Below are 57,671 nucleotides of genomic sequence, written 5' to 3' on the forward strand. Positions count from 1 at the left end.
TTTTAGCACAGTTCATTCCGAAGAATGAGGAATCTCATCCAGTAACTCGGCAAAGTTGCTTATTGTTGTGGAAACGGATTAGAAATCCGCTCTATTAAGAATTACTTTCTTCTGGGGGCGCTTCTAGTATGTGGTCTTACATATGTTCCATTTTTTCTGTAATAGCCTTTAACGTTTACTGTTTTAGGGCGACTATAGCTTGTAGATGAGTAATTATTTGTTGAATTATTTTTTAATGTATTAGAAACTGTAACTTTTGAATTTGGAGTGTAATATGGATTGTTATAATAGGGATTAAAAAGATATCCCTTTAAATTTCCAAATTTAGCTTTTCTAAATTGTTTTTTTACTATAGTCGTATAATAGTATGTTCCTTTGGGAATTAATATAGTTTCTTTGCCTAAATCATTTTTATCTGGTCTATTATACAAATAAATATCTTCAGTATTGGAAATGTAATAATAAGTATTACAAGATGAAAATAGAACTATTATTATTAAGATTAAGAAGCGTTTCATAATAGATTCTTTTTTAAGTGTGTATTATTAGAAGATTAGTTTTATAAATTAAAGGGTTAAATGTACTAAAATATTCTTACAAAATAAATATTCGGATTTACCCTAAAACAAAAAAAGACCCGCAAGTTTTCACTTGCAGGTCTTGGTACTTAATTCTATTTACTTGATACTACTTTATCAACTCAAAACTACGTTTTACAAAAGCAGTTAAAGCTTCTCCTTTTAGTAAGTTTTGTGACAATTTAGCTAAGTCTAAAGCTTGTTTTACTAAGCTTTCCTGAGCTGTTTTATCTTCGGTGCTCAAAATAGTGGATGCCAATGGGGAATTAGTATTTACTACTAAATTGTACATTTCCGGCATGTTGCCCATTCCGAACATTCCGCCACCGCCAGTTTGGCTCATTTCTTTCATTCTACGCATGAATTCCGGTTGCGTGATGATAAATGGAGCTGCCTGACTGTCTAAAGATTCTAGTTGTACCGTATATGTTTTTGGGATAAACGATTCTAACGATGTTTTTAAGCTTTCTTTTTCATCATCAGAAAGTTTAGAAATAGTAGTTTCGTCTTTCTTGATTAAGTTATCAATATGATCAGAATCTACACGAACAAAAGTCAGGTTTTGATTGTCGTTTTCTAATTTTTGAATTAAATGCGAAATAATTGGCGAGTCTAACAATAGTACTTCGTATCCTTTTGCTTCGGCAGTTTCAATGTAAGCGTGTTGTGCTTCTTTGTTTCCAGCATAAAGAACTACCAGTTTTCCGTCTTTGTCAGTTTGCTTGTCTTTTAGGTTTTCCTTTAATTCTTCAAGCGTGTAATATTTGTCATTTACCGTTGGGTACAATACAAAAGCACCTGCTTTTTCATAGAATTTATCTTCTGAAAGCATTCCGTATTCTAAAACGATTTTGATGTCGTTCCATTTTGATTCGAAATCAGCTCTGTTTTCGTTGAACAATGATTTCAATTTATCAGCTACTTTACGAGTGATGTAGTTCGAAATTTTCTTCACTGCACCATCAGCCTGTAATCCTGAACGGGAAACATTCAAAGGAATATCCGGAGAATCTACCACTCCGCGAAGCATCATCAGGAATTCAGGAACAATTCCTTCTACGTTATCAGTAACAAAAACCTGATTTTGGTACAATTGGATTTTGTCTTTTTGAATTTGCATATCCGAACCTAATTTTGGGAAATACAAAATTCCGGTAAGGTTGAACGGATAATCTACATTCAAGTGAATGTTGAATAATGGCTCTTCAAATTGCATTGGATACAATTCGTGGTAGAACGTTTTATAATCTTCGTCATTTAAATCAGCAGGTTGTTTTGTCCATGCCGGATTTGGGTTGTTGATGATGTTGTCAGTTTCAACAGTTTCATTAACGTAATCTTCAGGAGCATCTTCTGGCTTTGGTAAAGTTTCAGTTCTTGTTCCAAATTTAATTGGAATAGGCATGAACTTATTGTATTTATTCAATAATCCAGTGATTTTAGAATCTTCTAAGAATTCTAAAGAATCTTCGGCAATGTGAAGGATGATTTCTGTTCCACGATCGGTTTTGTCAGCTGGCTCTAATGAGAATTCAGGACTTCCGTCGCAAATCCAGTGTGCTGCCGGCTCGTCTTTGTATGATTTTGTAATGATTTCAACCTTAGATGCTACCATAAATGCAGAATAGAAACCAAGACCAAAGTGACCAATAATTCCTGAATCTTTAGCAGTATCTTTGTATTTTTCTAAGAATTCTTCGGCACCTGAAAAAGCCAGTTGGTTGATGTATTTTTCCACTTCTTCAGCTGTCATCCCGATTCCCTGATCGATGATGTGCAGTTTTTTGCCTTCTTTGTCAATTTTTACCTCAAGTATTGGATTGCCATATTCTACTTTGGCTTCGCCAATATTGGTAAGATGTTTTAATTTTAATGTTGCATCTGTTCCATTCGAAATTAATTCACGTAAAAAGATCTCGTGATCATTGTATAAGAACTTTTTAATTAATGGAAAGATATTTTCCACCGACACGTTAATTTTTCCAGTTGTCATATTTAAAATTTATTTATAGTGTTTTACAATCTGTTAGGCTTTTATTCAAATAAAGTACCAATTCGAATCAGGGTGACAAATTGTCTTGATTGTGAATTTTGAAATAAAATTGTTGAATTTTGAAATAATCTAACTGAATTGCATTGTATATTTGTACTACGTTTAATATTAAAATGAGAAACGATGAAAAAAATATTTTTTGTTGCAGCGCTTTCGCTAGCATTATTTTCTTGTAAGACATCTTCGGTTACTGCCACTAAATTAGATAGAGGAATTCAAACCGGAGTAAAAGGAAATTGGGTAATTAGTTCTGTTTCTTATCCGGGATCAGAATACATTAAAGTAAATTCTTTTCAATTAGCTGATTCAAAATGTTTCGAAGGAAGTACCTGGAAATTTGTTTCAAATAATAACAAAGGTACAATGGCTTTGACGAAGTATGATTGTCCTGTTTTTAGTTCTCCAATTACATGGTTTGTAAATTCGAATGGAGAATTTGTTTTGAAAATTTTAGATGCAGGTGAAAAAGCTAAAAGAGTTAGAGAAGGTTATGTTTTAAACGTAGCTAATTTAACTGATAGCTCATTCCAATTGATTGACAGAATCGATGTGGGAGGAAAATTAACCAATGTAGTTTATCAATTTCAACGTGTAAATTAATTTAGTAGAAAGTAAATTTAAAAAAAAACATAATTATGAAAAAAATATCGGTATTAACATTAGCTTTTGTATTGGTTTTAGGTTCGCTATTCACAAGCTGTGAGGCAGTAAAAAATACAAATAAGACTCAAAGAGGCGCTGCAATAGGAGTTGCAGGTGGAGCGATCTTAGGAGGAATTTTAGGTAATAACCTTGGAAAAGGTGGAAAAGGAGCTATGGGAGCTGTTATTGGTGGAGTTGTAGGTGGAGTTGCCGGTGGAGTTATTGGTAACAAAATGGACAAACAAGCCAGACAAATCGATCAGGCAATTCCAGGTGCTGAGGTGGAAAGAGTAGGTGAAGGAATTAAATTAGTTTTAAAAGAAAATGCAGTACGTTTTGATACTAATAAATCGACTTTGACTGCGACTGCAAAAACTAACTTAGATAAATTAGTTACGGTTTTTAACGAATATCCTGATACTGATATTGCTATTTATGGATATACTGACAGTACAGGTTCGGCTGATTATAACTTGAAACTTTCAGGTGAGCGTGCTAATTCAGTAAGAAGTTACTTAGTTGCTAAAGGTCTTGCTTCTAGCCGTTTTACAATTCAGGGAATGGGGATTGCTGACCCAATTGCAGATAATGGTACTGTAGATGGAAGAGCGCAAAACCGTCGTGTAGAGTTTGCAATTGTAGCTAATGCTAAAATGAAAGCTGATGCTGAAAAAGAAGCAGCTAAATAATAAGTAGCTTTTTTAAAACATATTTTAAGTCGTTTCGTTTATTCGGAACGACTTTTTTTGTCTTTATGTGATAAAAAAATACATGCAGATAAAACGGGATTTTAGCAGATTATTTTCTCTATGTCATAATTGTCCTTTGCTTCAGCAGGCGAGTGTCAAATGTTTGAAGAATGCGAAAAAAGAAAAGCTGTTTGAGCGATAGCGAGTTCTTTTCTTTTAGCGTTCGAAAACTAATTTGACCGACGAGGAAGTGTAAGACTTGATTTTTTTGTTTCTTTTTTGATCAAGCAAAAAAGAAAAAGAGATAAAGATATTTCTAAGTTTCTAAAATTTTATACCAAAGAAATCTATCTTTGCAATCCAAAAAAATAACAATTCATACTAATGCTTCAAGTTCAAAATATCTCCTTTGGTTATACCGAAAAACCAGTGGTTCAAAACATTTATTTTACAGTAGAAAAAGGACAGAATATTGCTGTAATTGGCGAAAGCGGTTGCGGAAAAAGTACTTTACTGAAGTTGATTTATGGATTGTATGATTTAGACCAAGGACAAATTTTTTGGAATGATACAGAAGTTTTAGGAACCAGTTTTAATTTGGTTCCCGGAATGCCTTTTATGAAATATCTATCCCAGGATTTTGACCTGATGCCTTATATCACAGTGGCAGAGAATGTAGGGAAATATTTGTCGAATATGTTTCCGGATCAAAAAGCAGCGCGTGTTCAGGAATTACTCGAAATCGTAGAAATGACTGAATATGCCGATGTGAAAGCAAAATATCTAAGCGGCGGTCAGCAGCAGCGTGTGGCTTTGGCAAGAGTTTTGGCATTAGAACCCGAAGTTTTATTGCTTGACGAACCTTTTAGTCATATTGATAATTTCAGGAAAAATGCGTTGCGACGTAACTTGTTTGCTTACTTAAAATCACAGGGGATTACTGTAATTGTGGCTACACATGACAGTACCGATGCACTTTCATTTGCAGATGAAACCATTGTGTTGCAAAACGGCAAAATGGTCGATAAAGCTAATTCTCAGGATTTATACAATAATCCAATTAATAAATATGTTGCTTCGCTTTTTGGTGAAGTAAACGAACTCAAATTATCCCAACTTATTACTGTTGATGAAGATTTAGACGAATTGGTTTTGTTATATCCTCATCAATTAAAAGTTGCCGAAAATGGTTTGATGAATGTAGTAGTCAAACAATCTTATTTTAAAGGTGGTTATTATCTTATCAAAGCTGTTTTTGACAGAAAAGTTATTTTTTTCGAACATGAATCTGCTTTAGAAATCAATAAGGAAGTCAGGCTGATGATTTCCTAGTCTCCATTTAATATAAATTAGCAGAATTGTTTTTGTTTGTTTAAAAAGTTGTAATTTGTAGTTATTATTAAAAAACAACTTCTTTTAAATTAAACAACCAAGCTATGTACCATTCAAAAATTTCGGGTTTAGGCTTTTATGTGCCTTCTAATGTGGTTACGAATGATGATTTGTCAAAAATCATTGATACTAATGATGAATGGATTCAGGAAAGAACCGGAATTAAAGAACGCAGGCATATTATTCCGGGAGAAGATACTACCACTTCTATGGGCGTAAAAGCAGCTAAAATTGCTATTGAACGCGCAGGAATTGATAAAGATGACATCGATTTTATTGTTTTTGCAACCTTAAGTCCGGATTATTATTTTCCGGGACCTGGTGTTTTAGTACAGCGGGATTTAGGTTTAAAAACCATTGGCGCTTTGGATGTTCGTAATCAATGTTCGGGTTTTGTTTATGCACTTTCGGTTGCTGATCAATACATCAAAACAGGAATGTACAAAAACATTTTGGTCATTGGTTCCGAAGTACAATCTTCGGGTTTAGACATGACAACTCGCGGACGTGGCGTTTCGGTGATTTTTGGAGATGGAGCAGGAGCAGCTATTTTAAGTCGTGAAGAAGATTTATCGAAAGGAATTTTGTCGACTCATTTACATTCTGAAGGAATTCATGCCGAAGAATTAGTATTAACAGCGCCGGGAATGGGCGGTCGCTGGGTTAATGATATTTTAGCAGATAATGATCCTGATGATGAAAGTTATTTTCCGCATATGAATGGACAATTTGTATTTAAAAATGCGGTGGTTCGTTTTGCCGAAGTTATTAATGAGGGTTTAGAAGCTAATAATTTGAAAGTTTCTGATATTGATATGTTAATTCCGCATCAGGCTAATTTGAGGATTTCGCAGTACATTCAGAATAAATTTAAGCTGAATGATGATCAGGTTTATAATAATGTTCAAAAATACGGAAACACTACAGCAGCTTCTATTCCAATAGCTTTAACGGAAGCCTGGGAAAAAGGAAAAATAAAATCAGGAGATACTGTAGTTTTGGCTGCTTTTGGCAGTGGATTTACCTGGGCAAGTGCTATTATTAAATGGTAATTTTATCGAAGTTAAATGTTGTTAGTTAAGTGTTATTCGTTTCTTTTTTTAAACGGATGACTCATAACTTATAACTCATGACCTTTTTCAAAATCACTTTTCCTCAATTGGGTCATTATACCTATATTTGCAGCCATTAAAAAAAAGCAATAAAAATGACATTATCTCAAACGCTTACACCATCTATACAAAATGCAATTCAGGTTTTATTTGATATTACCATCGATAAAATTGAATTTCAGGCGACACGTAAGGAATTTGAAGGCGATATCACTATGGTGATTTTCCCTTTGTTGAAAATCACAAAAAGTAATCCTGTTGAATTAGGAAACAAAATAGGAAACTATTTAGTCGAAAATGTAGCTGAGGTAAGTAAATTTAATGTTGTTTCGGGGTTCCTGAATATTGTTATTTCTGATGCTCATTATCTGAATTTTTTCAACGGAATTAAAGATGATGTTAAATACGGTTTTGTTACTCCAAATCCGGAAGACAAAGCGGTAATGGTCGAATATTCTTCGCCAAATACTAATAAGCCGCTGCATTTAGGTCACGTGCGTAACAATCTTTTAGGGTATTCTGTAGCTGAAATTTTGAGAGCTTCAGGTAAAAAAGTATATAAAACACAAATTATCAATGATCGTGGAATTCATATCTGTAAGTCAATGTTGGCTTGGCAGAAATTTGGAAAAGACCAAACTCCTGAATCTACGGGATTAAAAGGTGATAAATTAGTGGGAAATTTTTATGTAGCTTTTGATAAGGCGTATAAAGAAGAAATCAACCAATTAATCGCTGAGGGAAAAACTGAAGAGGAAGCTAAAAAACAAGCACCAATTATTCTGGAAGCACAGGAAATGCTATTGAAATGGGAAGCTGGTGATGAAGAGGTAATTGCACTTTGGAAAACCATGAACCAATGGGTTTATGATGGTTTTGCTGCAACTTATAAAACTATGGGTGTTGATTTTGATAGTTATTACTACGAAAGCGATACCTATTTGTTAGGAAAAGACGTAGTCCAAATGGGATTAGAGAAAGGAATTTTCGAAAAAGATCCTGATGGTTCAGTTTGGATTGATTTGACTGATGAAGGTTTAGATCGAAAAATTGTATTGCGTTCTGACGGAACAGCAGTTTATATGACTCAGGATATTGGAACCGCTATTCAGCGTGTAAAAGATATGCCGGATGTAGGCGGAATGGTTTATACCGTAGGTAATGAGCAGGATTATCACTTTAAAGTATTGTTCTTAATCTTGAAAAAGCTAGGATTCGACTGGTCTGACAATCTATTTCATTTGTCTTATGGAATGGTAGATTTACCATCTGGAAAAATGAAATCTCGTGAAGGAACTGTAGTTGATGCTGATGATTTAATGCAGGAAATGACTAATACGGCTCAAAAAATATCTGAAGAATTAGGGAAATTAGCGGGTTATTCAGACGAAGAGAAAACGAAATTGTACAAAACAATTGGTCTTGGAGCATTGAAATATTACATTTTAAAAGTAGATCCTAAAAAACGTATTTTGTTTAATCCTGAAGAATCAGTAGATTTTGCCGGAAATACAGGTCCTTTTATTCAGTACACTTATGCCCGAATCCAATCGATAATAAGAAAAGCTGATTTTGATTTTTCGGTTTCTAAAATTGAAATTTTACACGAAAAAGAGAAAGAATTATTAAAGCAATTAGAGTTGTTTCCTGAAGTAATTCAGAATGCAGCACAAAATCATAGTCCGGCTTTATTGGCTAATTATACCTATGATTTGGTTAAAGAATACAATTCATTCTATCAGGCGGTACCTATTCTTGGTGAAGCTAATTTAGACAACAAAATATTCAGAGTACAACTTTCTAAGAAAATAGCCGATACTATTGCGGCTTCATTTAGTTTATTAGGAATTAGTGTTCCTGAAAGAATGTAATGAATAATTAGAGTTTTTGTTTATTTAATGAGTGAATGAATTACTGCTGATAAAAAATAACCATTAAGAGAGTTAAGAAATTTAAGAGCATTACAAATCTTAACTTTCTTAATGGTTTAAAAAAAGATGGTTGTAATATTTTATATAACCAAATTAATAGAAAAGAGTCGATAACTTTCGTTAACGACTCTTTTCAAACAAACTAACACACAAATTTTTATTATTTTACTATAAAGCGATCAATTATTGCATCGCTTTCTGTTTTTGGAGCATCTGGTTTTAATTTAAACAAATGCGTAAAAAGTGATTTTTTATCTACTTTTTCTTCCAGTTTAATATCTTTATTTTGAGCAAAAACAACATCCCATTTTGCTCTTACATTTTTCCAAAGCGTTTTGTTTTCAGCCCACCATTTTTGAGCAGCCTCGCATTTAGAATCTTCTACTTTAGTATAAATGTCTAAGCCTTTTTCTTCAGCCAGAACGACATCTTTTCCATCGTTATCTCTGATAAGTTTTACGTTATCCTGTTCGTGATTCCATCCTGTTTTTGTAATTTCATGAATGTTTCTTCTCTTTAAAACATTATAATCATTACGTTTAGTATGTTCTCTTCTTGGTAGTGGAGCATCAGTGGTGTTTACCCAATAGTCTTTTCCGTCAACGTGAACCCAGCTCGCAGTTCCTTCGTATCTAGGGCTGTCATCCACCTGATATACTTTTTGAGTCCATTGTCCTTTTACGTCTTTTTTATTGAGTTTACTGTATTTCCAGGTGTCATCTTTATAGAATGAATATAAATCAGTGTTTTCATAAACCCAGTCCTGTCTCCAGTGTTTGATAATCATATCCGGACCAGCAATAAGTAAATGTTGTAATACAATTTTATTTGAATTATCTTCTAATGGAGTAATCCATTCTAAGGCAGTTTCATGTTTAGTTGCAGATGGTTTATAGTTGATAGAATCTTTAGAATATTGGAATGTTTCAGTAAAATTGAATTTTACTTCATAGCAGCCACACATAGATTTAATTGATTCGATGTCTTGCTTTTTTTTGGCTTCCTGACTAAATCCAATTGCTGTTGTAAGTGCTAGAGCAGCAATTAGATAATTCTTTCTTGTAATCATGTTTGTTTTTCTTGTTTAAAAAATTTTCGACAAATATATATAATTTATTTAGAACAAATAAAAATAATTATATATTTGCATAAAATTATTAAGATTAAATAAAAATAATGAGGTTGAGAATTACGCCATTTATGAGCTTGTTTTTTTGCGGTATGGCTTTCGGACAAATGAAAGATAGTATTGCGGTTGACGAGAAACTTGCAGAAGTAGTGGTGACAGGTACAAGAACCCAAAGAAAGCTTTCGACATTGCCTTTGCCAATGACCGTTATTACATCTGAAGCTATTTTAAAAACGGGTGTTACCAGATTAAATGAGATTTTGAATGAGCAAACAGGAGTTATCCTGATACCTGATGAAAGTGGTTTTGAAGGAATCCAGATGCAGGGTTTAGATGCCGCTTATACCATGATTTTAATTGATGGTGTGCCACTGGTAGGAAGAACTTCGGGAGTATTGGATTTATCAAGAGTTTCTGTGGGGAATATTGACAGGATTGAAATTGTTAAAGGAGCTTCATCAGCATTATATGGTTCTGAAGCGATGGGAGGAGTAATTAATGTTATTACAAAAAGACCTAAAAATGATGGGGTTGATGGCAGTCTTTCTTATCGTTATGGTACATTTAATACTAATGATATTAATGGGAACGTTCTTTGGAAAAAGAAAAAATTAGCGGCTAATTTATTTGCCAATTTTTATTCGACAGATGGATTTGATTTAGATAAGAGTACATGGGTACAGAATATTGAGAAATTTCACAATACGACGATTCAGCCAAAAATATATTATGATTTTTCAGAAAATTTAAAGCTGACTGTAAGTAACCGCTTTTTTTATCAAATGATTGATAACAAAGCAGTAATTGATTCAGAAAGACATACAGGTGATGCTACTGAAAACGAATGGAATTCGCAAGCTAAGTTAGATCATAAATGGAATTCGAAAATTTATTCAGAATATGAATTGTATGCGACTAATTATAGAAATGATTCGTTTTTAAAAAATGAAAATAATGTGCTTTTTGAAAAAGCATTTTATAATCAATGGCTTTTAAGACCAGAAATTAGAACGACTTTTTCAATAAATAAAGATAAGTTAACCGCAGGATTAGGGATTAATCACGAAACATTAGACAGGACTTATTTTTCTGAAAATGTAACTTTTAATTCTCAGTATGTTTTCGTTCAATACGATTACAATCCGTCTGAAAAGTTGAATATTCTGGCTGGTTTTAGATATGATAATCACAGTGCGTATGCATCGCAATTGAGTCCGAAGTTAGCTGCGAATTATAAAATAACTGATGATTTTTCATTGAAAGCTTCAGTAGGATATGGTTATAAAGCGCCTGATTTCCGTCAGCTGTATTTTGATTTTATGAATCCACAAGTTGGCTATACTGTTTTAGGTTATAATATTGCCGAAGATCGTTTGAACGAATTAGAAGCTCAGGGACAAATTGCATTGCGAACTTCAGGAGTGAATTTTAGTGTTCCTTTGAAAGCCGAAAGTGCTATCAATTTCAATTTTGGAACATTTTATAAAAAGAACAAGTTTAAATTAGACATAAATGCTTTTTATAATTCGATTTCAAATTTAATAGACACACGTGTTGTGGCTTTAAAAAGCAATGGACAAAATGTTTTTAGTTATACTAATATAAGCGAAATTTTTACTTATGGTTTAGAGTATAATTCGACATATACTTTTAATAAAAAAATAGCAGTGTCCTTAGGATATCAATATTTAATCGCAAAAGATAAATCAGTGGTTGACGATTTTGATAATCACAAGTTTGTGCGTCCGCCGGGTTCTGGAACTATTGAAATTAGTAAGTCAGATTATTTCGGATTATTTAACAGATCAAAACATACTGTTAATATTAAGTTGGCTTACAGTTTTCCTGAAATTAAAACCGATATTAATTTACGTGTTTTCTATCGCAGTAAATACGGAATTTTTGATTCTAATGGAAATTCTGTTCTGGATAAATACGATAGGTTTGTGGATGGTTATGCTCAGGCTAACTTATCAATATCAAAATATATTACAGATAAATTAATGCTTCAGGGAGGAGCTAATAATTTACTGGATTATACAAATCCAGGACAAATTAATAATCTTGCGGGAAGACAATTTTTTGCACGAATTCAATACAATTTTTAATCAATAATTATTTAAATACCCAACAATGAACACAAAATTTTTAAAACTGACACTTTTAGCTTTAGTACTATTTACTGCATCTTGTAGTAATGATGATAATGAAACAGTAGTGGCTGAAACTGAAACGGTTTCTAATCTTGAAGCTCCATCTACGGCTAGTGGATACACAAAATTCAGTTTTTCTAAAAATGCAGTAGTAACTACTGATGATTGGGATATTGCTTTCCGTGGTACTACAATCTTAGTAAATGGAGGCGTGAAAGGAAGTGATGCCACAGAGCCAGCAAGAACTGGGCAAGGAGCAGTGAGTATTGTTTCTGATATATTTGCAAATGTAACAACTGTTCCTGCTAATGAAACTTTTAAACAAGATACAGCTACACTTTATGCAATTCCCACAGGAGGAGGGAATGGTTGGTATACTTATAATGTTGTCGGACTTCATATTATTGCTCCTATTGCAGGAAAAGTATTTGTGGTAAAAACACATGATGGTAAATATGCCAAATTTGAAGTGTTAAGTTACTATAAGGATGCACCAGCTGAACCAAATTATATGACATCTGTAGCTGGATATTACAAATTCAATTTTGCATATCAGGCTAATAGCAATACAACATTCTAAGAAAATAAAGATTAGTCATTATTTTCGATACAATACATTAAATTAATGTCCATAACTCATTAACTTAATTACTTGGTTTTTTTTATTTTTTTTTGTCAAAAGAGGTTAGATTATTCTAGCCTCTTTTTAGTTTTAGTTCAGATAGAAAAAAAACAAGAGGAGTCTTAAAACTTTAAACTTTAAACTTTTTAACTTTTAACCGTTTATCCTATATTTGCAGTTCCAAAAAATACAATATTATGTTTGATAATTTAAGCGAAAAATTAGACAAAGCTTTTCATATACTAAAAGGTCACGGTAAAATTACCGAAGTAAACGTTGCTGATACCTTGAAAGAAGTTCGTCGTGCTTTACTTGATGCCGATGTGAATTTTAAAATTGCTAAAGATTTTACTGCTCGTGTAAAAGATAAAGCTATAGGTCAGGACGTATTAACTACTTTACAGCCAGGACAATTATTGGTAAAATTAGTTAAGGATGAATTGACTGAATTAATGGGAGGTGATGTTGCAGGTATCAATTTACAAGGAACACCATCTGTGATTTTGATGTCAGGTTTACAAGGATCTGGAAAGACTACTTTTTCTGGAAAACTGGCTAATTATCTTCAAACAAAAAAGAATAAAAAACCTCTTTTGGTTGCTTGTGATATTTACCGTCCTGCGGCGATAAATCAGTTGAATGTTGTAGGAGACTCGATTGGAGTTGAGGTTTATTCAGAACCAGAGAATAAAAATCCTGTTGAAATTGCTCAAAATGCAATCAAACACGCAAAAGCTAACGGGTTTAACGTAGTTATTGTCGATACAGCAGGTCGTTTGGCAGTAGATCAGGAAATGATGGACGAAATTGCACGTGTTCACGCTGCTATTAAACCACAGGAAACCTTATTTGTTGTCGATTCGATGACAGGTCAGGATGCGGTAAATACTGCTAAAGCTTTTAACGATATTTTGAATTTTGATGGAGTTATCTTAACTAAATTAGATGGTGATACTCGTGGTGGAGCGGCTTTATCTATTAAATCAGTAGTAAACAAACCAATTAAATTTGTAGGTACTGGTGAAAAAATGGAAGCTATTGATGTTTTCTATCCAGACCGTATGGCAGAGCGTATCCTTGGGATGGGAGACGTTGTTTCCTTAGTTGAAAGAGCACAGGAGCAATTTGACGAAGAAGAAGCCAGAAAATTACAAAAGAAAATTGCTAAGAATGAATTTGGTTTTGATGATTTCCTAACTCAAATTCAACAAGTAAAGAAAATGGGTAATATGAAGGATTTGGTAGGAATGATACCGGGAGCTTCAAAAGCCATGAAAGATGTAGAAATCGAAGACGATGCTTTCAAACATATTGAAGCCATCATTTATTCGATGACTCCTATCGAAAGAAAAAAACCAGCTTTGATTGATGTGAAAAGAAAAGCAAGAATTGCAAAAGGTTCCGGAACTAAAATTGAGCAGGTAAATCAGTTGATGAAGCAGTTTGACCAAATGAGTAAAATGATGAAAATGATGCAAGGTCCAGGTGGAAAAAATCTGATGAAAATGATGGGCGGAATGAAAGGGATGCCAGGTGGAATGCCGGGTATGCCAGGAATGAAATAAATATAAATTGTGAGTTATGAATTATGAGTTTTTATAGAACTTGTAACTTATAGCTCATAACTCATAACTTAAAAAAACGATGCAAATATTAGACGGAAAAAAAACTTCGGAAGACATTAAAAATGAAATCGCTGCCGAAGTACAAAAAATGAAAGCCAATGGGGAAAAAGTACCTCATTTAGCAGCTGTTATTGTTGGTAACAACGGTGCAAGTTTAACTTATGTAGGTAGTAAAGTACGCTCTTGTGAGCAAATTGGTTTCGATTCTACTTTAGTTGCTTTGCCTGAAGAAACAACAGAAGAGCAATTATTAACTAAAATCAAAGAATTGAACGAAGATGATAATCTTGATGGTTATATCGTTCAGTTACCTTTACCAAAACATATTGATGAAGAGAAAATTCTTTTAGCTATCGATCCACAAAAAGATGTTGATGGTTTTCATCCAACTAACTTTGGTCGTATGGCTCTGGAAATGGAAACATTTTTACCTGCAACACCATTTGGAATTATGGAATTGCTAGAGCGTTACAAAGTAGAAACTTCAGGGAAACATACTGTGGTTATTGGCCGTAGTCATATTGTAGGCCGACCTATGAGTATTTTGATGAGTCGTAAAGGTAATCCAGGTGATTCAACAGTAACTTTGACTCATAGCCGTACTAAAAATCTGGAGGAATACACTAAAAACGCTGATATTATCATCACTGCTTTAGGAGTTCCTGAATTTTTAAAAGCGGATATGGTAAAAGACGGAGTTGTAATTATTGACGTAGGAATTACTCGTGTTGAGGATGCTTCAAATTCAAAAGGATATGTAATTAAAGGAGATGTTGATTTTGATGGTGTAAGCAAAAAATCATCTTTCATTACTCCGGTTCCTGGTGGAGTAGGACCTATGACCATTGCAATGTTATTGAAAAATACACTTTTGGCCCGAAAAATCAGAAGCCGTAAATAAAATATCAGAATTAGTATTCTGCTGAGATAGCCTTAAACGTAAGTTTAAGGCTTTTTTTGTCTTAAAAAATGATTAATTTTTCTTCGAAATGCATTCGAAACTAAATTTAAAGAATACTTTTGCAGCACTTTTAAAAACAATCCTTCCACATGGACGATTATTATTCGGAAATAGTATTTTAATATAGCATTTGAAACATTATTCAAAATGCTATCAACCCTTTTATAGCATTTTATAATGAGAGCATTTTATAAAAATAATGACGGATTAGTTGCAGTTGAAACCTGGACTCCAAACTGTTGGATTAATGTTGAATGTCCAACTAAAGCTGAAAAAAAATACCTTCTTGGCGAACTTCAAATTCCTGAAGCGTTCTACAACGATATTGAAGATATTGACGAAAGACCGCGTATCGAAATAGAAAACGGCTGGACTTTAATTATTTTACGCATTCCAGTTAAGAGTAATGATGTAAAATTACCGTTTCAAACTATTCCTGTGGGTATTGTTTTTAAGGGCGAAATTTGTGTTACTATTAGTTTTCAGGAGACAGAAATGCTGACTGATTTTGTTGCTTATACTAAGCGTAAAAAAATCAATATTAAAGATAATTTTGATTTAGTATTAAAATTATTGTTGTCTTCCAGTGTTTGGTATTTGAAGTATTTGAAACAAGTTAATCAAAAAATCAAACTTGCCGAAAATAATTTGGAGAAGTCTATTAAAAATGAAGAATTGCAGGCACTTTTGCAAATAGAAAAATGCTTGGTTTTCTTTATGACTTCTTTGAAAGGAAATGATATTTTGTTACATCGTATTAAAAATATAAAATCTCAAAGAGAATATTTTGATCCTGAATTACTTGAAGACGTAGAAATTGAATTGCGTCAGGCACAGGAAACGACTAATATTTACAGTGATATCTTAACAGGTACGATGGATGCGTATGCTTCGGTGATTTCGAATAATATGAATACCATTATGAAACAAATGACTTCTATTTCGATTATCCTGATGATTCCTACTTTGATTGCGAGTTTGTACGGAATGAATGTACCTAATAATTTAGAAAACAATCATTACGGAATTTGGATTGTAATTTCGATTTCTTTTTTACTATCGTTATTTGGCGTGTTTTTATTCAAACGAAAAAGATGGTTTTAAATTTAGATCTGAAGCTGCATTTGCTTTGCAATGGTTTCCTCCAGATTTTTTAAAACAACGGGTTTAGTAATAAAATCATCCATGCCTTTAGATATTGCTTTTACTTTATCTTCGTCAAATGCGCTGGCGGTAACAGCAATTATGGGTATGGCGTTGATTTGGAATTTTGTAGAACTGTGTATTTTTTCTGTTGCTTCAAATCCGTCCATTTCTGGCATGTGTAAATCCATAAAAATAATGTCATAATCATTTTTTTCATAAAGTGCAACAGCTTCTTTTCCATTGTTTGCAATGTCAGAAGGAATGTTGAGTTTGTTTAAAAGCTTATACAATACTTTTTGGTTGATTAAATTATCCTCGACAATTAATGCTTTGTTGATAATGGTATCTTCTGAGTTTGGAAAGGCTATTTTGTTTTCGATATTAATTACCGGATTATTGGCATTTATTTTAAAAGGTATTTTAAAACTAAAGCTGGAACCTCCTGTTTCGAGAGCTACAATGTTTAGTTTGCTTCCACCCATTAACTGAATTAATTGATTCGAAATGGTTAACCCTAAGCCGGTTCCGCCATATTTTCGGGTGGTTGTCAAATCGGCTTGTTCAAAGGCTAACAACATTTGTTCGGTTTTATCGGCATCAATTCCTATGCCTGAATCCATGACTTTAAAATCCAGATATTGAATATCTCTTATTTGATTCGATAAATTAACTTCCAGTTTGACATCTCCTTCTGATGTAAATTTGATAGCATTATCAATAAGATTAATCAATACCTGTTGTAATCGTAAGTTGTCACCCAGAATGTTATTGTTTATTTTAGAATCATAGATAAAATGAAGTTTAATGTTTTTGTCTTTTATCCGGTATTCGAATAAGCGAATTAATTTAGAAAGTTCTTTATTTAAGTGAATAGGATAATATTCTAATTTCATTTTTCCGGCTTCCATTTTAGAATGATCTAAAATCATATTTACAATACCTAGAAGATGATTAGCGCTGTGTTCAGCTATTTCAATATGTTCTGTTTGTTCACTATTTAAACTACTTGTTTTAAGCATATTTAGCATTCCAATAACTCCATTAAGAGGCGATCTGATTTCGTGACTCATATTAGCCAGAAATTGCGTTTTGAATGTCGCTGTTTTATTAGCTTGTTCTGTTTTCTTTTCTAAGAAAATAATATTTTCGGATAATTTTTCTTTTAAAATACCATAGCTTTTTAATAAAAAATCGACTTCTCTAATGGTGGAATTGTGATTTAATTTCGAACAAGATTCCTTAAAATCAGATTTTATGTAATTTGATATGTCTAATGAAAGTAGCTGAATGTCTTTTGTGAAATATTTAGAAATGTAGATGCTTAATAGTAATACAATAACAATCATAAATATGGTTTGGCATAACTGAACATAAAATAACGTTTCTTTTAGTTCATCGATTCTTTTTTTGTTGTGTGATATGATCTGGGTAAATGAGTTTTCGATGAATTTATTGGTGTAATTTATTTTGCCATACAAACCCTGATTTTCCGAAATTCCCAATTGCGAACTTAATTTGAGTAAAAATTCAAAATTGTCTTTGTAGTCAATGAGTGCTTGTTTAGTTACAGTATCAATATTGGTTTCCTTGAGTGTTTGATAAAATAAGCTTTCAAATCTTTTGATTGAAGTTTCGTCAGATCGTAACATAAAGTCTTTTTCGTGTCTGCGAAACTGCAATAATGTAATTTTATCTAATGATGATTTTTGTTCTAAATAATGAGCATGAGTTCTCATTTTACCTTCAATTCCGTAATCTTTAAATCCCCGGATGAATGCTATTTCTTTAAATTGTATTACCAGATTATAAAGATTATCTATTTCTTTAGAAACAGCTAGCATTTTGGGATTATTACCAATATTTAATTCTTTGGATTCTTTAATCAGTAAATCGGTATCTTTTTTTTGGTTTTTTAACTGATTGATATAGCGTTTTAAATCCTTTTGTTCATGATGTAAATAAAAGTCACTTTCCTTGTATCCGGATAATAAAAAGGTCTGGAAATTTTTAATATTCGAAGCAAATTCCTGTGAAACACTATAGGTTTTATAAGTGTAATTATCTAAATGATCCACTTTATGATCGATGTATAAGTAGAACATAAACCAAACCACAATTAAGGCAATCATGGATGAAAATGACAGAAAAATTTGTGTTCTAAAATGACGAAAATTGCTAAAGAAAAATTTCAACTGAATTCTATTTAATAGCTGCAAATGTATTTTGTTCGCTAAAAAAGTATATTAAATGACTTCCAACAAAAGGTTAAGTTATTGTTTATTCATTTAGCAATTTGAAAGTTTTTTTTGAAGATTTTCTAAGCTATACTTGGTTTTTAGACTATTGAGTTAAAATAAGTAAGATTTTTCTAAGGTGAAATATGTTGTTTATTCAAAAAGTTTTTATTTCTTTGTGAACTACTTAACTAGTACACTAATAAAATATAATTATGATAAACATTCAACATTTAACTTTTCGGTACAAAAAGCAGGATGCTTTATTTACTGATTTATCTTTTGAGCAGCAACAGGGAAGCATTGTGGGTTTACTAGGTAAAAATGGAGCGGGTAAATCAACCTTATTACAATTAATTTCTGGTTTGCTTAAACCACAAACAGGAGATTTATTGGTTAATAATTTCAAACCTTTTGATAGATCACCCAATTTTTTATCAGATATCTATATGGTTTCTGAGGAATTTTCATTCCCCTCAATCACTATTGGATTGTATATAAAAGCAACTGCGCCTTTGTATCCTAAATTCGATTATGAAAAAATGAATCACATTTTACAGCAATTCGAATTAGAAACTAAAAAAAATCTAAACGGACTTTCGCATGGACAACGCAAAAAGTTTCTGATAGCTTTTGCTTTATCTACAAATTGCAGTTTGCTTATTCTTGATGAACCCACAAATGGTTTGGATATTCCGTCTAAGAGTTTGTTTCGAAAAATATTAGTCAGCTCTGTTTCTGATGAGCAGTTGGTTTTAATATCTACGCATCAGGTAAAAGATATAGAAACTGTAATCGATACTATTGTTGTTCTTGATGAAGGTAAAATAGTTTATAACGAATCGGTTTTCTCAATTAGTGAACAACTGCAATTCAAAACTGTAGCCAGTTTAACAGGCGAAGCAACTATTTATCAGGAGAAATGTTTAGGAGGGCATCGAATTATAATTCCTGCTAATGAACTAGAAGAAACCGAAATAGATATCGAATTGTTATTTAATGCAATAATCAATAAAGTAACCTTAAAACCAGAAAATCATGTCGTTAAATAATTACTTTAGTTTAAAAAGGTTTAGTCTTTTGTTAAAACAGGATTTGTTAATTAATAAGACAAAATACATACTCACAATTCTAGGATTGGGACTTGTGACTTATTTATTGAGTTATTGGTTTTTAAGTATGAATAAATGGAATCTTAATTATCATGAAGGAGCCATTAATGCTTTTTATACGGTTTGCTTTATGTTTTTTATGATTGGTGTTGGTGTGGTTATTGGAACTGCATTTCCTGATTTAAATGATAAAATTAAAACAGCTAATTATTTATTAAGTCCAGGATCAACTTTCGAAAAAATTTTAGCTCAGTTTTTATTAAGGATAGCTTTATTTATTCCAATTGCCTTAGGGATATTTTGGATTGCTATTCGTTTAGCAAAAGCTTCTTTAATTCCTGAAATACTTAATGGAACCCGATTTTTTGATCCATCTGTAGTTCCCTATTTTGAATTTCGACATTTAATTAGTGTAGGGGATAAGTTATGGGACATGTGGCAAATATTGTTCCTGATTTTTGGTTTTTTCTCTTATGGAACTTATCTTTTTGCAGGTGCAACTTTTTTTAAGCGTTATGCTTTGATTAAAACGGTAGTTGTGTCGGGAATTTTATTTGGTTGCTGCATTTTGTTTTCGATGTTACTGTCTAATATTTTTTATCCAGAGATTACGGGTTTCAAACTTAAATTAGAAACATTTCATGTCACGCAAAGTTTAGATAGTACTAAATGCTTTCTTTTATACTTATCGTTAATACCCTGGATATTCTTTTTAGGAATAGCTTATTTTAAATTAAAAGAAAAGGAGGTGTAATATGGATTTTAAATCAACTAAGGGGATTTATCTGCAAATAGTAGATAATCTCTGTAGGCAAATTTTAGAAGGACAGTTGCAATCTGGTGACCGGGTGGCATCGGTGCGGGATTTGGCTGCCGAATTTGAGGTAAATCATAATACGGTTATGCGTGCTTATGCTAATTTACAAGACTCAGGAATTTTTGATAACAAACGTGGTGTTGGTTTTTTTGTTTCCGAAAAAGCTTTGGAACTTATTAAAACCAATGAGAAATCCAATTTCTTTAGTCAGGATTTGCCTGATTTTATTCTAAAAGTAAAATTACTCCAACTAAACAGTGACGATTTAAACGAATTATTAGCTGTAATTAAAAGCAACGATTATGAAAACAAGTAATATTATATTAATTTCTTTTTTGGTTTTTCTTTTTGGAGGAATCACTTTATTATACATAGGTTCGAGCTATTATAATGATGGCAATGACAAATCTGATTTTATAACTAAGGTGGATAAAATAGATTCTTTTTCGGTTGTAGTAGCTGAACCAGGTGCTTACCTAATTGTGAAAAATGGCAAAGAATCCAGTATTTCACAGAATTACAAAAAAGATATAGTTTCTGATTTTGCTCCTTTTGAAGTTAGAAACGATACCTTGTTTGTTTCTGCAGTTAAATCAAGAAAAGATGGTGAATGGTTTATTGTTCCCGAAGTTTATTGTAAAAATGTGAAGTCTATTATTGCGAAAGAACAAACGAATGTTAGTTTGAAAAATTATCAAGCAGATAGTTTATCAGTCAAATTGAATAAATCAGATTTCCATTGGGATTTTAATAAAACTGCTTATGTAAATATTGAGTCTAAAAATTCTTATTTGCATCTTAATGGTAATAATATTGAAAAAATCAATTTGCAATTAGATAAAACTAAGGTTTATTTGAATTCTAAAAAAGGAGCTAAAATTTTGTCAGGAAGTTTAATTAATGATTCCTACATTGATGGAGTTATTGTAGATGGAACGATTAATCTTAAACTAGATAATTCTAGTCGAATGTTTTTTATAAATTAATAATTAATAAGTTTAAAATGAATAAAATCCCAACTAAAGATAATAAAACTCTTTGGCTGGGATTTTTTCATTTCAATTAAAAAAAAAACAATCTTTAAGATTGTCATTTCTAAAAATTAATTAACTTTGTTTTTCAAAGTACTTTAATTATGAATCAAAAGCATCAGGAAGATTTATTACACATTCGCTCTATGATGGAGCGTTCTTCAAGATTTATATCCTTAAGCGGACTTTCTGGAGTTTTTGCAGGATTGTCAGCATTAATAGGAGGTTTGTATGCATATCAGTTGCTTGAGAAAAACGGAATCAATTATTTTGAAGCTAAAAGTGTATCGATTTCGTCAAGTTTAGTATCTGAGCTTTTTTGGACTGGAATTGTAATTTTTATTTTTGCATTACTGTTTGGAATTCTTTTTACGGTTAGAAAAAGTAAAAAGTACAATTTACCTATTTGGACTTCGACGACTAAAAATATGTTGTTGAATCTTTGTATTCCACTAGTTGCTGGAGGAATATTTTGTTTGGCATTGATTTTTCATCAAATGTATGTTATAATTGCACCAGCAACCTTATTGTTTTATGGTTTAGCTTTAGTAAATGCTGAGAAATATACTTTTTCAGACATTAAATATCTAGGTTATTGCCAACTTGTTTTAGGATCTATTGCTGCGTTTTATCTTGGGTATGGTTTGTTTTTCTGGATTTTAGGATTTGGTGTTTTACATATTTTGTACGGATTAATGATGTTCAAAAAATACAAATAAAAACCAGCTAATGGGAATTATTGATAAGTTAAATAAAGATTTTGAAAGTCGTGTCAGATTAGGGATTATGTCTATTTTGATGGTCAATGACTGGATAGATTTTACCGAAATGAAAACATTGTTGAATATTACTGATGGCAATTTGGCAAGTCATTCTGCTACCTTAGAAAAATCGGAATATATTGAAATAAAGAAAGAATTTGTAGGTAAGAAACCTAAAACCTCCTATCGGGTGACAAATAGAGGACGCGCGGCCTTTAATGAACACCTGAATAGTCTTGAAAAATTGTTGAAATCGAATAACTAAAATTTTTTTATCTAAAAACTTTGAATTGCAAAGTACTTTTGAAATTAATTATTATGAAAAAACTACATTTTATTTTAGTGAGCAGTTTTGTTTTTGTACTGCTTTTTTACAAAGAAGACATCGGTTTAAATCTAGGTTTATTTGGAATGACCTTAATTGGTTTAATTTGTTACTTCTTTCAGGAGAAATTTACAACTAGATTGCATTTGATTTTGGTGATTACTTCTGTCTTGTCGTGTTTGGCCTTTGCCTGGTATGGTGATTTTGTTTCGTTTCTGGCCGTGTTTTTATCAATTGTTTTTTTACAATTTAAAACGCAGGAATCTAATCTAAAAATGATACAAGTAATTCCGTTAATTTTCCTTAACGGAATAGCTTCTTTAGGACGAATATTGATGTTTAGCGAATACATTCCTAAACGAAAAGTAAATAGTGATTTTGCTAAAAAGTTAATAGCATTTTTTATAATTCCAGCCTTGTTTTTAGGTCTGTTTTTTATGATTTACTCTTTTGGAAGCGCTCATTTTTCTTCATTGTTTACAGATTACTATCTCGATATTGATGTCTGGATATTTTTTGTGATTTCAAGTTTAGGATTTTATATTTCGTTTACTTTTTGGAATTACTGGATACCTGATTTTTTTTATCAGAAGAAACAAATCTTAGAAAATGATTTTAGCGAAGAAGTAAAAAATAAAAAACAACCCTTATTTTCTTTTTTGGATATTGATTTTGAAAGAAAGAGTGGAGAAATCACTTTACTGCTTTTGAATGTTTTGCTTTTGGTTTTTATAACTACTTATAATTATGAACAGTTTTTTGAAATTGTTGAAAAAACAAAACTCAGTTCAGATACACATGAACGCGTAAACGCTGTTATTTTCTCTAGTATTATGGCTCTGGGAGTAATTTTGTTTTATTTTAAAGGAGGATTTAATTTCGATAAAAAAGCGAACAGACTTAAAAAATTAGCAAAGATTTGGATTTTTCTAAATGGTATTTTAATCATAAGTACACTAATCAAAAATTCTGAATATGTTTCTTTCTTTGGACTGACTTATAAAAGGTTGGGAGTGTATGCTTTTTTGATTTTGGCAATAATTGGTTTCGTAATTTCTTTTGTAAAAATTACTAAACAAAAAACAAATGCTTATTTGTTCAATCAGATGTTTTGGTATTGTTATGGCGCTATTTTGATGTGTAGTTTTGTGAATTGGGGAAATCTTATTACCAAGTACAATATTGCCGTTGGAAAAGGAATTGAACCCGAATTTTTAATTCATTTGAATTATAATCATCAATTGCGGGATGCCTATTTTAAAGAAAAAAATATTGATAATGTCTGGATTGATTATGATTTACAAGATCATCAGGATAGATCATCTTATTTGTCTAAAGTGCTTTATTACGAATTTTTAGATTTGAAATAATTTTTTAAAATGTTTTGCAGTTCAGTTTGAACTAAAAAAAAGCTTCGATTTATAAATCGAAGCTTTTTTTGCTAACTAAAAAATAGTTAGTATTTAGTGGGCTATTTTTTTGCCTCTTGATTTTCACTAGATTTTGCTGATGCTCTTTGAATGGTATACATTGTAGAAAATTTCACTTTTAATCCAGCAATTTTGATATTGTCTTTTGAAGATAAACCTTCTTTTTCAACAGTATTTTTTCGGGTATCCAGTGCTTCGTAAACAATCTTGATTTCGTCCCAGTTTTCTCTGCTGTACGATTTTTTGTTTTGTTCCACAGTATTTACAAAATTTTGATACACATTGGCAATGTTATCTTTATTTACCCATTCAAAATTTAAATCATTATTTACTTTTTGAGTAAATAAGCTGTTTCTAAAAGTGTTTTCTGAAAGAGCTTCTTTTTGTGCAGCCACTTTTGCTTTGTATTCTTCATATTTGGTATTCGTCTTACTCACAATAGAATCATATTCCATTTTGTTTTCTAACTTATCCAAAGATTCTTGAGCTTCGCTTTTGATTTTTTCATATCGGGCTTCAATTTTCTCCCAGTTTTCGCTGGTTTTTTCAGTAGCAACATTGTTTACAGAGTCAACGTAGGCTTTAAATTCTTCTACTTTTTGATGTGCAGCTTCTTTTTTTTCGTCTTTACATGAAGTTGCAATTACTCCTATTGCAAGCAAAGCAAGGTATTTATTTGTGTTTTTCATTTTCTGATAATTTTAATTAAGGAAATTTAATCGGGTAATATTTAGAAATACTACCCGATTGTTGTTTTAGAGTTGAAATCCATAAGCAAGACGTAAGGATACTTGTCCTAATCCTTTATCCAGATTATTGTTATTATCTAAAGTTGGGAAATCAGGTAAGTATTCGTAACGTACACTTATATCGATGTATTTTGTTGCATATCCAATACTTGGACTCAATAATAATGATTTGTCATTGAATTTATTGGTTACTGCAAATGCCGCTCCAGCTTCACCCATTAAATAGAATTTATCTTTTAAAACAAAGGCTTTAAAACCTAGTTTAGCCGGAATATATCCTAAATCATGAGCATCTTTTATAAATAGATTATTAAAACCTGTTGTAGCTGTAAGCGAATATTGTTTTGATAAATCATATTGTAAACGAACATCACCACCTACATTTAAATCATAAGGATCATCGAAAGGATAACCTACAGAGGCACCAATACCTAATTTAAATTTTTGTTCGTAGCTGTCATTTGGGATGTCCTGTGCCATAGCTTTTGTAGAACCTACTAATAGTAAAGCCAGGATTGCTATATTTTTAATTGTATTTTTCATGATTACAAGTGTTGAGTTCAAAATTTATCTTACTGTGCGAAATTGAAATGCTTAGTTTTTATTTGCAATTTCGTTTTCTATTTTCTCTTTCCCTTTGTTTAATAATCGGTGAGTGTCTTCAGAAAGAGATTGGTATTTATGATCTATTTTATCAAGTAATTTGTCAAAATCACCTTTTAGATTGTCTTTAAGCTCTTTTGATTTATCACTAATTTTTTTTCTCGTTTTTTTACCGTTATCTGGAGCAAATAAAACTCCTAAAACAGCTCCGGCAGCTAATCCGCCAATTAATCCTAATATTATTTTATTTGTTTTCATAATTTCGACATTTTAAATTTTAATTTTATTTAAAGACTTTTTCCGCTAATAATTCGCATTAATACAGCTATTACAGCTATTACTAATAAAATATGTATTAAGCTTCCGATACTGTATACAAAAAAACCTAAAGCCCAGAAAATCACTAATAATACTGCGGCTAAATAGAGTATATTTCCCATGATTATATTTTTTTAGACGATTAATTGATTAAAGTTTGAAACCAATGTATACACTTAATGCACTATTTTTTGAGTCAGGAAAAGTGTATGTGTTTCCTGCAAAAGTTCTTTCTTTACCAATGGTTTGAAGTCCATAATTGTAACGAGCACCTATTGAAGTTGAACCAAAGTCAAACCCTATACCAGCTGCTAATCCGTAATCCCATTTATTCAAATCATCATTATCGATATTTTCTTCAAAGTTGAATGAACCATTATCAGTTTCATTTGTTGCTTTTCCATCAATTAAGTAAGCAGCATAAGGACCAAAATGAACATTGAAATTTTCGGTAACATTAAGTTTTAATAAAACAGGTAATTCTAAGTAGTTTAGTTTTAATTTTGTAGTTCCGCTGGCAAAAGCATTATCATAGACTAATTCAGATCCTTTTCGGGAAAAATTTAACTCAGGCTGAATAGAAACTGCTGAGGAAACAGGTAAGTTGACAAATAAACCTGCATTAAAGCTTGTTAGTATATTGTTGTCGTCAACATCATCAGTATATAAATTAGTAAAGTTAACACCACCTTTAATACCTACTGATGGTTCTAAGTCTTGGGCTTTTGTAAAGTTTACAAATGATAAGCATAATATTCCAGCTAAAAATAGATTTTTCATGACTCTAGTTTTTTTATTAATTATTTAAGTTAGTGTAGTTCCTAGGCTACATTACAAAGGTGCGATAACTTCAAATTTTAATTATTACAGGATATTTTGAGACTTTTATACAATTTCCATTTAGATTTAAAAGCCTATGTTTTTAGGAATATAAGCTTCATTATATAGTATTAGCTCTGTATAATTATTAGAAAAATAGTTTTCAAGGAGAGTGTTAACTGGTTGTAATATTGTGGTTTATTTGATAATAGATGTGTTTCAAATAAAAAAACACCTTATATAAGGTGTTTGAAAGGATTTCATGTTTTTTAGAAAATGTATTTTAAATAATTGTACAGATTTTTGAAAATCTTTTTGAGGTACTACAATCGTTTTTGTTCTTTTTTAATAATGTTTAAATTTTTTTCAATCATAGGAATTGTTGCTTTTATCAAATTTTTTAAATTCTTATTTTTAGTTGATACATTCAATTTTTGATAAAAATTTAATTCTGTAAGTAAAGACGTTTCTAATTTTTTGAGGTATAAACTAATATTGATTTCCTGAATAAAATCTTTTATCGTTGAGGTATCATACAATGTATTAGGAATGATCACAAAATTATCTTTTGCAATTTTTCGAATTTCATTCTTTAATTGAGCATGATCTTTTTCGATTTCTTCTAAAATGTGTTTGGTTCTTTTTGGGATTTTGCTTTCTTGTGCTTTTTGAGCTATGGCAACTATTTTTAAATTAGTTTCGGCCATTAAAGTTAATGTTTCTTCACTAATCTTATTTTTAGTAATGACTTTTTTTAATACTTTAGTTTCTGAAGTCTCTTCAATTTCTTTAATTTTTTTTTCACAAGAAGTTGTCATACTACATATAAAAAGCAGTAGTAGCAATATAAGGTGATTTTGTCTGCTTGAAGTGTTCATTCTGGGGTATAATTTCAGTAAAATAAGCTTATTTTAATGTGTTTATTTTATATGATTTTTTAATAATGTTATATAATTATCATTTACACTGGAAGGTAAATTTCAAAAATTGCTCCTTCATTTGGTTTTCCTTTGGCAAAAATATAGCCTTTATGATTTTCAACAATTTTTTTACAAATTGCCAGTCCTACACCAGTTCCGGGAAATTCATTCTTGCCATAAAGTCGGTTAAAAAGTAAAAATATTTTTTTAGCATATTTTTGCTCAAAACCAAGTCCGTTATCTTTAAAAGTAATTTTTATGTATTCTCTTTTCGAATTATCTTTTAATTTAGGCTTTTCATAAGCTTTCGTTTTGGTAGAAGTTATAGCAATAACTGCTGGGATCTCGGGCTTTGAATATTTTAATGAATTACTTATAATATTAATAAAAAGTTGTTCTAGTTGAAACGGAATACCATTAACTTCATGTAATTTTTTAAAAGTAATTTGAGCATTTTTCTCCTTAATACTTTCCGAAAGTTCGCTTATCGCATTATTAGCAATGGTATTTAAATCAGTAAGTTCGAATTTTTTTTCCGAACGATTCGTCCTCGAATATTGCAATAAATCATCAATCAGAATACGCATTCGGTTTGAAGCTTCCTGAATTTTTTCAAAATAGGCTTTGGTTGTTTCAGCTAAGTTTTCTTTTTCTTTATCTTCAATTCGGGAAATAAAAGTCTGAATTTTTCGAAGTGGTTCCTGCAAATCGTGACTCGCCACATGATTAAATTCTGTTAATTCCTTATTGTTTTGCTCTAATTCTTTGTTTCTTAATTTAATTAACTGTGTTTTATTGAAATCTTCGGTAATATCCTGAGTGGTACCAATCATGTTTTTGTTGCCTAAACGATCAGTAAAAAATTTAGCAGCGGTTTTAAAATGGCGAATTTCAAGAGTATCTTTTTTGATAATTCGATAACGAAGTAATGGAAAAGTTTCTGCTATTTCTATGTCTTTAAAGGCATTAATAATAATTTCCCTGTCATCAGGATGAATATTATCTAACAAATTATCAGAATTAGGTAAGAATGACTGAGGTTCGCAACCCATTAAACGGAATTTGTTATCTGAATAATCAAAAGTTTTATTCTCAATACTATAAACCCAACTACCGTATTTTCCAAGAATTTCGGCTTGTTTACTTGATTCGTCAAATATTTTCAAGCGGATATTCTGGTTCATTAAATCTTTATAGTTTTTTATTACCCTCATGTAACCATATCCTAAAGTCAGAATCGAAATTAGAAACGTAGAAAAGATAATTAAAGGAGTATTAGAGTTATTATACCTGTAGAGCCTGTCTTTTGAACTTAGTAATTTGTTTTCATTACGAAGCATTTTATTGACTTCTTTCCTTAAAGCATCCATGACAATTCTCCCATTTCTAAAATCATTATTAAATTCTGTTTTGCTGGAAAAATTATTTTTAAAGTAGTAGAAACGTTTGTCTACAAGGTCATAAATTCTGGATAATTGTTTTTGTTTTACGGTATCTAAATCTATTCTGCTGCTTAAGGACTGGAAACTTTTGTTGATGTTTTCTCTGGCATCAATAAATGGTTCCAGATAAATAGAATCATTTGTAATTACATAACCTCGATGTCCTGTTTCGGCATCTTTTATGTATGAAATAAGTTGGTTCAGCTCAAGAGAAACTTCATACGTATTCATTATTGAATAACTTATTTTATCTAATTCTTTTATGTGTCTATACGTGATAGAAGCTAAAAAAATTAAAATAAAAAAAGCGATCAAAAAAGTAGTACGTATAAAACCTATTGAATCGAATAACTTAGATTTAAACATAGTTTACAAGCGTAATAAAAAATTGTCTTTGTTTAATCCTGAAGTAATATACTGCCAGTTTAGCGTAACTACTTCAGATAAGACTTCTTTTAGTTTTCCAAAATTATTTGGTTTCTTTATATAAATATTCGCTCCTAATACAAAGGTGTTTTCAATGTCATCTTCAGACGAAGAGGTAGAGTAGATAGCAATTACAATGTCATTAAAACGGGTATTGGATTTAATTTCTTTTAAACATTCAATACCAGATTTTAGCGGCATATTCAAATCCAGGAAAATGATATTTGGTAAAATAGTTTCGGGAGCCTGAAGGAAATTCATTAGTGCCACACCATCATTTACGGTATTTACAATAGTGTTGATTTTTAATTCATCAAAAGCTTCTGTAAAAAACATTCTGTCGTCTTCGTCGTCATCTGCAAGCGTAATTAAGATGAAATCTTTTTGCATAAGTATAAATTAGGATTTAATTGATGTTTTGATTATTAATTTGTACACGTTTTTTTAATATTCGCTGAAATGCCGAAGGCGTAATTCCGGTTGTGTTTTTAAATTGCGAACTTAAATGCGCAACACTGGAATAGTTCAATTTAAAAGCAATTTCAGTTAGCGTTAAATCATGATGAATAATGAGTTTTTTTACATATTCAATTTTTTGAATAATAATAAAATTCTCTATTGATGTATAAGTCACTTCCGAGAAAATATTCGAAAGATAACCATAGCTATGATTTAGTTTATCTGCCAGATAAACCGAACTTTTAACCGCAGGAGCTTCATCATTAAAAATCATTTCAATAATACATTCTTTAATTTTTTGAACAATAATATTTTTTTGGTTTTCAATAATTTCAAATCCGTATTCGTTCAACACAGAAGTTATTCTATTGTAAGTTTCTGTATCAATAGTCTCAAGAAATAAAATTTCATTATTGTTAATTAGATTGTACTTTACCTTAAAGACATCTAATTTTTCTTCTAAAATCTTTTTGATTAGAAATTGAGTATCTGTTTTTAAAAATAATTTCAAGACTGTATCTTTTTTGGGGTTTTTAGTAAAAGTAATAAAAGAGTTTATCAATTAATATTTTTTTATTCAAATAGTTTTTTCTAAAATTAAATTTTCGCTATAATTTATTCTTTTTTAGAATTTTTATAGAAATTGATACAAATCGTATTATTAATTAGCTTTGGCTTTGTAACTTTGCATTTTGTAAAATAAAATCAATGACTACACAACAATTAATTGAACAAATTAAGATAAAAAAATCCTTTCTATGCGTAGGATTAGATGTCGATTTAGATAAAATTCCTCAAAGTTTTTTAGCGCTTGAAGATCCTATTTTTGAATTTAATAAGGCAATAATTGATGCTACTCATGATTTAGCCGTTGCTTACAAGCCTAATACTGCTTTTTTTGAAGCTTACGGAATAAAAGGCTGGATTTCTTTACAAAAAACAATCAACTATATTAACGAAAATTATCCGGATATTTTTACAATTGCTGATGCAAAACGTGGGGATATAGGAAATACATCTTCAATGTATGCCAAAGCTTTTTTTGAGGATTTGAATTTTGATAGTATTACTGTTGCTCCTTATATGGGAAAAGATTCAGTCGAACCTTTTTTAGCTTTCAAAGATAAACATACTATAATGCTGGCTTTGACTTCAAATGAAGGGGCTTTTGATTTTCAGACTTTGGATGTAAATGGAAAAGAATTGTACAAGCAAGTTTTAGAAACATCTAAATCCTGGAAAAATTCTGAAAACCTGATGTATGTTGTAGGAGCAACCAAAGCTGAATATTTTACCGAAATTAGAAAAATTGTTCCGGACAGTTTCTTACTGGTTCCCGGAGTAGGGGCACAAGGTGGAAGTTTATCTGAAGTATGTAAATACGGAATGAATGACAATGTAGGCTTACTAATTAATTCTTCAAGAGGAATTATTTATGCTTCAAAAGAAACTGATTTTGCTGAAAAAGCACGTGCTGAAGCTTTAAAAATTCAGCAGGAAATGGCAGCAATAATGCAGTCTTAAAAATATTTTAAACATAAAACTATAAAGAACCATTAGAGAGTTACACTTTTTAATGGTTTTTTTATTTCTAATTTTAAATTCATTTCATTGAAACAATTTTCACTTACAGACGATTTAGGAATACTTCATAAATTTGATGCTATACCGCAACGAATTATTTCATTAGTACCATCACAAACAGAATTATTAGTTGATTTAGGATTGGAATCTAAAATTGTAGGTATTACAAAATTTTGTGTTCATCCTGAAAATTTAAGAAAGCATAAAACTATTGTAGGAGGAACTAAAAAGGTAGATTATGACAAAATCAAGGCATTAAATCCGGATATTATCATTTGTAATAAGGAAGAGAATACTTTAGAAATTGTAGAGAATCTTCGAAAAATAACTACTGTTTGGGTAACGAATGTTATTACAATTGAAGACAATCAAAAAATGATTAGTGATTTTGGTAATCTCTTTGGTTGTGTTGCTGAAGCTGGAAATTGGAACCAAAAAATAACTTTAGCTTTAAATGATTTCAAACAATTTATAGAAAATAAACCAATTCAAAAAGTAGCCTATTTTATTTGGAAAAATCCTTATATGGTTGCTGGATCGAATACCTTTATCAATGAATTATTGCAATTAAATCGTTTTGAAAATGTTTATGCAAATCAATCAAGATATCCTGAAGTAGATATTGAAAATAGCAATGAGGATGTAGATTTTGTTTTTCTTTCTTCTGAACCTTATCCTTTTAAGGAAAAGGATGTTTTAGAAATGACACATTTTTGTCCTGAAACTAAAATTTTTCTGGTAGACGGAGAGATGTTTTCCTGGCACGGAAGCCGTTTGCTAAAAGCGTTGAATTATTTTAAAGAATTACATCAAAGATTATAATTCGCATTCTTCAAGAACTAGTTCTTCTTTCTTTTTTTTAGTTGTCGCAGTTTCTTTTGGTTTTATTGTAGTGAAAATTTTAAACTCATTTTGTAGTTTTTCAATTTCGTTTTTCTCTTTCAAAATACCTTTCATGACATCGATTTTTTGCAAATTTACAGTAACATAACATTAAAATCCTAGTTTTTTAGGTTAAGATTGCTATTTATGACCTTAATTTGGAATGAATTTAGGTTTAAGTAAGTAGAAAGAGACAGGTTTTTTATGGAGCTTTTTCAGCTATTTTGAAGCCACGAATGTTAAGCAAAATAATATATAAAAAAGAAGTGCTAGTATTTTAAAATACTAGCACTTGTTCTAACTAACCAAAACCAAATATAATAAATAACCAGTTCATTACATTGCAAAGATGCCACTAAACAACGGAAAAAGCTGTTAAGGTTATGTTATTACTTTGTTGGTTATTCGTTAAGTTTTAAACATCTGTTTAACGACGAAAATAATAGCTTAAGAAAAAATAACAGTTTTGTTATTGTAAACCATTGTTTTACGTTGCGCATGTAGTTTTATGGCTTTGGCTAATACATTTCGTTCTAAGTCGCGGCCTTTTACAATAAAATCTTCAATGGAGTGACTATGCGATACACGGGTGATATCCTGTTCTATAATTGGTCCTTCATCAAGCTCTTCGGTTACATAATGGCTTGTTGCGCCAATAATTTTTACACCGCGGGCAAAAGCCGAATGATAAGGTTTTGCGCCTGGAAATGCAGGTAAAAAAGAATGATGAATATTGATAATTTTGTTTTTGTATAATGAAATCAATTTAGGCGTAATAATTTGCATGTATCTTGCTAATACAATAAAATTGATGTTGTATTCCTGTAATAAAGCAATTTGTTGTTTTTCGCCTTCTTCTTTAATGTTTTTATTAAAAGGAACATGATGAAATGGAATATCAAAACGCTCGGCTACACTTTTTAAATCTTCGTGATTGCTAATAATCAACGGAATTTCTAATGGTAATTCTCCAGCGCTGTAACGGCCTAAAATATCGTACAAACAGTGATCGTATTTAGAAATAAAGAGTGCCATTCTCGGTTTGTACTCCTGAGTGTAAATTTCCCAGGACATATTGAATTTATCAGCTAAATTAGTTTGAAAATCTTTTTTAATGAGTTCTAAATCCCAGTTTTGAGTATTGAATTCGCATTCTAAACGCATAAAGAATACATTTTCATTAGCATCTACATGTTGATCAAGATAAATAATATTTCCTTCTATTCCTGCAATGTAGTTGGTAACTGATGAGATAATTGCTTTTTGATCCTCACAGTGTATAAGTATTGTTATTTTTTGCATTGTGTAATTATTTCATTCTTTCGATAATTATATAATTTATTGTCGAAAGTAATTTTATATTTAGATTTTAAAGAAACCAAAACTAATCTTATTTTGTTACAAAACCAATGGCTTAAATTCCATTATTTTTTGTCCTGCATGGCAAAAACTTTTTGTAATAAAGGTGATGTTCGGGCGCTAATATTAGTTCGAATGTTTTTTTCTTCAACGGCTATCATTTTAAATACGCCGTTCATAGCTTGCTTTGTAACATAATCGGTCAAATTAGGATTTACTTTGGTTACAAGAGGAATGCTGTTGTATTTAGTAATAATGTTTGCCCAAACTTTATCGGCACCCACCTTTGTAAAAGAACTTTGAATAACAGGATTGAATTTTCCGTATAAAGCTGTCGAAGTACTGTTTTCTAAATAATTCGTCGCCGAACTGTCATTACCTAATAAAATTCCTCTTGCATCGGCAAAAGACATGTTTTTTACTGCACTAACAAATATTGGTGTAGCTTCTTTTACGGCATCTTCGGCGGCGCGGTTCATTACTTTTAAGCCTTCGTCCGCTAAAGCACTTAAGCCAATTCGTCTTAATCCCGTATCTACTTTTCTTAGTTCTTCTGGCAGCAAAATTTTTACTACTTCATTTTTGTAGAAACCATCGGTAGCGGTTAATTTGCTTACCTGTTTAGTGATTCCGTTATTTAAGGCTTCTTTTAATCCGCCGGAAATGTCAACAATTCCGGTTGTTCCTGTTTGTGGAATTTGGCTAATTACCTGTTGCATTTCGGCACAGCCAAAGAGACTGAAAAGCACGACCAATGAGAATATTTTTTTCATGATGTTTTTTTAAGTTCATTTGATGTCAAAAATACTATTTAATTCAAATAGTAAAACTATTTCTTGCAATAAGCATTTTCTTTAAAATATTTTACACTTTAAGATTGTTTTGTCTCAAATAGTTATATTTTTAACGCTAAAGCAATTATGGATTATTTTGCTTATATTTATTTTTATTGTCTGCAATAATAAAATGTATATTTGTTTAATCTTATTTAAAGATAAATGAACAATATAAAAAATGTTTTTACAATAAAGGATCTTGAAAATCTTTCAGGTATAAAAGCACATACAATTAGAATTTGGGAAAAAAGGTATCAGATTTTAGAACCGATGAGAACCGATACTAATATTCGATTGTATAATTTAAGTAATTTACAAAAACTGCTTAATATTACTTTTTTACATGAATATGGTTATAAAATTTCTAAAATAGCATCGTTACCAGCTGTCGAGATTCCCCTTCTGGTTAAACAGATAGTATCTTCTAAAAATTCTAAAAATCATGCTATTAATGCTTTTAAAATGGCAATGATGAATTTTGATCAGCAGCTTTTTCTTAATACCTATAATTGGCTTGCTGAAGAAAAAACATTTAGAGAAATCTTTAATCAGGTATTTATTCCGCTTTTAGATGAAATAGGTTTGTTATGGCAGACAGATACTATTACGCCTGCTAATGAGCATTTTATTAGTTGTTTAATACGGCAAAAAATCATTTTAAATTCAGAGAAAATTCAGTTTGTTGCAACTGTAAAAGAAGATAAGGTTTTTGTTTTATCACTTCCGTTAAATGAAATTCACGAATTAGGATTGATGTATTTGCATTATGAAATCCTTTCGGCAGGATATAAAAGCATTTATTTAGGCGAAAGTATGCCTATTGAAAATTTGAAAGATTTAAAAAATCATTTTAATTCTATTGTATATGTTTCTTTCCTGACCACTAAGCCAGATAGAGGAGAAGTGAATACTTATGTTCAGGAAATGGTTGATAAATTACTGGATGCAAGTACTGAATTATGGTATGCTGGAAGATTATCTCCGTTAATTACTCAAGAATCCTTATTGAATAAGGTTTCCATTTTTAATTCGATGGAAGAATTAACAATGCGACTATAGTTTTTGTTTAATAATTTAATATATTTGTTAAACAAATGAAAAGAAAAATTACAATTATAGGTTCGGGATTTTCTTCCTTGTCTGCGGCTTGTTATTTAGCAAAAAGCGGGCATGAAGTTTTGGTTTTTGAAAAGAACGAAACCATAGGAGGACGAGCTAGACAGTTAAAAAGAGAAGGTTTTACTTTTGATATGGGACCCAGCTGGTACTGGATGCCTGATGTTTTTGAACGTTTTTTTGCTGATTTTGGAAAGAAAACAAATGATTATTATGAGCTTGTAAAATTGGCTCCTGCTTATAGAGTATATTTTGGAGTAAATGAGTTTATTACAATTGCTGATAATCTGGATGAAATAGTCAATACATTTGAAAATATAGAAAAAGGAAGTGGGGATGTTCTGCGAGCATTTATGGCTGAGGCTAAAAGTAATTATGATATTGCTATAAAAGATTTAGTGTATCGACCGGGAATTTCGGCTCTGGAATTAGTTACGATTGAAACGACCAAGAAAATTGGGCAGTTTTTTAGTAACATTAGTAGAGATGTTCGAAAGAAGTTTAAGAACGAACAATTAATTCAAATTTTAGAATTTCCTGTGTTGTTTCTTGGTGCAAAACCATCTGATACGCCTTCTTTTTACAGTTTTATGAATTATGCCGACTTTGGTCTTGGAACCTGGCATCCTAAAACGGGAATGTTTGATGTGGTTCGTGCTATGGAAAGTTTGGCCCAAGAATTAGGAGTTCAGTTTTTTGTTAATTCGAATATTGAAAAAATAATTGTCGAAAATAAAACTGCCAAAGCGATTGTCGTTAATGGAGAAAGAATTGAATCGGATTTGGTTTTAAGCGGAGCTGATTATCAGCATACCGAAACATTATTGGATAAAGAGCATAGAATGTATTCTGAAAAATATTGGGAATCTCGTGTTTTTGCGCCTTCGTCATTGTTGTTTTATGTAGGTTTCAATAAAAAGATTGAAAATATTTCGCATCATGCCTTGTTTTTTGACACTGATTTTTATCAGCATGCAAAAGATATTTATGACGAACCACAATGGCCGGCTGAACCATTGTTTTATGCTAATTTTCCATCATTGACAGATAAAACAGCGGCGCCAGACGGAATGGAATCTGGATTTTTCTTAGTACCATTAGCGCCAGGAATTAATGATTCGGAAGCCTTAAGAGAGAAATATTTTGATAAAATAATACAACGTTTTGAAACCATTACGCAGCAAAATATAAAAGAGAATATTATATTTAAGCAATCCTTTTGTAAAAATGATTTTGTTGAACAATACAATTCATACAAAGGAAACGCTTACGGAATGGCAAATACATTATTACAAACGGCTTTTTTAAGACCAAAATTGAAAAGTAAAAAAGTGAGTAATTTGTATTTTACTGGACAATTAACGGTTCCGGGACCAGGAGTTCCGCCAGCATTGATTTCTGGAAAGTTAGTGTCCAATTTGATAGATAAACAATTTCTAAAAGTATAATTATGAAGCAATTATTTGACGATGTTTCTTTTAAATGCAGTAAATTAATTACTAAGGATTACAGTACTTCATTTTCATTGGCGGTATATATGCTTGCGCCAAGTATCAGGGATGCTATTTACAGTATCTATGGATTTGTACGTTTTGCTGACGAAATTGTAGATTCTTTTCATGGTTTTGACAAAGAAAGTCTCATTAACGATTTCGAAACCGATTATTACAAAGCCTATCATTCCGGAATTAGTTTAAATCCTATTTTAAATTCGTTTCAGCAAACTGTCAAACAATATAATATTTCGGATGATTTGATTCAGGCTTTTCTAAAAAGTATGAAAATGGATTTAATCAAATTAGATTACAATTCTAAAGCTGAATATGAAGAATATATTTATGGCTCGGCTGATGTTGTAGGATTGATGTGTTTAAAAGTTTTTGTAGCTGGAAAAGAACATAAATACGAAGAATTAAAATCTGAAGCCATGCGATTAGGTTCTGCTTTCCAGAAAGTAAATTTTCTTCGTGATTTAAAAGATGATAATTTGATTCTGAACCGAAATTATTTCCCTGGGGTCGATTTGAATTCTTTTGATGAAAATGCAAAAAGAATGATTATTAACGAAATCAACGAAGATTTTAAAATTGCCTATCAGGGAATTGTAAAGCTGCCTATTGAAGCTAAATTTGGCGTTTACACTGCTTATGTATATTATAAAAAATTGCTTAAAAAATTAGAAAACACGCCTTGTAAGGAAATAGGAAATACCAGAATCAGGGTTTCTAATTACACTAAAGCCACACTTTTAGCCCAATCTTTCGTTACTTACAAGTTGCGATTGGTGCAATAAACAAACAATTAAAATTTAAAAAATGATTTCAATTTTAATTACAATAGGGGTTTTTCTCTTCATGGAATGTGTCACCTGGCTTACCCATAAATACGTCATGCACGGATTTATGTGGTATTTTCACGCCGATCATCACCAGCCTAAATACGAACATGTTTTTGAACGCAACGACATCTTTTTTGTCATTTTTGCCATTCCCAGTATTGTTTTATTTTATTACGGAGCCGAAGCTGGATTTAATTATCTGTTTTTCATTGGTCTTGGCATCACCATTTACGGATTTTGCTATTTCATGATTCACGATGTCTTAATTCATCAGCGTTTTAAGTGGTTCAAGAATACTAAAAATAAATACCTGATAGGTTTACGAAAAGCACACAAAGTACATCATAAACATTTAGGAAAAGAACATGGCGAATGTTTCGGGATGCTTTTTGTACCTTTTAAATATTATAAAATATAATTTTTTGGGCGTGCCTTGTCTCGTAAAAAAGACGAGACAAGGTCGGGCTATTCGTTACAATCTTTATGTTTTTAAAGAAAAAACATAAAGGATTTCCACTACTATCCCTCATCCAAACTCCACTTTGTCTAAAAACTATGAAAGTATATTCAAAAAAATCAGTTCAGCATATCAATGCCAGTATAGAAGAATGTTGGGCGTTTTTTTCCAATCCGCGTAATTTGCAAAAAATAACTCCCCAAACTATGGGATTTCAAATCACTGATTTTGATAATAGAAATATGTACGCAGGACAAATAATCCAATACAAAGTTTCACCGCTTTTTGGTATTAAACTTTCCTGGGTTACCGAAATTACGATTGTAAAAGAAAACGAATATTTTATAGACGAACAGCGTTTTGGGCCTTATGCGATGTGGCATCACAAACATTTTTTTGAACCGGTAGAAAACGGCGTAAAAATGACTGATATTGTTCATTATGCGATTCCTTTTGGTTTCATTGGCCGAATTGCAAATGCTTTGATTGTAAAAAACAAAATCAAAGAAATATTTGAGTACCGAGAGCAAATTGTCAACCAAATTTTTAATGCAAAATAATGGCTAAAAGTGCAGTTTCTTTTTTTTGGTTTCGTCGTGATTTACGATTGGAAGACAATATAGGTTTGTATCATGCGCTACAATCAGAATATCCGGTAATTCCGTTGTTTATTTTTGACGAAGCCATTTTAGATAGTTTACCTAAAGACGATGCCCGAGTTACTTTTATACACGAATCTTTAACTCAAATTAACACCCAATTACATGAGTTTAAAAGTTCGTTATTAATTAAAAAAGGAAAAACTCAACAAGTTTGGAAAGACCTTCTGGATGAGTTTGATGTAAAAGAAGTCTTTTTCAATAAAGATTATGAACCTTTTGCTATTCAGCGCGATGAGGCTATCTGTCAATTATTAGAACGTAATCAAAGTATTAGTTATTCGTTTAAAGATCAGGTTTTATTCGAAGAAAAAGAAATCACAAAGGCTGATGGTTTGCCTTATACGGTTTACACGCCTTATAAAAATAAGTGGTTAGAAAAATTTCATGCTATTTCGCCTATAAGAGAATATGATGCGGGTGATTTATTTTTAAACTTTTATAGAAGTAAGTTTCCTTTTCCAATTTTAGAAGAAATTGGTTTTGTAGAAAGTGCTATAAAAGTAAAACCCTATACTTTTGAAACTTTATCAAATTATCAGGATACACGGGATTTTCCGGCTGTAGATTCAACTTCATATCTTTCGCCTCATTTGCGTTTTGGAACAGTAAGTATTCGAAAAATGATTCGTTTTGCAGCTAAAACCAATGCTGTTTTTTTAAGTGAATTGATTTGGAGAGAGTTTTTTATGCAAATTCTCTATCATTTTCCTAAAGTAGTAACACAGAATTTCAAATCAGCTTATGACGGAATTCAATGGCGTAATAACGAAGAAGATTTTAAACGCTGGTGTACTGGAACTACAGGTTATCCAATGGTTGATGCAGGAATGCGTCAGCTAAATGAAACAGGATACATGCACAATCGGGTGCGCATGGTGGTTGCGAGTTTTTTATGTAAACATTTATTGATTCAGTGGCAATGGGGCGAAGCTTATTTTGCCGAAAAATTACTGGATTATGATTTGTCGGCAAATGTTGGAAATTGGCAATGGGCAGCAGGAACGGGCTGCGATGCCGCACCATATTTTAGAGTTTTTAATCCGGAGATTCAGCAGCAAAAGTTTGACGAAAACGGAATTTATGTCCGCATTTGGATTCCCGAATTTGATTTAGGTTATGGCGAACCAATGGTCGATCATGCTTTTGCCAGAGACAGAGCCATTGCGACTTATAAGGCGGGGATAGTTAAGTGAAATTCCAATAAAAAAATCCAAATTCCAATTGGATAGAAACAAAATGGGAATTTGGAATTTAAAATAATGGATTTTTTCAACTTAGTATTTCAAATATTCATTTACTACAATTTTTGCTTTCAAATCAAACATCAAATTGTACAGACCAAAAAACGTTCGGTTCATGTAAATAAAATGTTTCGAACCGCGATTTCCATTCATTTTTTTCAGATTAGTATCTTTTGAAAAACGTTCGCCTAATTGAGCAATATTTTCAAAGAAAACTTCGTCTGAAAAATCAAAAGTTTCAGTTTGAAACGGCTTTGTAAAAAGGGATAGCAAATCATAAAACATTTGCGTGAAATAAGCAATTTCTTCTTTCGTATCGTCAGTTCTAAGGATTTCTAATTCGAATAATTTTTTTCTAAAAAGAGCATCGTCATCAATAACTTCTTTATTAATTAATTCGAAATAAGGAACATAAAAATCATTCGGAATTTGTTTCATACAGCCAAAATCGAGAGCAACCAGTTCCTTTTTATCATTAATAAGAAAGTTTCCGGGATGCGGATCGGCATGTACTTTTCTTAAAACATGAATTTGGTACATATAAAAATCCCAAAGTGCCTGACCTATTTTATTAGCAATTTCAGAATCTAAATTTTTAAATTCTGATAGATGAATTCCTGTCATCCAGTCCATTGTGATGATTTTCTCTGAGGAAAACTCAGGATAATATTCCGGAAAAACTAAGTTTTCGATTTTTTTGCAAGCATCAACAACTTCCTGACTTTGTTTGAGTTCTAATAAATAATTGGTTTCTTCAATGAGTTTGTCTTCGACTTCTTTAAAATATTTATCAGAATCCTTGCCTTGTAAATTAAACATTCGGATAGCTATTGGTTTAACCAAAGCCAAATCAGATGAAATGCTGTTAGCAACACCCGGATATTGGATTTTTACCGCTAATTTTTTATTGTTTTTGGTTGCCAAATGCACCTGACCAATACTTGCAGCGTTGACCGAATTAGGATTGAATCCGTCAAAAATTTCATAAGGTGTTTTTCCAAAATTATTTTTGAACGTTTTTAAAACTAGGGGTGCTGAAAGTGGCGGAACAGAAAACTGAGATAATGAAAATTTTTCTACATAAGCCTGTGGCAGGAAATTCTTGTCCATACTGAGCATTTGAGCTACTTTTAAGGCGCTTCCTTTTAAACTTTTTAATCCGTCATAAATATCTTCGGCATTATCTTCATTGAGTTTATCACGGGTCAAATCAGAATTTACTATTTTTTCGCCGTAATATTTCAAATAGTTTACACCCACTTTAGCACCAGTTTGCACCAGTTTTGTGGCTCGCTCAATTTTTGAAGTTGGGATATAATCGATTGTTTTCATTAGTTTGTTTGCATTTTTTCTTTAAAAATAAACTTCCCAAAATCTATTAGACTATTAATTGGGGCAACGTTCATTAATTCGAAACTTAATTTTACTGATTTTTCGATAAAAATATCTGTTTTTTCAAAATTTGGAGATCCATCTTCAAGCCAAAATTTCAGTGTAAACAGAAACTGAATCCAAGCACTTTCCTGAATGGCTTTGTCTTGAAAATCCTGTACTTTTTCTTGTTGAATTCTAAATTCATCAGTAGTTATATCACCAATGAATTTTTTGAAATTTTGTCTCAGGCTGGAAAGTTGTAACAAGTTTTTTAAATGGTTCTTGTCTTCTTTTAAACTTAGGCTTACATAACTTCTATTGGCAGCTAGCAATTCGAAAAAAGTAAAATAAAAGCTCAGCAATTTACTTTTCATATCGTACGATTCGTAATTAGCATCTTTATTCAGTAACTCGATAGTTTTTTCTAAAAACAGCGTGTAGATTTCTTTTTCAATACTTTCCAGATTTCCAAAGAAACTATAAAACTCTGTTTCTTCAAAACCATTTAATTTTGCAAATTGATATACTGATTTAGGTTTCTCGTTATGAACTAAGGTGTAGTCCATATACATTGAAACAACGGCTTCTTTAGTTAATTTTATTTTCTTAGTTGCCATGCGATGAGGTTTTTTATTAGCCCATAAAGATAATGAATTGTTTAGCTGTAGCATGTTAATATTGAACTAAATATCTCGTATCTTTGAGAAGTAAGCCAAAAAAAATACCATGAGAAAAAATGTTTTAATTACGGGAGGAACTGGGTTTGTAGGGAGGAATTTAACGCAGAAATTAGTGGATAATGGGTATTCGGTTTCTATTTTGAGCAGAAGCAAAAAAACAAACACTGAAAACGTTTTTTATTACAAATGGGATGTGGAAAAACAGTTTATAGAAGCGGAGGCGATTCAAAAAGCAGATTATGTGATTCATTTGGCGGGCGAAAATATAGGGGAGAAGCGCTGGACTAAAAAAAGGAAAAAAGCGATTTTATTAAGTAGAAAACTTTCGGCTCAATTAATTTTTGATGTTTTACAAAAAAGTAATTCAACAATAGAAGCTTTTATTTCAGCTTCAGCTGTGGGCATTTACGGAGCGATAAATGGTCAGGCAATTTGTAGAGAAACAACAAAACCAGCGAATGATTTTTTAGGATTAACTTGTCAAAAGTGGGAAGCTGCCACTTTACCATTCGAAAAATTAAGAATCCGGACGGTGAAAATAAGAACGGGTTTGGTATTGGGCAAAAATGAAGGTTTGCTGAAAAAATTAAGTCCTGTTTTCAAGTGGAGACTTGGCTCAGCATTAGGTTCTGGTAAGCAATATATGCCCTGGATTCATATTGATGATTTGTGCAGTATTTATCTGGAAGCGATAAAAAATCCCGAGATGCAAGGTGCTTACAACGCTGCAGTTACTGATGATACTAATAATCAGGTTTTTTCAGCAACATTAGCTAAAGTATATGGCTATTCTATTTGGTTACCCAATGTGCCTTCTTTTTTTATCCAATTTGCTCTTGGCGAAATGGCTAATCTAGTTTTAAAAGGAAGAAGAATTTCTAATGAAAAAATAAAAGATTTAGGATTTCAATTTGAACATGAAAATTTAGAAACAGCTATAAAAAAGTGTTTGTTTTAAAATCTTACTGAAATTCAGTGTGCAATTTTACATTGACATTTTCAGAAATTTTATTGCGTACCAGAAAAGGAATTTCAATTTTAAAATCATTGGTATTTAGAGTAAAAAAGGAGTGAATAATAATGGGGTTTGTAGCTGTTTTAGAAACATTAGCCAGAACTCTTATCGCTCTGGTTACACCATGCATGTTTATTTTTCCTTTAATGTAATATTCGGTTGGTGTGCTATTGAGTTTGTCAATAGAAAATTTTTCAATTTGACCTTTAAAGCTTGCTTTAGGATATTTATCACTTTCCATATAATTAGCATTAAAATGATCTTGCATAAGGCTTCTTTCAAACCGAAAATCTTTAATCATTGCTACAAAAGTGATGTTTCCGTTTTTAGTATTTAATACTGATACAACCTGATTGTTTTTAGCTTCTACAGCTTCATAAAAAGGTACCGAAGCTTCAAAAGTAATGATGCCATTAGTTACTGTTTTCTTTTCCTGAGCAACTAATGGAATTTGGAGAAAAAATAAAAGTAAGAGTAGTATTTTTTTCATGATAACTTAATTTTTCTACTTAAAGTTACGAAAAAAACAGCAAAAATACCTACTGAAAATATGGTAAATAAATCATAAAATGCACATTTAGATAATCGCTTTTATGATTTAAAATAACTTTATTCGATTAAATTATTATTGTCTTTATTGGCTCTGACAATAATACTTTCCGGAAGTGCTTTTTTAGCTTTAGCTCCCATTTTTTTCAGTTTTTCGACTCTTACAATTAAGTTTCCGCTGCCATCAACCAGTTTGTTCATAGCACCGCTATATTCTACTTTAGTTTCGTCGATTTTTTTACCAATTTTAATCAAATCGGCTACAAAACCTTCAAATTTATCATACAATGCTCCCGCCTGACGTGCAATTTCGAGTGCATTTTCCTGTTGTTTTTGATTGGTCCACATACTGTCAATAGTACGTAAAGTGGCTAATAAAGTGGCTGGAGTCACAATAACAATATTTTTTTCGAATGCTTTATTGTACAAGGCAGCATCTTCGTTTAAAGCTATTGCAAAAGCCGGTTCGATAGGAATAAAAAGCAATACGAAATCAGGGCTTTCTATTTGGTACAAATCCTGATAGTTTTTATTACCTAATTGCTCGACATGACGTCTAATAGAATTGACATGCTCTTTTAAATAGCCATTTTTTAAATCATCGTCCTCTTCATTGATGTATTTTTCATAAGCTGTAAGCGAAACTTTAGAATCGACAATCATTTTTTTACCATCTGGCAAATTAATCACAACGTCAGGAAAAACACGATTTCCGGCTTCAGAACTGAAACTTTGCTGAACTTCATATTCGCGTCCTTTTTCTAATCCTGATTTTTCCAGAACGCGTTCTAAAACTAATTCGCCCCAGTTTCCCTGCATTTTACTATCGCCTTTTAAAGCTTTGGTTAAATTCAGAGTTTCTTTGCTCATTTGAATATTCATTTCGCGTAAGCCAAGAATCTGTTGGCGCAAAGCCGCATGATAATCAATGCTTTCTTTATGAGTATCTTCGACTTTCTTTTCGAATAACTGAATTTTATCTTGCAAAGGCGACAAGATATTTTTCATGTTTTCTTTATTCTGCTCCGTGAATTTATTCGATTTTTCGTCTAATATTTTATTGGCTAAATTTTCAAATTCTTTGGTGAATTTTTCCTGTAGTTTTTCTACTTCGTCTTTTTGTTCTTTGTTGCGTTCCCAAAGATTATCAAAATCAACTTCTTTTTTCGAAAGTTGAATAGCCAAACTGTCTTTTTCGTTTCGAATTGTTTCTTTTTCCTGATTGCTAATGGCAAATTGTTTTTCGAATTGTATTTTTTCATTCGAAAATTGCTCTTTCAACTGATTGATTTGAGTATTAAAAGCAATTAATTTTTCTTCCAGACTTGTTTTTTCAGATTGAAAACGAGCAGAAAAAATCAATTTTCCAATGAAAATACCAATAGCAAGTGCTACTATAAACGATAATAAAAAAGGAAGTAAATCAGACATAGATAGTTTTTATAAAAAGAGTAAGTAAAAATAAAGATTAAAGCTGATTTTAAACGCTTTTTTTATTGAAATGTAACTATAATTTTTTAGTTTCTTTCACGCAACCTTTTACGCTGTTATTTCTCTAGTTAGTATAAGTACTATAGTCATGAACAAAGTTTACGTTCCTTCTTTATTAATCTTTTTAGTAGCTGTTTTAACTTTCTGTTCATTGAAAAATGATGGGAATACTAAAAAGTTTGCTATAATGGGAACCTGGCATTGGCAGGAATCTATAGGAGGAATTACAGGAAAGGAAATTATTACACCTCAAAGCACCGGAGTAGACAAGAAATTAGTATTTGGAGCTAATAAAAAAGTGACCGTTTTTACTAATGATACAGAGACGGGACAATATGAATATACCATAGAATTAGGAAACAGTATTTTTGATAATAAACAACATTATTTATTGACTTTTAATGAGATGAGTTATGTGATTCAGTACATTGATAATAAGAATTTGACTATTCGGGACAATTTTACTGATGGTTATGTTTTAACTTATACCAAGTAATTAGAAGTATTAAATGTTTTAAATTTGTTAACGTTAAACTGTTTTTAAGAGTTAATTTTTGAAAGAATCAATAGACCATTATATCCGTAAGTGTATCGAAAATGATAGAGGAGCACAACAGAAGATTTATCAGCTGTTTTCTCCTGTATTGTATGGTCTATGCCTAAAATATATGAAAAATGAGGCTGATGCTCAGGATGTTTTTCAGGAAGCATTTATAATTGTTTTTCAAAAAATGAATCAGTATCGGTTTGAAGGAAGTTTTGAAGGCTGGTTGAAACGTATTTTTATCAATAAACTAATCGAAACATTAAATAAAAGGAAAAGAGATTTTCTTTTTGTTGATGCTGTTTATGAAGAAGGTATCGCTGATGAGGAAGAAGCATCAGATTCTTTTTCGCTGCCGCAGGAAAAATTATTAGAATGTATCCAGCAATTGCCTGATCAATACCGACTGGTTTTTAACTTGTATTTTTTCGAAAAAATGAAGCACAAGGAAATTGCCAGTTTATTGAATATTTCAGAAGGAACTTCAAAATCTAATTTGAATAGGGCAAAGAATAATTTGCAAAAGAAAATATTAGAAATAAGAGCTTCAAAGAATGTTTAAAATGGGATGGATAATTATTGGAATACAATAAAAAGAGATTATGAAAAAAGATGACATAGAAAAACTATTTTCTTCATTAGAAGATTTTTCTAAAATGCCTCCGGATAATTTATGGAAAGGAATTGAAGAAAAATTAAATTTTCCGGAAAGTAAAAAAAGAACAGCATATTATTGGTGGCCGCTAGCTGCGTGTTTAGTTATTGGATTAGGACTGTTAGGAACTTTTTATTTTCATTCGAATTCAGAAAATCATTTGATAAATGCTCCTATTCAGCAAGAAAACGGAGTAGTGAATCAATCAAGATCAATAGATGCTGCGAAACCAGAAAATAATGTTGACAAAACACAAAATGATAAGGTAAATAACCGAGTTTCTAATTCGAGTTTGTCCAATAAAGAAAAAGAAGAAACACAAACGTTAACTAAAACAACAATTTCTAATTTGAATAAAAATCAAATAGCAACAATATCAAATTCGAATTTAAACAAAGGAATTATCGCAGGAACTGTAAAGCAAGATAACTCATTAATGGTTAATAAAACTGAAGATAATCAACAGACTTTAAATAGAAAAGAAGAAAATTTTGTTCCCCAAAATAAAGTTGCAACCATTGATAAAAGTGAGAAAGAGAAAACGGTTACAGAGTCTAAGGTAAAAGAAAATAGTCCAATAGTTGATTCGGAAGAAAATGCTTTGGCCGCTTTAGTTAAAGAGCAATCAAAGAAAGAAAAAATAGCTGAAGTTGAAGACAAATGGTCATTGCAAGTGTTTGCAGGAGTGAATAGTTCGCAAAATTTAAAAAACCAAAAATCGCTTGGAAATACTATAGAATCTCAAAAAGGACATAGTTATGGTGTGAAAACAAACTATAAATTGAATAAACGTTGGGCAGTGAGTACTGGTTTAAAAGTGAGTCAGTTGGGGCAGCAAGTAGCCAATGTTTCTTATGTTAATTCGGCTAAAAGTCTGGTCAATGTAGCAATACAGCCTTTGTCTTCTCCTCAAATGAAAGGTGGAATTTCGAATAATGCCAATTATCAGTTTGTGCCTAATATGGATAATAGTAGTGCTAAAAGTGCCATGAGCAGTTCGCTTTACGAAAAAGGTAATTTGTCTCAAACAGTGCAGTATTTAGAAATGCCAATGGAAGTTTCCTATTCTGTTTTTAACAAAGGAAAAGCACGTATCAATATGAATACGGGAGGATTTGTGGGGAAAGTAATTTCTAATCAGGTTTTGCTTAATGATAGTTCGATAGGAGAAAATCAAGATGTAAACGATGTTGTTTTTGGAACAGTATTGAGCAGTACTTTGCAATACGAATTGTTTAAAAAGACAAAAGTTTTTGTTGAGCCGGGAATGAATTATTATACCCAACCGGTACAAAATCAAAACTTCAATCAATTTCAGCTGATTTTTAATTTTGGACTGAATGTCTCTTTTTAATTTAAAATAGAAATTTAAAAATTTAGAAAAATAACAGTTTTTTTAAGCTTCGTGATCTTTGCGAAATCTTCGTGACCTTTGTGGTTAAACTTTTACCGCAAAGTTAATTAAGAAGAATAGTTTCTTTTATTAAACTTCGTGACCTTCGTGGTTAAAACTTTTACCGCGAAATTGTATTTTTGCCAAAATTTCATCATTTAGCATGTTGCACAAGCATTTTATACTTCATAAGCCTTATGGTTATCTGAGTCAGTTTATATATGAATTGAAGCGAAAAAAGAAACTGTTGGGCGAATTGTATGATTTTCCCGAAGGGACTATGGCAATTGGACGATTAGATGAAGATTCAGAAGGTTTATTACTACTGACTACCGATGGAAAAGTAAGTGAAGCAATTCGTTCTAAAAAAGTTGATAAAGAATACTACGTTCAGGTGGACGGAATTATAACTCAAAATGCCATTGACGAAATAAAAAAAGGCGTCGAAATAGGTTTTAATGGAACCAAATACATTACAAAACCTTGTGAGGCAAAACTAATCCACGAAATTCCTAATTTTGGAGCCAGAGGGAAAAAAATCCGTGATGAACGTCATGGTCCCACTTCCTGGGCTTCAATAACGGTTAATGAAGGAAAGTTTCGTCAGGTGCGAAAAATGACAGCAGCCGTTGGATTTCCTACCTTGCGGTTAGTCCGTGTTCGAATAGGAAACGTACATTTGAATACACTGCAATCAGGAGAAGTCATTGAAGTTGAAAATTTCGATAGCAATGACAATCTCAATGTCAAAAATCAATAACAATATCAAATCTTAAAATATAATGCTCAACATCGTTTTAGTAGAACCCGAAATCCCTAATAATACCGGAAACATTGGTCGTTTGTGTGTAGGTACCGAAAGTCGTTTGCATCTGATTCATCCGTTTGGGTTTGTTATTAATGATAAAAACTTGAAACGTTCCGGTCTGGATTATTGGGTACACCTTGATGTTACCGAATATCAAAATGTAGACGAATGGATGACTCAAATTACTGATAAATCAAGAGTCTTTCTAATGAGTTCGCATGCCGAAAAATCATATTTAGAAAACGAATTTCAGGATGGAGACTGGTTGGTTTTTGGAAAAGAAAGTGTCGGATTGAGTAAAGAATTTATGGCATTGTTCGAAAAAAAGAACCAATTGACAATTCCGATGTCTTCTTTAATCCGTAGTTTTAATATCGCTAATTCAGTTGCTTTTGTAGTAGGAGAAGCGAAGAGACAGATTGCAGTTCGCAGTGGTCAGTAGGCAGATTTCAGTATTTAGATTTTAGATTTCAGAAAATAGAATTTCTTAGTGAACTTTGCGAAAAACTTTGTGCTCTTTGTGTTTAAGAAATCACAAACTTCCCTTTTTCAGGGTCAAAAACAATATGTTCGTCTTTGAACAAGTTATTAAAACTTCCTTTAGAAATTAAATTACAAGGCTGGTCCTGAACAACAGTTCCTGGAGTCATAATAATCATTTCGTCACTCAATTGAATAGCCATATCAATATCGTGTGTCGAAAATAGGATACATTTTTGGGTTTCCTGAGTGAGTTTTTTCAGGAGTTTAAATAAGGCTACTTTGTGCAGTAAATCCAAATGCGTTGTAGGTTCATCTAAAATAATTAATGGCGTATCTTGTGCCAAAGCTCGTGCAACAAGAACTTTTTGTAATTGTCCGTCGCTTATTTCATAATGTTTTTTGGAAGCCAAATGTTCAATTTGCGTAAGCGCCAAAGCGTAGTTCACTTTTTCTACATCTTCATCGCTCAATGTTCCAATCCAGTTAGTATAAGGTTGTCTTCCAAGTGCAACCAATTCGAAAACCGTTAAATTACTTGGCGGTAATTTTTCTGTTAGTACTACGCTTAAATTTTTGGCTAAAGCCAAAGCATTCATTTCATGAATACTTTTTTCGCTCAAAAAAACAGTTCCTGAAATTGTTTTTTGGATTCCGGTAATAGTACGGAGTAAAGTTGATTTTCCAATCCCATTGGCACCCACTAAAGCAATTAGTTTTCCTTTTTCTAAGGTCAAATCAATATTAGAAGCTACAAGCGTTTGCGTCTTTTTATGAGTGTAGCCAATGCTTATATTTCTTGCTTCTAAAATGATATTACTAGTATTCATTTGACTATTGTGCTAATGAAAATTGGGAATCGTATAAGTTTTTATAATATCCGGATTCTTTAATAATTAATTCCTGATGTGTTCCTTCTTCAACGATTAATCCTTTGTCCATAACCACAATTTTATCAGCATTGACAATGGTTGCCAGACGGTGTGCGATAACAATAGAAGTTCTTCCTTTCGTAATAGTTTCTGTAGCACGCTGGATCAATTCTTCAGAGTAAGTGTCGATAGATGAGGTCGCTTCGTCTAGAATCAAAATACTAGGATTACTCACATAAGCTCTTAAAAAAGCAATCAATTGGCGTTGTCCTGAAGAAAGCATTACACCACGTTCTTTCACGTCAAAATCATAATTATCAGGTAAGCTCATGATAAAATTGTGAACGCCTATTTCTTTGGCAGCTGCATACACTTTTTCTCTTGTAATTTCAGGATTATTGAGTGTAATGTTATTGTAAATGGTGTCAGCAAATAAGAAAACATCCTGTAAAACAATAGCGATTTGTTTTCTAAGTGAGCTTAAAGTGTAATTTTCAATGTCTTCATTGTCAATACAAATAGTTCCGCTTTTTATTTCGTAAAAACGATTCAATAAATTGATAATGGTTGATTTTCCTGCTCCTGTAGATCCTACAATTGCTATGGTTTCGCCGGCTTTTACAGTTAAATCAATTCCTTTAATAACTTCTTCGTTGTCAATGTAGCTAAAACGAACTTCTTTGAACTGGATATTTCCGTCAAATATTGGTGCTTCAACAGTTCCGGTATCCTGAATTTGATCCTGAGTATCAATAATTTCAAAAACACGATTAGCAGCAATCATTCCCAGTTGCATCTCATTGAATTTATCTGCAATTTGACGCAAAGGATTGAATAACATTCCAATAAACATGGTGTACGAAAATAAATCTCCAAAAGTGGTGAAATTATCTCCGTTTAAAATTTTGATTCCTCCGTAAAGTACAATAAATCCAAGTGTTAGTGATGAAATAATATCGGCAATAGGGAAGAAGATAGAGTTGTAAAGAATTGTTTTTATCCAGGCATTTTGATGTTTTTCGTTAATATTCTTGAATTTTTGAGATTCAATTTCTTCTCTGTTAAACAGTTGAACAATCTTCATTCCGGTAACACGTTCCTGTACAAAGGTGTTCATATTGGCAATTTGTGTTCGAACTTCTTCAAAAGCAACCTGCATTTTGCGTTGAAAAATTCGGGTAATAAAAACCAGAATCGGCATGGCAACAATAACAATCCAGGTTAATTTCCAGTTCATGTAGAACATAAAAATAAGAACTACCACCATTTTCATCAAATCACTGATGATCATGAATAATCCCTGACTGAAAATACGTGCGATAGATTCGATATCAGAAACGGAGCGGGTTACGAGCTGTCCCACAGGAACCAGATCGAAATATTTCATTCGGAAACTTAAGATATGTTTGAATAATTTAATTCGAATATCTTTTACAATATCCTGTCCCAGCCAGTTTGCCCAATACACAAAATAAAATTGAGAAAAAACCTCCAGCAAAAGTACAATTCCCATCAAACTGATGTAAAACAAAAGGCCTTGCGCATCTTCAGTCTGAATGTAATCATCCACTGTTCGTTTCAATAAATACGGACGTAAAGCTGCAAAAACAGACAATGAAATGGCATAAATAATCACGCCATTAAAGCGCCATTGATACGGTTTTGTATACTGCAATATTCGTTTGAATAATCGGGTGTCAAATGCTTTTGCTTTCATTTTTTTATTTTAGTCCTTAGTTTAGTACCTAGTTCTCAGTCCTTAGTCCTTAGTTTTTATTTGTGGAATAAATTTACTAAGGACTAGGCACTAAGGACTAATCCTCTATATAAGGATATTCAATTTTAGTTAAATACAATCCGTGCGCTGGTACCGAAAAACCGGCTTTGTCTCGGCTTTTACTTTCGATAATAGCATTAAAATCAGCTAATGTTATTTTGTGTAAACCAATATTTACCAATGTCCCTACAATAGAACGAACCATATTTCTTAAAAAACGATTGGCCGAAATGGTGAAAATTAGTTTGTTACTTTCTTCTTTCCAATATGCTTCAAAAATAGTACAATCGAATGTGTTTACATCAGTATTTACTTTAGAGAAGCTTTGAAAATTAGTATGATTGAATAATAATTTGGCAGCCTCATTCATCAAATCAATATCTAAATCCTGAATGAAATACCAACTCTGATCTTGTAAAAATGCATCTTTAAAGGTATTAATATGGTATTCATAAGTTCTCTTAGTAGCGTCAAAACGACAATGTGCATCATCGGCTACCGCGAAAATTCCATATATAACAATATCTTTAGGAAGGTAAGAATTGAGTTTGTGAATTAATTTTGGAATATCAAAAGGAGTTTCAAAATCAAAATGAGCATACATTTCTCTTGCATGAACACCAGTATCAGTCCGTCCGGCTCCCATTAAACTAATTTCAGCATTCAGTAAAACCGAGAAAGCTTTATTGAGTGTTTCCTGTACCGAAGCGGCATTAGGCTGAATTTGCCAGCCATGATATGAAGTTCCGTTATAGGCTAATTTTATAAAATATCTCAAGAGTAGTGTTCAGTAATCAATGTACCGTAAGCAAAGCTGAGCATGTTCATTGAAAAATTAATATGCACAAATTTACAAAGTTTTATCTTAGTTGTTGTTTAAAAAATCCTAAAACTAAAAAGGCTAATCTCCATTGTAATATGATAACTTTGTTGTTTCACTTTTGAATTACTTTTCGCTGCAATGAAAAAAATCCTTTTACTTTCGGATACACACAGTTATATAGATGATGTTATTTTAAAATATGTTAATCAGGCTGATGAGGTTTGGCATGCGGGAGATATTGGCGACTTGAAAGTAACGGATACTTTGAAAAAACTTAAACCTTTACGTGCGGTTTATGGTAATATTGATGATGGCCAGGCACGTTTAGAATTTCCGTTGCATAATCGATTTATGTGTGAAGATGTTTCGGTTTGGATAACACATATTGGCGGTTATCCGGGGAAATACAATCCGAATATAAAAGCGGAAATGTTGACTAATCCTCCTAAATTATTCATTTGTGGACATTCGCACATTCTTAAAGTAATGTTTGATAAAAAAAACAACCTTTTACACATGAATCCCGGTGCTTGCGGAAAAAGTGGTTTTCATCAGGTACGTACGATGTTACGTTTTGTAATTGAAGGTGATAAAATAAAAGATTTAGAAATTATCGAATTGGGAAAAAGAGCATAATTAGCTTTTATATTCAATAGGTGCTATTATTTTGATGGTAGTTCCTTGTTTTGGCTTCGAAATAATTTCAAATTTTCCATTCATTGTATTAATTCGGGCTTTAATTTGGTTTAAACCAAAGCCTTCAATAGTTTTATATTGTTTGGTTTCAAAACCTACACCGTTATCTTTAACAATGATGTGTAATTGCGAATCAATTTCTTTTAAACTTAAAATAGAATTTGTTGCTTTACTGTGTTTTGTAATGTTGTTCAATAATTCGCTGATAATAAAATACATTTTCATTTCGTAATCTTCATTATAACGGGTTTCCGAAGAAACATTGCTTGAATATTCGAAGTGAATAGTAGAATTTGACGACATTTCACATAAATCATTAAGGGCATAAAATAGTCCAAAACGAGCCAATAATGATGGTAAAAGCTGGTGTGATAAGTCACGTATTTTATAATGCGTTTGTATAAGAATGGCTTTGGTTTTTGTTATTTCGACCGAATCGTTATCATTTTTTGATGAAAAAATAGTTAAGTGTAAAGCCGCCGAAGAAAGCAGCGCACTGATATTATCATGTAAAAAGGAAGCGATTTTTTTTCGTTCCATTTCCTGACCATTTACCGATGCTGTAATGATACTTTCCTGAATTTTACTTTCAAAATCCTTGAGTTTGTTGTTTTGTTTTAATTGTTTGTTTTGATAATAGAAATAAGAAAAAATAATAACAAGCAATAAAATAGAAATGATAACAATGCTAATCAATTTATTTTTAGATTGTTTCTCAATTAAAATCTGGTGATTTGTTTTGTATTTTGTTTTAATGTCGTCAATCTCTCTTTTGTATTCATCAATTTCAAGATTAATACCAGCAACGTTTAATTTTTTTAATTTTTCCTGATCGTTCAGTTGGTCTGAAATTTCATTGTAAGCAGTAAGATTTTCGTATGCCTTTTTATATTGTTTTGTTTTGAATAAAAACTTAGCATATTCCTGATGGCTATGAGATAAATCGCTTTTTTCGTTTCCTTTTTTGCCTAAATCAATGGCTTTTTCGAAATAAAATTCGGCTTTTTTATTGTTGTTAAGATGTGACTGATAAACGCCATTTAGCATATTTAAGGCTACAATAGTAGTTTCGGTTCCATGTTTTTTATGGTATTTATTAATATAATTGAGATAAGGTAAGCCTAAGTCAAATTTATTAATGTCAAAATAAGCCCAGACTATATTGAGTTTTGTAAAAACAATCTCCGAAGAATCAGCAATTATGGTGCTGTATTTTAATGATTTTTTGTAATGATAAATACCTTTATTATATTCTTTTTTGTCAAAACAATAAATGTTTCCTAAGTTATTGTTGATCCAGTTTTTTAGAAGATTGTTATTGGTTTTATTGGCATAGATAATTGCCTTTTTATAATAAAATAAGGCTTTTTCATATTCGGCTAGTTCGTCAAAATTAGCAGCAATTGTGTTGTAAGCCAATGCAATTAAATTGTCGTCTTTTAAAGAAATGGCATTATCTAAGGCTTTTCGACAAAGGATTAAAGACTTTTCATAATTACCGGCACGCATTAACCGGGTAGCTTTTTGTGTGTTAACAGCAGTTTCGTGTTGAATAGAGCTTTTTGTTTGAGCAAAAGAATTTGCACAACAAATAAACAAAACCAATAATATGCTGTAAATGCGTTTGTGAAGCATAATTAATTTATGGTGACTATGATTTACTAATTAATCAAATTATTTTTTAGAGCAAATTTGACGATGCTAATAGTATTCTTAGCTTTTAATTTTTTTAAAATGTTTTTACGGTGTGTTTCTACTGTATTTGTACTAATAAAAAGTTTTTCAGAAATCTCTTTTCCGCTATATTCTAATGCGATTAAAGTGATAATCTCGATTTCTCTTCCGCTTAATTGATAATCTGGACTTATACTGGTTTTGTTAAGCTTCGGATTCTTTTTAGTCGCCGATGTAAATATAGTTTCACGTACCTGACTACAAAAATATTCTTCGCCGGTGCTTACTACCTGTATGGCTTCGACGATATTTTCTCCGGCACATTGCTTGGTTAAATATCCGCTAGCGCCTAGTTTCATGACTTCCTGAATTATTTTAATATCGTCATAAGTTGATAGTACAACCACTTTGCAGGGAAAACCTTTTTTAGAAAATTCTTTCAGGACTTCGATACCGTCTTTTTCAGGCATACTAATGTCTAAAACTAAAATGTCTGTAGCATTATTACTTACTTCTTCATAAAGTGTGGTTCCTTGTAACGAAAACCCAACCACATTAAAATTGGGAATAGAATTCAATAAAGTACGCATACCGTCAATTAATACTTTATGATCGTCGGCTAAGTGAATTCGTATTGTGGTTTCCATAGGTGATTTCTAATAGTTTCAAATGTATAAAAAAAATAACACAAAAAAACCCGAATTTTCATTCGGGTTTTCTTCGCACTAATAAATTAAAATTTATAGGTTTACCTCAATCGATCCACAGATTTTACAAGATCTTCGTCCTTTTTGATCGCTTTATTAGCTAAAACTAATGCAACGATTGCAATAATAGGTAGAAACATCCCAATACCTTTCTCAGAAACTACAGGAGCTTCTCCAGATAAATTTAGTGAATGATATAAAAACAATCCTAATAAAATCAAATTTAATATTATGTTCAATCTGTTAATCACAAATTGATTTTGTCTTTTCTTATAGGATAAAATACTCAGTATCGAAAATGTTGTACTTAAACCAAACAAAACAGTATAAATCTGACTTTGCATAAAATAAAAAGATTTACCACCACTTAAAGTCCATAACGGAAAAATAAAAGGTAAAACTCCTGTAATTATAAAAGCAAGAAGTAAATATATTGTTTGAATTCGTTGTATCATTTTGATCAATATTGTTCTACAAAAATATATTTTCTTTTTTTAAAATACTATTGTATGATTAAATTTTATTCGTATTATTGCAACACAATACCGTAAGCACTTCATACTGCGGTGAATTCAAAATAAAAATCACACCCAATCTTTTTTTCAAGATTCCCCAATTTAATTAAAATCATAGAACATTCATGTTTGATATTTCGGCATTAAAAGAAATGAAGCTTTCTGAGCTTCAACAAATAGCTAAAGCTGCTAAAACAATAAAGTTTACTGGTGTAAAGAAAGAAGTTTTAATTGCAAATATTTTGGATTTTCAAAAATCTTTAGCTGCAGAAAATGTAACTGAAGAAAAAGCAATACCGGTAGCTGATGCTGATGATACGGCAAAAAGAGCACGTATTGTTCCGGCAAAGAAGCCAGCAAATCCAAAGATTAAGGCAAAAGTTGCTGTTGAAAAAGAAGAACAAGTTGTAGAAAAAGATTCTGAAAAATTGGATTTTCCTGCAGAAGAAGTAGTCGCGAAAGAAGAACTAAAAGCAGAAAATGAAGCTGTTGCTGTTGAAAAACCAAAGGCGGTAAAATTTAATAAGGCTACTTATGAAAAGAAAATAGCTTTAAAAAAAGATAAAGAAAATAAGGATGCTGGTACAGAAAATCCTGTTGCTGCTGAAGGAAAGCAAGAAGATGCTGTCGCTGAAGTTGTAGCTCCTGCTGCTCCGCAAAAGAAAATCAATCCGAATCAACAAAATAAGCAGAATCCGAATCAGCAGAATCAGAATTCGAATCAAAACGGAAACCAAAATCCAAATCAGAACCAAAACCCTAATTTCAAAAATAAAAAGAATAATAATTTCAGAGATTCTGATTTTGAATTTGATGGAATTATAGAAAGTGAAGGTGTACTTGAAATGATGCCGGATGGTTACGGATTTTTACGTTCGTCTGATTATAATTATTTAGCTTCTCCGGATGATATCTATTTGTCAACGTCACAAATTAGATTGTTTGGCTTAAAAACCGGAGATACTGTAAAAGGTGTGGTAAGACCTCCAAAAGAAGGAGAAAAGTTTTTCCCTTTAGTACGTGTGTTAAAAATCAATGGACACGATCCTCAGGTTGTTAGAGATAGAATTTCATTCGAACATTTAACACCAATATTTCCATCAGAAAAATTCAAATTAGCCGAAAGAGACAGCAGTATTTCAACCCGAATTATCGATTTGTTTTCTCCAATAGGAAAAGGGCAGCGTGGTATGATTGTAGCCCAGCCTAAAACAGGTAAAACGGTGTTATTGAAAGAAATAGCCAATGCTATTGCGGCAAATCATCCAGAAGTATATCTTATTGTTTTACTTATTGATGAACGTCCTGAAGAGGTAACAGATATGCAACGTTCGGTTAGAGGAGAAGTAATTGCTTCTACTTTTGACAGAGAGCCGCAAGAGCATGTAAAAATTGCTAATATTGTTCTCGAAAAATCAAAACGTTTAGTTGAATGTGGTCATGATGTGGTGATTTTGTTAGATTCGATTACACGTTTGGCCAGAGCTTATAATACAGTTCAACCCGCTTCAGGAAAAGTATTAAGTGGAGGTGTGGATGCCAATGCGCTGCAAAAACCAAAACGTTTCTTTGGTGCTGCCCGTAATGTTGAAAAAGGTGGTTCGTTAAGTATTATTGCAACTGCTTTGACCGAAACAGGTTCTAAAATGGATGAGGTAATTTTC

59 protein-coding genes (1 of these 59 running past the window's edge) are annotated in these 57,671 nt (G+C 31.5%); 33 read left to right on the forward strand and 26 right to left on the reverse strand.

Annotated features, from left to right (window positions below; translation table 11 throughout):
• Positions 1–101 precede the first annotated feature (101 nt).
• Both FEM21_RS02975 and htpG read right to left on the reverse strand, forming a co-directional pair.
• Positions 102–518 carry a hypothetical protein gene (locus FEM21_RS02975; RefSeq protein WP_152547360.1) on the reverse strand — a complete coding sequence of 139 codons (417 nt, stop codon included), beginning with the start codon at positions 516–518 and terminating at the stop codon, positions 102–104.
• A gap of 169 nt (positions 519–687) precedes the next feature.
• Positions 688–2,571 (reverse strand): molecular chaperone HtpG, encoded by a 1,884-nt coding sequence (htpG, locus tag FEM21_RS02980; RefSeq protein ID WP_035657620.1) that lies wholly within the window; start codon positions 2,569–2,571, stop codon positions 688–690.
• A gap of 183 nt (positions 2,572–2,754) precedes the next feature.
• On the opposite strand from htpG, the gene FEM21_RS02985 reads away from it, so the two are divergent.
• From FEM21_RS02985 to argS, 5 genes are all read left to right on the forward strand, one after another.
• A complete protein-coding gene (locus FEM21_RS02985; protein ID WP_035657622.1) occupies positions 2,755–3,231 on the forward strand; it encodes a lipocalin family protein in 477 nt (158 codons plus the stop codon).
• Positions 3,232–3,266: 35 nt separating this feature from the next.
• Positions 3,267–3,962 (forward strand): OmpA family protein, encoded by a 696-nt coding sequence (locus FEM21_RS02990; protein WP_035657624.1) that lies wholly within the window; start codon positions 3,267–3,269, stop codon positions 3,960–3,962.
• A 384-nt stretch (positions 3,963–4,346) separates the two neighbouring features.
• Positions 4,347–5,294 carry an ABC transporter ATP-binding protein gene (locus FEM21_RS02995; protein WP_035657627.1) on the forward strand — a complete coding sequence of 316 codons (948 nt, stop codon included), beginning with the start codon at positions 4,347–4,349 and terminating at the stop codon, positions 5,292–5,294.
• Between the two features lie 104 nt (positions 5,295–5,398).
• Complete coding sequence (locus FEM21_RS03000; protein ID WP_035657630.1) at positions 5,399–6,406, forward strand: 3-oxoacyl-ACP synthase III family protein; 1,008 nt, start codon at positions 5,399–5,401, stop codon at positions 6,404–6,406.
• 155 nt (positions 6,407–6,561) lie between these two features.
• Positions 6,562–8,337, forward strand: coding sequence for an arginine--tRNA ligase (gene argS, locus FEM21_RS03005; RefSeq protein WP_035657633.1), 1,776 nt, complete (start codon positions 6,562–6,564; stop codon positions 8,335–8,337).
• Positions 8,338–8,557: 220 nt separating this feature from the next.
• On the opposite strand, the gene FEM21_RS03010 is transcribed toward argS, so the two are convergent.
• Positions 8,558–9,466, reverse strand: coding sequence for a DUF6607 family protein (locus FEM21_RS03010; RefSeq protein WP_035657634.1), 909 nt, complete (start codon positions 9,464–9,466; stop codon positions 8,558–8,560).
• A 107-nt stretch (positions 9,467–9,573) separates the two neighbouring features.
• Between FEM21_RS03010 and FEM21_RS03015 the strand changes: the two genes are divergently transcribed.
• The 5 genes from FEM21_RS03015 to FEM21_RS03035 all read left to right on the forward strand — a co-directional run bounded on the left by FEM21_RS03015 (position 9,574) and on the right by FEM21_RS03035 (position 15,991).
• The gene (locus FEM21_RS03015) at positions 9,574–11,634 is read left to right on the forward strand and encodes a TonB-dependent receptor plug domain-containing protein (RefSeq protein WP_035657637.1); all 2,061 of its coding nucleotides are present in this window, start codon (positions 9,574–9,576) and stop codon (positions 11,632–11,634) included.
• A 25-nt stretch (positions 11,635–11,659) separates the two neighbouring features.
• Complete coding sequence (locus FEM21_RS03020; protein ID WP_035657639.1) at positions 11,660–12,259, forward strand: HmuY family protein; 600 nt, start codon at positions 11,660–11,662, stop codon at positions 12,257–12,259.
• A 239-nt stretch (positions 12,260–12,498) separates the two neighbouring features.
• The gene (ffh, locus tag FEM21_RS03025) at positions 12,499–13,866 is read left to right on the forward strand and encodes a signal recognition particle protein (protein WP_035657641.1); all 1,368 of its coding nucleotides are present in this window, start codon (positions 12,499–12,501) and stop codon (positions 13,864–13,866) included.
• Between the two features lie 79 nt (positions 13,867–13,945).
• On the forward strand, positions 13,946–14,827 hold the full coding sequence (locus tag FEM21_RS03030) for a bifunctional 5,10-methylenetetrahydrofolate dehydrogenase/5,10-methenyltetrahydrofolate cyclohydrolase (protein ID WP_035657642.1): 882 nt from the start codon (positions 13,946–13,948) through the stop codon (positions 14,825–14,827).
• Positions 14,828–15,064: 237 nt separating this feature from the next.
• Entirely contained in the window at positions 15,065–15,991 is a 927-nt protein-coding gene (locus FEM21_RS03035; protein WP_035657644.1) for a magnesium transporter CorA family protein, read from the forward strand.
• A 2-nt stretch (positions 15,992–15,993) separates the two neighbouring features.
• Here the strand turns inward: FEM21_RS03035 and FEM21_RS16135 are convergent, their stop codons facing one another.
• On the reverse strand, positions 15,994–18,162 hold the full coding sequence (locus FEM21_RS16135) for a response regulator (protein WP_051627468.1): 2,169 nt from the start codon (positions 18,160–18,162) through the stop codon (positions 15,994–15,996).
• Between the two features lie 320 nt (positions 18,163–18,482).
• Between FEM21_RS16135 and FEM21_RS03045 the strand changes: the two genes are divergently transcribed.
• The 7 genes from FEM21_RS03045 (at position 18,483) to FEM21_RS03075 (ending at position 23,683) form a co-directional block, all read left to right on the forward strand.
• Positions 18,483–19,319 (forward strand): ABC transporter ATP-binding protein, encoded by an 837-nt coding sequence (locus FEM21_RS03045; RefSeq protein ID WP_035657646.1) that lies wholly within the window; start codon positions 18,483–18,485, stop codon positions 19,317–19,319.
• Positions 19,306–20,133, forward strand: a complete 828-nt coding sequence (locus tag FEM21_RS03050) for a hypothetical protein (RefSeq protein WP_152547361.1) — start codon at positions 19,306–19,308, stop codon at positions 20,131–20,133. Before FEM21_RS03045 ends, FEM21_RS03050 begins: the two co-directional genes overlap by 14 nt.
• Position 20,134: 1 nt before the next feature.
• Positions 20,135–20,512 (forward strand): GntR family transcriptional regulator, encoded by a 378-nt coding sequence (locus FEM21_RS03055; RefSeq protein WP_035657652.1) that lies wholly within the window; start codon positions 20,135–20,137, stop codon positions 20,510–20,512.
• Entirely contained in the window at positions 20,499–21,182 is a 684-nt protein-coding gene (locus tag FEM21_RS03060; RefSeq protein WP_035657655.1) for a hypothetical protein, read from the forward strand. The genes FEM21_RS03055 and FEM21_RS03060 overlap by 14 nt, the downstream gene beginning before the upstream one ends.
• A gap of 149 nt (positions 21,183–21,331) precedes the next feature.
• Positions 21,332–21,946, forward strand: a complete 615-nt coding sequence (locus tag FEM21_RS03065; RefSeq protein WP_035657658.1) for a hypothetical protein — start codon at positions 21,332–21,334, stop codon at positions 21,944–21,946.
• 10 nt (positions 21,947–21,956) lie between these two features.
• Entirely contained in the window at positions 21,957–22,253 is a 297-nt protein-coding gene (locus tag FEM21_RS03070; RefSeq protein ID WP_035657662.1) for a winged helix-turn-helix domain-containing protein, read from the forward strand.
• Positions 22,254–22,306: 53 nt separating this feature from the next.
• Positions 22,307–23,683, forward strand: coding sequence for a DUF4153 domain-containing protein (locus FEM21_RS03075; RefSeq protein WP_035657664.1), 1,377 nt, complete (start codon positions 22,307–22,309; stop codon positions 23,681–23,683).
• A gap of 101 nt (positions 23,684–23,784) precedes the next feature.
• Here the strand turns inward: FEM21_RS03075 and FEM21_RS03080 are convergent, their stop codons facing one another.
• The 9 genes from FEM21_RS03080 to FEM21_RS16575 form a co-directional block, all read right to left on the reverse strand.
• Positions 23,785–24,432, reverse strand: a complete 648-nt coding sequence (locus FEM21_RS03080) for a hypothetical protein (RefSeq protein ID WP_035657666.1) — start codon at positions 24,430–24,432, stop codon at positions 23,785–23,787.
• Between the two features lie 66 nt (positions 24,433–24,498).
• Positions 24,499–25,035 carry a hypothetical protein gene (locus tag FEM21_RS03085; protein ID WP_035657668.1) on the reverse strand — a complete coding sequence of 179 codons (537 nt, stop codon included), beginning with the start codon at positions 25,033–25,035 and terminating at the stop codon, positions 24,499–24,501.
• Between the two features lie 51 nt (positions 25,036–25,086).
• A complete protein-coding gene (locus FEM21_RS03090; protein WP_035657670.1) occupies positions 25,087–25,353 on the reverse strand; it encodes a YtxH domain-containing protein in 267 nt (88 codons plus the stop codon).
• Between the two features lie 29 nt (positions 25,354–25,382).
• Complete coding sequence (locus tag FEM21_RS16475; RefSeq protein WP_152547362.1) at positions 25,383–25,535, reverse strand: lmo0937 family membrane protein; 153 nt, start codon at positions 25,533–25,535, stop codon at positions 25,383–25,385.
• Positions 25,536–25,563: 28 nt separating this feature from the next.
• Positions 25,564–26,193 carry a porin family protein gene (locus tag FEM21_RS03095; protein WP_035657671.1) on the reverse strand — a complete coding sequence of 210 codons (630 nt, stop codon included), beginning with the start codon at positions 26,191–26,193 and terminating at the stop codon, positions 25,564–25,566.
• Between the two features lie 362 nt (positions 26,194–26,555).
• Entirely contained in the window at positions 26,556–27,050 is a 495-nt protein-coding gene (locus FEM21_RS03100; protein WP_035657673.1) for a hypothetical protein, read from the reverse strand.
• 143 nt (positions 27,051–27,193) lie between these two features.
• Entirely contained in the window at positions 27,194–28,825 is a 1,632-nt protein-coding gene (locus tag FEM21_RS03105) for a sensor histidine kinase (RefSeq protein ID WP_160171304.1), read from the reverse strand.
• Positions 28,826–28,963: 138 nt separating this feature from the next.
• Positions 28,964–29,410, reverse strand: a complete 447-nt coding sequence (locus FEM21_RS03110; RefSeq protein WP_035657677.1) for a response regulator — start codon at positions 29,408–29,410, stop codon at positions 28,964–28,966.
• Positions 29,411–29,426: 16 nt separating this feature from the next.
• Positions 29,427–29,990 (reverse strand): helix-turn-helix domain-containing protein, encoded by a 564-nt coding sequence (locus FEM21_RS16575; RefSeq protein WP_035658131.1) that lies wholly within the window; start codon positions 29,988–29,990, stop codon positions 29,427–29,429.
• A 197-nt stretch (positions 29,991–30,187) separates the two neighbouring features.
• On the opposite strand from FEM21_RS16575, the gene pyrF reads away from it, so the two are divergent.
• Both pyrF and FEM21_RS03125 read left to right on the forward strand, forming a co-directional pair.
• Positions 30,188–31,003: an orotidine-5'-phosphate decarboxylase gene (pyrF, locus tag FEM21_RS03120; RefSeq protein WP_035657679.1), complete on the forward strand. Its 816-nt coding sequence runs from the start codon at positions 30,188–30,190 to the stop codon at positions 31,001–31,003.
• Positions 31,004–31,090: 87 nt separating this feature from the next.
• Positions 31,091–31,885: an ABC transporter substrate-binding protein gene (locus FEM21_RS03125; protein ID WP_035657680.1), complete on the forward strand. Its 795-nt coding sequence runs from the start codon at positions 31,091–31,093 to the stop codon at positions 31,883–31,885.
• Here FEM21_RS03125 and FEM21_RS16580 read toward each other — a convergent pair.
• The 3 genes from FEM21_RS16580 to FEM21_RS03135 all read right to left on the reverse strand — a co-directional run bounded on the left by FEM21_RS16580 (position 31,880) and on the right by FEM21_RS03135 (position 34,077).
• A complete protein-coding gene (locus tag FEM21_RS16580) occupies positions 31,880–32,020 on the reverse strand; it encodes a hypothetical protein (protein WP_201448265.1) in 141 nt (46 codons plus the stop codon). The genes FEM21_RS03125 and FEM21_RS16580 overlap by 6 nt on opposite strands.
• Positions 32,021–32,392: 372 nt before the next feature.
• Positions 32,393–33,247, reverse strand: coding sequence for a formyltetrahydrofolate deformylase (gene purU / locus FEM21_RS03130; RefSeq protein WP_035657683.1), 855 nt, complete (start codon positions 33,245–33,247; stop codon positions 32,393–32,395).
• A gap of 122 nt (positions 33,248–33,369) precedes the next feature.
• On the reverse strand, positions 33,370–34,077 hold the full coding sequence (locus tag FEM21_RS03135; protein WP_035657685.1) for a DUF4197 domain-containing protein: 708 nt from the start codon (positions 34,075–34,077) through the stop codon (positions 33,370–33,372).
• A gap of 225 nt (positions 34,078–34,302) precedes the next feature.
• Between FEM21_RS03135 and FEM21_RS03140 the strand changes: the two genes are divergently transcribed.
• The 6 genes from FEM21_RS03140 to FEM21_RS03165 all read left to right on the forward strand — a co-directional run bounded on the left by FEM21_RS03140 (position 34,303) and on the right by FEM21_RS03165 (position 39,906).
• On the forward strand, positions 34,303–35,199 hold the full coding sequence (locus FEM21_RS03140) for a MerR family transcriptional regulator (protein WP_035657687.1): 897 nt from the start codon (positions 34,303–34,305) through the stop codon (positions 35,197–35,199).
• Between the two features lie 35 nt (positions 35,200–35,234).
• Positions 35,235–36,704, forward strand: a complete 1,470-nt coding sequence (locus tag FEM21_RS03145; protein WP_035657690.1) for a phytoene desaturase family protein — start codon at positions 35,235–35,237, stop codon at positions 36,702–36,704.
• Positions 36,705–36,706: 2 nt separating this feature from the next.
• Entirely contained in the window at positions 36,707–37,549 is an 843-nt protein-coding gene (locus FEM21_RS03150) for a phytoene/squalene synthase family protein (protein WP_035657692.1), read from the forward strand.
• A gap of 22 nt (positions 37,550–37,571) precedes the next feature.
• On the forward strand, positions 37,572–38,012 hold the full coding sequence (locus tag FEM21_RS03155) for a sterol desaturase family protein (protein WP_035657693.1): 441 nt from the start codon (positions 37,572–37,574) through the stop codon (positions 38,010–38,012).
• Positions 38,013–38,149: 137 nt separating this feature from the next.
• Positions 38,150–38,611, forward strand: a complete 462-nt coding sequence (locus tag FEM21_RS03160; protein ID WP_035657696.1) for an SRPBCC family protein — start codon at positions 38,150–38,152, stop codon at positions 38,609–38,611.
• On the forward strand, positions 38,611–39,906 hold the full coding sequence (locus tag FEM21_RS03165; RefSeq protein ID WP_035657697.1) for a cryptochrome/photolyase family protein: 1,296 nt from the start codon (positions 38,611–38,613) through the stop codon (positions 39,904–39,906). The genes FEM21_RS03160 and FEM21_RS03165 overlap by 1 nt, the downstream gene beginning before the upstream one ends.
• Positions 39,907–39,987: 81 nt before the next feature.
• Here the strand turns inward: FEM21_RS03165 and FEM21_RS03170 are convergent, their stop codons facing one another.
• Positions 39,988–41,286: an ABC1 kinase family protein gene (locus tag FEM21_RS03170; protein WP_035657700.1), complete on the reverse strand. Its 1,299-nt coding sequence runs from the start codon at positions 41,284–41,286 to the stop codon at positions 39,988–39,990.
• Positions 41,286–41,945 (reverse strand): TetR family transcriptional regulator C-terminal domain-containing protein, encoded by a 660-nt coding sequence (locus tag FEM21_RS03175; protein WP_035657702.1) that lies wholly within the window; start codon positions 41,943–41,945, stop codon positions 41,286–41,288. Before FEM21_RS03175 ends, FEM21_RS03170 begins: the two co-directional genes overlap by 1 nt.
• 109 nt (positions 41,946–42,054) lie before the next feature.
• Between FEM21_RS03175 and FEM21_RS03180 the strand changes: the two genes are divergently transcribed.
• A complete protein-coding gene (locus FEM21_RS03180) occupies positions 42,055–42,966 on the forward strand; it encodes a TIGR01777 family oxidoreductase (RefSeq protein WP_035657704.1) in 912 nt (303 codons plus the stop codon).
• Positions 42,967–42,970: 4 nt separating this feature from the next.
• On the opposite strand, the gene FEM21_RS03185 is transcribed toward FEM21_RS03180, so the two are convergent.
• Positions 42,971–43,513: a YceI family protein gene (locus FEM21_RS03185; protein WP_035657706.1), complete on the reverse strand. Its 543-nt coding sequence runs from the start codon at positions 43,511–43,513 to the stop codon at positions 42,971–42,973.
• 119 nt (positions 43,514–43,632) lie between these two features.
• The gene (gene rmuC, locus FEM21_RS03190; RefSeq protein WP_035657708.1) at positions 43,633–45,003 is read right to left on the reverse strand and encodes a DNA recombination protein RmuC; all 1,371 of its coding nucleotides are present in this window, start codon (positions 45,001–45,003) and stop codon (positions 43,633–43,635) included.
• A 148-nt stretch (positions 45,004–45,151) separates the two neighbouring features.
• On the opposite strand from rmuC, the gene FEM21_RS03195 reads away from it, so the two are divergent.
• The 5 genes from FEM21_RS03195 to FEM21_RS03215 all read left to right on the forward strand — a co-directional run bounded on the left by FEM21_RS03195 (position 45,152) and on the right by FEM21_RS03215 (position 48,905).
• On the forward strand, positions 45,152–45,559 hold the full coding sequence (locus FEM21_RS03195; RefSeq protein ID WP_035657709.1) for a hypothetical protein: 408 nt from the start codon (positions 45,152–45,154) through the stop codon (positions 45,557–45,559).
• Between the two features lie 58 nt (positions 45,560–45,617).
• Positions 45,618–46,169 (forward strand): RNA polymerase sigma factor, encoded by a 552-nt coding sequence (locus FEM21_RS03200; RefSeq protein WP_035657711.1) that lies wholly within the window; start codon positions 45,618–45,620, stop codon positions 46,167–46,169.
• A gap of 40 nt (positions 46,170–46,209) precedes the next feature.
• Entirely contained in the window at positions 46,210–47,616 is a 1,407-nt protein-coding gene (locus FEM21_RS03205; RefSeq protein WP_035657714.1) for an outer membrane beta-barrel protein, read from the forward strand.
• Between the two features lie 205 nt (positions 47,617–47,821).
• Positions 47,822–48,415 carry a pseudouridine synthase gene (locus FEM21_RS03210; RefSeq protein WP_035658134.1) on the forward strand — a complete coding sequence of 198 codons (594 nt, stop codon included), beginning with the start codon at positions 47,822–47,824 and terminating at the stop codon, positions 48,413–48,415.
• A gap of 22 nt (positions 48,416–48,437) precedes the next feature.
• Positions 48,438–48,905 carry a tRNA (cytidine(34)-2'-O)-methyltransferase gene (locus FEM21_RS03215; RefSeq protein ID WP_035657716.1) on the forward strand — a complete coding sequence of 156 codons (468 nt, stop codon included), beginning with the start codon at positions 48,438–48,440 and terminating at the stop codon, positions 48,903–48,905.
• Positions 48,906–48,987: 82 nt separating this feature from the next.
• On the opposite strand, the gene FEM21_RS03220 is transcribed toward FEM21_RS03215, so the two are convergent.
• The 3 genes from FEM21_RS03220 to truA form a co-directional block, all read right to left on the reverse strand.
• Positions 48,988–49,773, reverse strand: coding sequence for an ABC transporter ATP-binding protein (locus tag FEM21_RS03220; protein WP_035657718.1), 786 nt, complete (start codon positions 49,771–49,773; stop codon positions 48,988–48,990).
• Between the two features lie 4 nt (positions 49,774–49,777).
• Positions 49,778–51,532 carry an ABC transporter ATP-binding protein gene (locus FEM21_RS03225; protein WP_035657719.1) on the reverse strand — a complete coding sequence of 585 codons (1,755 nt, stop codon included), beginning with the start codon at positions 51,530–51,532 and terminating at the stop codon, positions 49,778–49,780.
• Positions 51,533–51,629: 97 nt separating this feature from the next.
• Positions 51,630–52,370 (reverse strand): tRNA pseudouridine(38-40) synthase TruA, encoded by a 741-nt coding sequence (truA, locus tag FEM21_RS03230; RefSeq protein WP_035657723.1) that lies wholly within the window; start codon positions 52,368–52,370, stop codon positions 51,630–51,632.
• A gap of 183 nt (positions 52,371–52,553) precedes the next feature.
• Between truA and FEM21_RS03235 the strand changes: the two genes are divergently transcribed.
• Positions 52,554–53,051, forward strand: coding sequence for a metallophosphoesterase family protein (locus tag FEM21_RS03235; RefSeq protein ID WP_035657725.1), 498 nt, complete (start codon positions 52,554–52,556; stop codon positions 53,049–53,051).
• On the opposite strand, the gene FEM21_RS03240 is transcribed toward FEM21_RS03235, so the two are convergent.
• The 3 genes from FEM21_RS03240 to FEM21_RS03250 all read right to left on the reverse strand — a co-directional run bounded on the left by FEM21_RS03240 (position 53,052) and on the right by FEM21_RS03250 (position 55,947).
• Entirely contained in the window at positions 53,052–54,746 is a 1,695-nt protein-coding gene (locus FEM21_RS03240) for a tetratricopeptide repeat-containing sensor histidine kinase (RefSeq protein WP_035657728.1), read from the reverse strand.
• A 26-nt stretch (positions 54,747–54,772) separates the two neighbouring features.
• A complete protein-coding gene (locus tag FEM21_RS03245) occupies positions 54,773–55,432 on the reverse strand; it encodes a response regulator (protein WP_035657729.1) in 660 nt (219 codons plus the stop codon).
• A 101-nt stretch (positions 55,433–55,533) separates the two neighbouring features.
• The gene (locus tag FEM21_RS03250; RefSeq protein WP_035657731.1) at positions 55,534–55,947 is read right to left on the reverse strand and encodes a DUF4293 domain-containing protein; all 414 of its coding nucleotides are present in this window, start codon (positions 55,945–55,947) and stop codon (positions 55,534–55,536) included.
• Positions 55,948–56,132: 185 nt separating this feature from the next.
• On the opposite strand from FEM21_RS03250, the gene rho reads away from it, so the two are divergent.
• On the forward strand, positions 56,133–57,671 hold the 5' portion of the coding sequence (gene rho, locus FEM21_RS03255) for a transcription termination factor Rho (protein WP_035657734.1). It continues 261 nt past the right edge of the window; 1,539 of the gene's 1,800 nt are visible here — the first part of the coding sequence; its start codon is at positions 56,133–56,135; its stop codon lies beyond the right edge, outside the window.

This window comes from Flavobacterium seoulense (assembly GCF_000695795.1).
Classification (GTDB): domain Bacteria; phylum Bacteroidota; class Bacteroidia; order Flavobacteriales; family Flavobacteriaceae; genus Flavobacterium; species Flavobacterium seoulense.

What these genes read in the sequence shown, in the direction of transcription:
- FEM21_RS03240 (WP_035657728.1), bottom strand. Translation starts at nt 54,746, where the DNA reads ATGCTTCACAAACGCATTTACAGCATATTATTGGTTTTGTTTATTTGT.
- FEM21_RS03075 (WP_035657664.1), top strand. Translation starts at nt 22,307, where the DNA reads ATGAAAAAACTACATTTTATTTTAGTGAGCAGTTTTGTTTTTGTACTG.
- FEM21_RS03175 (WP_035657702.1), bottom strand. Translation starts at nt 41,945, where the DNA reads ATGGCAACTAAGAAAATAAAATTAACTAAAGAAGCCGTTGTTTCAATG.
- FEM21_RS03055 (WP_035657652.1), top strand. Translation starts at nt 20,135, where the DNA reads ATGGATTTTAAATCAACTAAGGGGATTTATCTGCAAATAGTAGATAAT.
- FEM21_RS03145 (WP_035657690.1), top strand. Translation starts at nt 35,235, where the DNA reads ATGAAAAGAAAAATTACAATTATAGGTTCGGGATTTTCTTCCTTGTCT.
- FEM21_RS03245 (WP_035657729.1), bottom strand. Translation starts at nt 55,432, where the DNA reads ATGGAAACCACAATACGAATTCACTTAGCCGACGATCATAAAGTATTA.
- FEM21_RS02995 (WP_035657627.1), top strand. Translation starts at nt 4,347, where the DNA reads ATGCTTCAAGTTCAAAATATCTCCTTTGGTTATACCGAAAAACCAGTG.
- argS (WP_035657633.1), top strand. Translation starts at nt 6,562, where the DNA reads ATGACATTATCTCAAACGCTTACACCATCTATACAAAATGCAATTCAG.
- FEM21_RS03090 (WP_035657670.1), bottom strand. Translation starts at nt 25,353, where the DNA reads ATGAAAACAAATAAAATAATATTAGGATTAATTGGCGGATTAGCTGCC.
- FEM21_RS03250 (WP_035657731.1), bottom strand. Translation starts at nt 55,947, where the DNA reads ATGATACAACGAATTCAAACAATATATTTACTTCTTGCTTTTATAATT.
- FEM21_RS03155 (WP_035657693.1), top strand. Translation starts at nt 37,572, where the DNA reads ATGATTTCAATTTTAATTACAATAGGGGTTTTTCTCTTCATGGAATGT.
- FEM21_RS02975 (WP_152547360.1), bottom strand. Translation starts at nt 518, where the DNA reads ATGAAACGCTTCTTAATCTTAATAATAATAGTTCTATTTTCATCTTGT.
- FEM21_RS03060 (WP_035657655.1), top strand. Translation starts at nt 20,499, where the DNA reads ATGAAAACAAGTAATATTATATTAATTTCTTTTTTGGTTTTTCTTTTT.
- FEM21_RS03050 (WP_152547361.1), top strand. Translation starts at nt 19,306, where the DNA reads ATGTCGTTAAATAATTACTTTAGTTTAAAAAGGTTTAGTCTTTTGTTA.
- FEM21_RS03020 (WP_035657639.1), top strand. Translation starts at nt 11,660, where the DNA reads ATGAACACAAAATTTTTAAAACTGACACTTTTAGCTTTAGTACTATTT.
- FEM21_RS03095 (WP_035657671.1), bottom strand. Translation starts at nt 26,193, where the DNA reads ATGAAAAATCTATTTTTAGCTGGAATATTATGCTTATCATTTGTAAAC.
- FEM21_RS03140 (WP_035657687.1), top strand. Translation starts at nt 34,303, where the DNA reads ATGAACAATATAAAAAATGTTTTTACAATAAAGGATCTTGAAAATCTT.
- FEM21_RS03000 (WP_035657630.1), top strand. Translation starts at nt 5,399, where the DNA reads ATGTACCATTCAAAAATTTCGGGTTTAGGCTTTTATGTGCCTTCTAAT.
- FEM21_RS16580 (WP_201448265.1), bottom strand. Translation starts at nt 32,020, where the DNA reads ATGAAAGGTATTTTGAAAGAGAAAAACGAAATTGAAAAACTACAAAAT.
- FEM21_RS03100 (WP_035657673.1), bottom strand. Translation starts at nt 27,050, where the DNA reads ATGACAACTTCTTGTGAAAAAAAAATTAAAGAAATTGAAGAGACTTCA.
- FEM21_RS02990 (WP_035657624.1), top strand. Translation starts at nt 3,267, where the DNA reads ATGAAAAAAATATCGGTATTAACATTAGCTTTTGTATTGGTTTTAGGT.
- FEM21_RS16475 (WP_152547362.1), bottom strand. Translation starts at nt 25,535, where the DNA reads ATGGGAAATATACTCTATTTAGCCGCAGTATTATTAGTGATTTTCTGG.
- FEM21_RS03030 (WP_035657642.1), top strand. Translation starts at nt 13,946, where the DNA reads ATGCAAATATTAGACGGAAAAAAAACTTCGGAAGACATTAAAAATGAA.
- FEM21_RS03015 (WP_035657637.1), top strand. Translation starts at nt 9,574, where the DNA reads ATGAGGTTGAGAATTACGCCATTTATGAGCTTGTTTTTTTGCGGTATG.
- FEM21_RS03195 (WP_035657709.1), top strand. Translation starts at nt 45,152, where the DNA reads ATGAACAAAGTTTACGTTCCTTCTTTATTAATCTTTTTAGTAGCTGTT.
- FEM21_RS03215 (WP_035657716.1), top strand. Translation starts at nt 48,438, where the DNA reads ATGCTCAACATCGTTTTAGTAGAACCCGAAATCCCTAATAATACCGGA.
- FEM21_RS03165 (WP_035657697.1), top strand. Translation starts at nt 38,611, where the DNA reads ATGGCTAAAAGTGCAGTTTCTTTTTTTTGGTTTCGTCGTGATTTACGA.
- FEM21_RS03085 (WP_035657668.1), bottom strand. Translation starts at nt 25,035, where the DNA reads ATGAAAAATACAATTAAAAATATAGCAATCCTGGCTTTACTATTAGTA.
- FEM21_RS03150 (WP_035657692.1), top strand. Translation starts at nt 36,707, where the DNA reads ATGAAGCAATTATTTGACGATGTTTCTTTTAAATGCAGTAAATTAATT.
- FEM21_RS03065 (WP_035657658.1), top strand. Translation starts at nt 21,332, where the DNA reads ATGAATCAAAAGCATCAGGAAGATTTATTACACATTCGCTCTATGATG.
- FEM21_RS03225 (WP_035657719.1), bottom strand. Translation starts at nt 51,532, where the DNA reads ATGAAAGCAAAAGCATTTGACACCCGATTATTCAAACGAATATTGCAG.
- FEM21_RS03010 (WP_035657634.1), bottom strand. Translation starts at nt 9,466, where the DNA reads ATGATTACAAGAAAGAATTATCTAATTGCTGCTCTAGCACTTACAACA.
- FEM21_RS03135 (WP_035657685.1), bottom strand. Translation starts at nt 34,077, where the DNA reads ATGAAAAAAATATTCTCATTGGTCGTGCTTTTCAGTCTCTTTGGCTGT.
- purU (WP_035657683.1), bottom strand. Translation starts at nt 33,247, where the DNA reads ATGCAAAAAATAACAATACTTATACACTGTGAGGATCAAAAAGCAATT.
- FEM21_RS03110 (WP_035657677.1), bottom strand. Translation starts at nt 29,410, where the DNA reads ATGCAAAAAGATTTCATCTTAATTACGCTTGCAGATGACGACGAAGAC.
- rmuC (WP_035657708.1), bottom strand. Translation starts at nt 45,003, where the DNA reads ATGTCTGATTTACTTCCTTTTTTATTATCGTTTATAGTAGCACTTGCT.
- FEM21_RS03160 (WP_035657696.1), top strand. Translation starts at nt 38,150, where the DNA reads ATGAAAGTATATTCAAAAAAATCAGTTCAGCATATCAATGCCAGTATA.
- FEM21_RS03235 (WP_035657725.1), top strand. Translation starts at nt 52,554, where the DNA reads ATGAAAAAAATCCTTTTACTTTCGGATACACACAGTTATATAGATGAT.
- FEM21_RS03205 (WP_035657714.1), top strand. Translation starts at nt 46,210, where the DNA reads ATGAAAAAAGATGACATAGAAAAACTATTTTCTTCATTAGAAGATTTT.
- FEM21_RS03070 (WP_035657662.1), top strand. Translation starts at nt 21,957, where the DNA reads ATGGGAATTATTGATAAGTTAAATAAAGATTTTGAAAGTCGTGTCAGA.
- ffh (WP_035657641.1), top strand. Translation starts at nt 12,499, where the DNA reads ATGTTTGATAATTTAAGCGAAAAATTAGACAAAGCTTTTCATATACTA.
- FEM21_RS03220 (WP_035657718.1), bottom strand. Translation starts at nt 49,773, where the DNA reads ATGAATACTAGTAATATCATTTTAGAAGCAAGAAATATAAGCATTGGC.
- FEM21_RS03045 (WP_035657646.1), top strand. Translation starts at nt 18,483, where the DNA reads ATGATAAACATTCAACATTTAACTTTTCGGTACAAAAAGCAGGATGCT.
- pyrF (WP_035657679.1), top strand. Translation starts at nt 30,188, where the DNA reads ATGACTACACAACAATTAATTGAACAAATTAAGATAAAAAAATCCTTT.
- FEM21_RS02985 (WP_035657622.1), top strand. Translation starts at nt 2,755, where the DNA reads ATGAAAAAAATATTTTTTGTTGCAGCGCTTTCGCTAGCATTATTTTCT.
- FEM21_RS03080 (WP_035657666.1), bottom strand. Translation starts at nt 24,432, where the DNA reads ATGAAAAACACAAATAAATACCTTGCTTTGCTTGCAATAGGAGTAATT.
- FEM21_RS03180 (WP_035657704.1), top strand. Translation starts at nt 42,055, where the DNA reads ATGAGAAAAAATGTTTTAATTACGGGAGGAACTGGGTTTGTAGGGAGG.
- FEM21_RS03105 (WP_160171304.1), bottom strand. Translation starts at nt 28,825, where the DNA reads ATGAATACGTATGAAGTTTCTCTTGAGCTGAACCAACTTATTTCATAC.
- FEM21_RS03185 (WP_035657706.1), bottom strand. Translation starts at nt 43,513, where the DNA reads ATGAAAAAAATACTACTCTTACTTTTATTTTTTCTCCAAATTCCATTA.
- FEM21_RS03170 (WP_035657700.1), bottom strand. Translation starts at nt 41,286, where the DNA reads ATGAAAACAATCGATTATATCCCAACTTCAAAAATTGAGCGAGCCACA.
- FEM21_RS16135 (WP_051627468.1), bottom strand. Translation starts at nt 18,162, where the DNA reads ATGATTGCCTTAATTGTGGTTTGGTTTATGTTCTACTTATACATCGAT.
- FEM21_RS03035 (WP_035657644.1), top strand. Translation starts at nt 15,065, where the DNA reads ATGAGAGCATTTTATAAAAATAATGACGGATTAGTTGCAGTTGAAACC.
- htpG (WP_035657620.1), bottom strand. Translation starts at nt 2,571, where the DNA reads ATGACAACTGGAAAAATTAACGTGTCGGTGGAAAATATCTTTCCATTA.